At 60.1% G+C, this 47,248-nt stretch carries 38 protein-coding genes and 1 pseudogene; 16 read left to right on the forward strand and 23 right to left on the reverse strand.

The features are described 5' to 3' along the window. Positions 1 to 857, reverse strand: a pseudogene (locus AC1D0I_RS24965) (1,3-1,4-beta-glycanase); the annotation flags it as partial. 233 nt (positions 858 to 1,090) lie between these two features. Then, positions 1,091 to 3,667, reverse strand: coding sequence for a glycosyltransferase (locus AC1D0I_RS24970; RefSeq protein WP_477398459.1), 2,577 nt, complete (start codon positions 3,665 to 3,667; stop codon positions 1,091 to 1,093). Positions 3,668 to 3,753: 86 nt separating this feature from the next. On the opposite strand from AC1D0I_RS24970, the gene gmd reads away from it, so the two are divergent. Further along, complete coding sequence (gene gmd / locus AC1D0I_RS24975; protein WP_477398461.1) at positions 3,754 to 4,794, forward strand: GDP-mannose 4,6-dehydratase; 1,041 nt, start codon at positions 3,754 to 3,756, stop codon at positions 4,792 to 4,794. Positions 4,795 to 4,810: 16 nt separating this feature from the next. Here gmd and AC1D0I_RS24980 read toward each other — a convergent pair whose 3' ends face one another. Then, complete coding sequence (locus AC1D0I_RS24980; protein ID WP_477398463.1) at positions 4,811 to 5,602, reverse strand: sulfotransferase family protein; 792 nt, start codon at positions 5,600 to 5,602, stop codon at positions 4,811 to 4,813. A 224-nt stretch (positions 5,603 to 5,826) separates the two neighbouring features. On the opposite strand from AC1D0I_RS24980, the gene AC1D0I_RS24985 reads away from it, so the two are divergent. Genes AC1D0I_RS24985 through AC1D0I_RS24995 form a run of 3 tightly spaced genes read left to right on the forward strand, consistent with a single transcriptional unit; the run spans position 5,827 to position 10,226 of the window. Beyond that, positions 5,827 to 8,496, forward strand: coding sequence for a hypothetical protein (locus tag AC1D0I_RS24985; RefSeq protein WP_477398465.1), 2,670 nt, complete (start codon positions 5,827 to 5,829; stop codon positions 8,494 to 8,496). Next, positions 8,493 to 9,404 carry a UbiA family prenyltransferase gene (locus AC1D0I_RS24990; RefSeq protein ID WP_477398467.1) on the forward strand — a complete coding sequence of 304 codons (912 nt, stop codon included), beginning with the start codon at positions 8,493 to 8,495 and terminating at the stop codon, positions 9,402 to 9,404. Before AC1D0I_RS24985 ends, AC1D0I_RS24990 begins: the two co-directional genes overlap by 4 nt. Before the next feature lie 51 nt (positions 9,405 to 9,455). Beyond that, positions 9,456 to 10,226 carry a glycosyltransferase family 2 protein gene (locus AC1D0I_RS24995; protein ID WP_477225805.1) on the forward strand — a complete coding sequence of 257 codons (771 nt, stop codon included), beginning with the start codon at positions 9,456 to 9,458 and terminating at the stop codon, positions 10,224 to 10,226. Between the two features lie 48 nt (positions 10,227 to 10,274). Here the strand turns inward: AC1D0I_RS24995 and AC1D0I_RS25000 are convergent, their stop codons facing one another. Next, positions 10,275 to 12,278 carry a sulfotransferase family protein gene (locus AC1D0I_RS25000; protein ID WP_477398469.1) on the reverse strand — a complete coding sequence of 668 codons (2,004 nt, stop codon included), beginning with the start codon at positions 12,276 to 12,278 and terminating at the stop codon, positions 10,275 to 10,277. Positions 12,279 to 12,515: 237 nt separating this feature from the next. On the opposite strand from AC1D0I_RS25000, the gene AC1D0I_RS25005 reads away from it, so the two are divergent. The 3 genes from AC1D0I_RS25005 (at position 12,516) to AC1D0I_RS25015 (ending at position 16,089) form a co-directional block, all read left to right on the forward strand. Then, positions 12,516 to 13,214: a class I SAM-dependent methyltransferase gene (locus tag AC1D0I_RS25005; RefSeq protein ID WP_477398470.1), complete on the forward strand. Its 699-nt coding sequence runs from the start codon at positions 12,516 to 12,518 to the stop codon at positions 13,212 to 13,214. A 238-nt stretch (positions 13,215 to 13,452) separates the two neighbouring features. After that, entirely contained in the window at positions 13,453 to 13,926 is a 474-nt protein-coding gene (locus AC1D0I_RS25010; protein WP_477301031.1) for a hypothetical protein, read from the forward strand. 84 nt (positions 13,927 to 14,010) lie between these two features. Beyond that, complete coding sequence (locus AC1D0I_RS25015; protein ID WP_477398472.1) at positions 14,011 to 16,089, forward strand: sigma-54-dependent Fis family transcriptional regulator; 2,079 nt, start codon at positions 14,011 to 14,013, stop codon at positions 16,087 to 16,089. Between the two features lie 109 nt (positions 16,090 to 16,198). Here the strand turns inward: AC1D0I_RS25015 and AC1D0I_RS25020 are convergent, their stop codons facing one another. From AC1D0I_RS25020 to AC1D0I_RS25055, 8 genes are all read right to left on the reverse strand, one after another. Beyond that, positions 16,199 to 17,242, reverse strand: coding sequence for an NAD(P)-dependent alcohol dehydrogenase (locus AC1D0I_RS25020; protein WP_095080707.1), 1,044 nt, complete (start codon positions 17,240 to 17,242; stop codon positions 16,199 to 16,201). Between the two features lie 45 nt (positions 17,243 to 17,287). Beyond that, entirely contained in the window at positions 17,288 to 18,919 is a 1,632-nt protein-coding gene (groEL, locus tag AC1D0I_RS25025) for a chaperonin GroEL (protein ID WP_477398474.1), read from the reverse strand. 77 nt (positions 18,920 to 18,996) lie between these two features. After that, positions 18,997 to 19,794 carry an iron-sulfur cluster assembly protein gene (locus AC1D0I_RS25030; protein WP_477398476.1) on the reverse strand — a complete coding sequence of 266 codons (798 nt, stop codon included), beginning with the start codon at positions 19,792 to 19,794 and terminating at the stop codon, positions 18,997 to 18,999. Between the two features lie 5 nt (positions 19,795 to 19,799). Further along, a complete protein-coding gene (locus AC1D0I_RS25035; RefSeq protein ID WP_477398478.1) occupies positions 19,800 to 20,822 on the reverse strand; it encodes an amidohydrolase family protein in 1,023 nt (340 codons plus the stop codon). Between the two features lie 74 nt (positions 20,823 to 20,896). Further along, positions 20,897 to 21,268: an MmoB/DmpM family protein gene (locus tag AC1D0I_RS25040; protein WP_095080699.1), complete on the reverse strand. Its 372-nt coding sequence runs from the start codon at positions 21,266 to 21,268 to the stop codon at positions 20,897 to 20,899. Positions 21,269 to 21,284: 16 nt separating this feature from the next. After that, positions 21,285 to 22,343 (reverse strand): aromatic/alkene monooxygenase hydroxylase subunit beta, encoded by a 1,059-nt coding sequence (locus AC1D0I_RS25045; RefSeq protein ID WP_095080697.1) that lies wholly within the window; start codon positions 22,341 to 22,343, stop codon positions 21,285 to 21,287. Between the two features lie 47 nt (positions 22,344 to 22,390). Continuing rightward, positions 22,391 to 23,452 carry an NADH:ubiquinone reductase (Na(+)-transporting) subunit F gene (locus tag AC1D0I_RS25050; RefSeq protein WP_095080695.1) on the reverse strand — a complete coding sequence of 354 codons (1,062 nt, stop codon included), beginning with the start codon at positions 23,450 to 23,452 and terminating at the stop codon, positions 22,391 to 22,393. Between the two features lie 56 nt (positions 23,453 to 23,508). Next, a complete protein-coding gene (locus AC1D0I_RS25055) occupies positions 23,509 to 25,182 on the reverse strand; it encodes an aromatic/alkene/methane monooxygenase hydroxylase/oxygenase subunit alpha (protein WP_202351141.1) in 1,674 nt (557 codons plus the stop codon). Positions 25,183 to 25,737: 555 nt separating this feature from the next. On the opposite strand from AC1D0I_RS25055, the gene AC1D0I_RS25060 reads away from it, so the two are divergent. The 4 genes from AC1D0I_RS25060 to AC1D0I_RS25075 are packed head-to-tail and all read left to right on the forward strand — an operon-like array spanning position 25,738 to position 27,878. Continuing rightward, positions 25,738 to 26,211: a hypothetical protein gene (locus AC1D0I_RS25060; protein ID WP_095081070.1), complete on the forward strand. Its 474-nt coding sequence runs from the start codon at positions 25,738 to 25,740 to the stop codon at positions 26,209 to 26,211. Beyond that, a complete protein-coding gene (locus AC1D0I_RS25065; RefSeq protein ID WP_477398480.1) occupies positions 26,208 to 26,531 on the forward strand; it encodes a hypothetical protein in 324 nt (107 codons plus the stop codon). The genes AC1D0I_RS25060 and AC1D0I_RS25065 overlap by 4 nt, the downstream gene beginning before the upstream one ends. A gap of 13 nt (positions 26,532 to 26,544) precedes the next feature. After that, positions 26,545 to 27,672: a WD40 repeat domain-containing protein gene (locus tag AC1D0I_RS25070; RefSeq protein ID WP_477398482.1), complete on the forward strand. Its 1,128-nt coding sequence runs from the start codon at positions 26,545 to 26,547 to the stop codon at positions 27,670 to 27,672. Positions 27,673 to 27,704: 32 nt separating this feature from the next. After that, positions 27,705 to 27,878, forward strand: coding sequence for a hypothetical protein (locus AC1D0I_RS25075; protein ID WP_167458684.1), 174 nt, complete (start codon positions 27,705 to 27,707; stop codon positions 27,876 to 27,878). 102 nt (positions 27,879 to 27,980) lie between these two features. Here AC1D0I_RS25075 and AC1D0I_RS25080 read toward each other — a convergent pair whose 3' ends face one another. Further along, positions 27,981 to 29,408 carry a hypothetical protein gene (locus AC1D0I_RS25080; protein ID WP_477398484.1) on the reverse strand — a complete coding sequence of 476 codons (1,428 nt, stop codon included), beginning with the start codon at positions 29,406 to 29,408 and terminating at the stop codon, positions 27,981 to 27,983. 547 nt (positions 29,409 to 29,955) lie between these two features. Between AC1D0I_RS25080 and AC1D0I_RS25085 the strand changes: the two genes are divergently transcribed. From AC1D0I_RS25085 to AC1D0I_RS25095, 3 genes are all read left to right on the forward strand, one after another. Continuing rightward, the gene (locus tag AC1D0I_RS25085; protein ID WP_095080680.1) at positions 29,956 to 30,180 is read left to right on the forward strand and encodes a hypothetical protein; all 225 of its coding nucleotides are present in this window, start codon (positions 29,956 to 29,958) and stop codon (positions 30,178 to 30,180) included. A 453-nt stretch (positions 30,181 to 30,633) separates the two neighbouring features. Next, complete coding sequence (locus AC1D0I_RS25090) at positions 30,634 to 31,392, forward strand: LuxR C-terminal-related transcriptional regulator (protein WP_477398486.1); 759 nt, start codon at positions 30,634 to 30,636, stop codon at positions 31,390 to 31,392. Between the two features lie 381 nt (positions 31,393 to 31,773). Then, a complete protein-coding gene (locus AC1D0I_RS25095) occupies positions 31,774 to 33,195 on the forward strand; it encodes a glutamate-1-semialdehyde 2,1-aminomutase (RefSeq protein WP_477398488.1) in 1,422 nt (473 codons plus the stop codon). Between the two features lie 219 nt (positions 33,196 to 33,414). Here the strand turns inward: AC1D0I_RS25095 and AC1D0I_RS25100 are convergent, their stop codons facing one another. The 4 genes from AC1D0I_RS25100 to AC1D0I_RS25115 all read right to left on the reverse strand — a co-directional run bounded on the left by AC1D0I_RS25100 (position 33,415) and on the right by AC1D0I_RS25115 (position 36,657). Further along, positions 33,415 to 33,753, reverse strand: coding sequence for a hypothetical protein (locus AC1D0I_RS25100; protein WP_477301049.1), 339 nt, complete (start codon positions 33,751 to 33,753; stop codon positions 33,415 to 33,417). A gap of 146 nt (positions 33,754 to 33,899) precedes the next feature. Next, entirely contained in the window at positions 33,900 to 34,553 is a 654-nt protein-coding gene (locus tag AC1D0I_RS25105; protein ID WP_095080666.1) for a PIG-L deacetylase family protein, read from the reverse strand. After that, the gene (locus AC1D0I_RS25110) at positions 34,550 to 35,365 is read right to left on the reverse strand and encodes a sugar phosphate nucleotidyltransferase (RefSeq protein WP_095080663.1); all 816 of its coding nucleotides are present in this window, start codon (positions 35,363 to 35,365) and stop codon (positions 34,550 to 34,552) included. Before AC1D0I_RS25110 ends, AC1D0I_RS25105 begins: the two co-directional genes overlap by 4 nt. Continuing rightward, positions 35,362 to 36,657, reverse strand: a complete 1,296-nt coding sequence (locus tag AC1D0I_RS25115; RefSeq protein WP_477225791.1) for a methyltransferase domain-containing protein — start codon at positions 36,655 to 36,657, stop codon at positions 35,362 to 35,364. Before AC1D0I_RS25115 ends, AC1D0I_RS25110 begins: the two co-directional genes overlap by 4 nt. A gap of 353 nt (positions 36,658 to 37,010) precedes the next feature. Here AC1D0I_RS25115 and rfbC point away from each other — a divergent pair, with 353 nt between their 5' ends. Next, positions 37,011 to 37,562 (forward strand): dTDP-4-dehydrorhamnose 3,5-epimerase, encoded by a 552-nt coding sequence (rfbC, locus tag AC1D0I_RS25120; protein WP_184871707.1) that lies wholly within the window; start codon positions 37,011 to 37,013, stop codon positions 37,560 to 37,562. On the opposite strand, the gene AC1D0I_RS25125 is transcribed toward rfbC, so the two are convergent. From AC1D0I_RS25125 to AC1D0I_RS25145, 5 genes are all read right to left on the reverse strand, one after another. After that, positions 37,557 to 38,876, reverse strand: coding sequence for a DUF4910 domain-containing protein (locus AC1D0I_RS25125; RefSeq protein WP_477398490.1), 1,320 nt, complete (start codon positions 38,874 to 38,876; stop codon positions 37,557 to 37,559). The genes rfbC and AC1D0I_RS25125 overlap by 6 nt on opposite strands. Positions 38,877 to 38,881: 5 nt before the next feature. Continuing rightward, the gene (locus AC1D0I_RS25130; RefSeq protein ID WP_477301060.1) at positions 38,882 to 39,943 is read right to left on the reverse strand and encodes an NAD-dependent epimerase/dehydratase family protein; all 1,062 of its coding nucleotides are present in this window, start codon (positions 39,941 to 39,943) and stop codon (positions 38,882 to 38,884) included. A gap of 282 nt (positions 39,944 to 40,225) precedes the next feature. Further along, a complete protein-coding gene (locus AC1D0I_RS25135) occupies positions 40,226 to 41,536 on the reverse strand; it encodes a glycoside hydrolase family 140 protein (RefSeq protein WP_477398492.1) in 1,311 nt (436 codons plus the stop codon). Between the two features lie 41 nt (positions 41,537 to 41,577). Beyond that, complete coding sequence (locus AC1D0I_RS25140) at positions 41,578 to 43,011, reverse strand: DUF4214 domain-containing protein (RefSeq protein WP_477398494.1); 1,434 nt, start codon at positions 43,009 to 43,011, stop codon at positions 41,578 to 41,580. A 159-nt stretch (positions 43,012 to 43,170) separates the two neighbouring features. Next, positions 43,171 to 44,238, reverse strand: a complete 1,068-nt coding sequence (locus tag AC1D0I_RS25145) for an acyltransferase family protein (protein WP_477398496.1) — start codon at positions 44,236 to 44,238, stop codon at positions 43,171 to 43,173. Positions 44,239 to 44,567: 329 nt separating this feature from the next. On the opposite strand from AC1D0I_RS25145, the gene AC1D0I_RS25150 reads away from it, so the two are divergent. Continuing rightward, positions 44,568 to 46,025 (forward strand): oligosaccharide flippase family protein, encoded by a 1,458-nt coding sequence (locus AC1D0I_RS25150; RefSeq protein WP_477398497.1) that lies wholly within the window; start codon positions 44,568 to 44,570, stop codon positions 46,023 to 46,025. Between the two features lie 60 nt (positions 46,026 to 46,085). Here AC1D0I_RS25150 and AC1D0I_RS25155 read toward each other — a convergent pair whose 3' ends face one another. Further along, positions 46,086 to 47,021: a glycosyltransferase family 8 protein gene (locus AC1D0I_RS25155; RefSeq protein WP_095080638.1), complete on the reverse strand. Its 936-nt coding sequence runs from the start codon at positions 47,019 to 47,021 to the stop codon at positions 46,086 to 46,088. Positions 47,022 to 47,248 lie beyond the last annotated feature (227 nt).

Genomic DNA, 47,248 nt, shown 5'->3' on the forward strand with positions numbered 1-47,248 from the left:
GCGGTAATCGTGAGAACACCGTTCTGGATATTGAACGGCTTGACGGAACTCGTCGGGGCATAGTTGGCATCGATATACCATTGAAGCTCGCCGTTGCCGGTGAGCGAGCTGCCGTTGGCGCCTCCCCACCAGAAGTTCGTGTTCCAGGTGCCACTCGAGCCATTCCGCAGGTTCAGTGTGTTGAACTCGTCCGCGAAGGTGAGTTGCAGATGCGACCTGTCCAAGGCGAGATCGAACTGGCTCGCGGCGAACTGGTCGATCGTCTTGTTGGCGAAGACGAGAAACTCGTTGCCGGATAGATCAAGTCGGACATTCGCTCCCGACTGGACCATATTGGCGTGCACCTGGTCGAAGGAGGTGAAGCCGTAGCTCCCGACGCGCACCGTATCGTCGGCGCTGAAGTCCAGGATCAGGTCACTGCCGTTGCCGGGGGCGACGATGAAAATGTCCGCCCCGGAGCCGCCCTTGAGAACGTCGTCACCCTTCAAACCGTCGAGCGTCTGTTGGCCGGAGCCGCCGGTGATGATGTTGTTCAGCTCGTTTCCGAAGGCATAGTGCTTGTCGCCGGTGACCGTCAGGTTCTCGAAATGCGCCGGGAGCCTGTAGTTCATCCAGGTCGAGATGGTGTCGACACCCTCGTTGGCCAGCTCGACCGCCTTGTTCTTCGTGGAATACAGATAGTAGATATCATCGCCCTTGCCGCCATACATCGTGACGCTGACGTTGCCGTCGCCATAGAGCGAGTCGTTGTAGATGCTGCCGTAAAGCGCCGGGCCGGAATTCGTGGCCGAGTACCATTTTGTCGAGGATCCGCTGTAGGGGAGTGGAACGCCATAGGCGTTCAGGACGGTGGTCATTGTGGTCTTGCTCCTCGACTCGATGCCAGCCCCAGCATCTATGGAGGGCACGAGAAGCCAATGTCTTTTTTGGTCTTCGACTTAGGAGGGTTACCGAAAGCTTAACGCCAACTCACTGCTGTTCCGCAAACGCCCGATCACCATCTCAAACCCATAAAAATCCTGCCCGCCGGATCGAGTTGCCGCCGTACGTGGCTCACACCACGCGTCTCGGCACGGCGCCCTCGCCTGCTCTAGGTATTCAGGATGGAATTCCTGTATCCTTGGACGTCTTGAAGGCGATTTGCGATCACCTTGCCGACCGCCTCCGGGCTGTGCACTTGAGCCATGTAGGTCCGGGCGCGCTCGCCGACCGCGGTGACGGCCTCAATATTGTCCGCAAGTTGCGCCATCACCCGAGCGGCCTCATCTATGTCTGGATCGGCCCATTTTTGCCCCTCGATGAAATAGGGATATTGATCGGGCTCCACGCCGATCAATCGGTATGGAATGGGAAAACCAGTCTGCGCGCTGACAAAGTCCTTGCTTCCGGAAAAGTCCGTTGCAATGACCGCCTTGCCCATCGCCATGGCTTCGGCAATTCCCAATCCAAAACCCTCCGAGCGATGCAACGAAATGAAGACATCGCATGATTTCGTCAGGCAATAGGTTTCGGCTCGAGTCAGAATTTCGTCAATCAAGACAACCCGCTTGTCTGTTTGCGCCAGGCCCCGAATTGAATTCAGAATTGCTCGTTTGTGCGGGCTATTGCCCATTGTCTTGATGATCAAGGAAACCCGCCGATCGCGGTCCTGTCCGAACGCGCGAAGATAGGCTTGCAAGACGGCGTCCGGGTTCTTTCGGTCCGGGTAGGACGAAAAATCGAACGCAAACAGGAATGCCGTGGAATCTTTTGGAATCTGGAAGCGTTCCCGGTTCGCCTCGATGTTGGGCGGAACGGAAATAGCCACTGGAACGTGCACGACGGGACGGTCCGTACCGGCTATGAAAGCGTCGCGGACAAAGGCCGTCGGGGCCCAAATCTCGTCCACATGCTGCAAGCTGGTCAGCCATTGCGGATGGATCAGAGGCAGTTCCCAGAAAGGCCGGACGATATTGTATCTGTTGTGCAGAACACCGACGCCGACGCCCTGAATGGTTGACCCCAGCATGTCGGCGTTTACGCAGAAAACGTTCACCATTTTGGACGGCCGAGCAGCGATGCGGTGCGTCAGGGCTCTGTCCCTGTGCGACGAAAGAACCTGCTCGTCAAAATTCGTGACATCGTAATTGATGCCCGCGCTCTCAATCGATCGGGCGAGCGAACGCATGGCTTCACCGACGCCCGTCTCTGAAAAAGGGTAACCGATGAGGGATAGACCAGGCGCTAGCGTAGCCTGGGTTGTCGTATCGAAATTCGTGGGCCAGGCACGCCTGAACATCAGATCGAGAAATTGTTTTCGCCTGGCCGGCGGCACCATTCTGTAGAGCCAGCGAATGTGAGGTTGGGCTCTTACGAGAGTTCGATAAGCACGACGCGCGACACGCGTTGCAATCATCGAGGCTTGTTTGGCGGAAACGTCCGCCACCGCGTTTGGGCCGGTCTTCGCAGATCCAAGTTGGCTCATTCTTTCAGCGACCGTTTTCGTGAACCTGGGAGGGATTCCGGCCGACGTCGCGCCGCCGGACATATACCAGTCGGCATAGTTGATCTGGGATCGCCCCTCCTGGAGGGGGAAGTAAGATTGTAGATCGCGCCTCGTCGTCCACAGTGCGTGCGCAAGCTGCGTGACCACGCCACCGGGGTTGGGCCTGATGTCAGCTGGACGGTCGAGATTGTCGGGCATCAAGGTGAAGGGATCGCCCTCGAAAGGTTCGAGTTTCTCGCGATAGACAATTCGCGCCAGGCTCGGAATGTCGGTGCCGTCGGAAAACGTCCCGAAGCCATAAGGCACTGCAGAAAACCTGCTTGCCCCATAGGCCTCCAACTGGTCGTGATAATCGGCCAACAGGTTTTCCAACTCCTTGGTCGACGTTGGCTTCCACCGCTGCTGGTGCTTTGACAGGACACTCTGGTCGCCGGGAGTGATCCCGCTGAAATGAAAGAAGGCGAGTGGCGAGCCGTTGACCTCGTATCRTTCACTCGTCTTTTTGATCGTGCGGGTATCGAGGTTCCAGTACGCCACGTTGTAAGCTGGATCGCGCAAGATGTGCGTGCCCGAGCAATAGGCCGGCCACAGGTCCATGAACTTCTGGTCGACGAAAATCCCGTCGCTCAGGCGATTGGCGACACACTCGTTTCGCAGGCGCGTCTCCCACCATTCCAGCAAGGCTGACGTCTCGTCCGTCCTGGCCAGGGCCAGAAATCCCAGATTGTAAATCCCCGCTTGCATGAAGGTCAGGTCGTTTGGGCCTTCGGGATGGAGGTTGGGAGCCAGCGCATGCGGCGTCAGGACGGACGTCGCGCCCTCATCGAACGCCTGCAAGATCTCGTCGAAACGGCGATAGGCAAGGATGTCCGGATCCAGGTAAATGACGCGGTCAAAACCCTCGGCGAAAAGCCGCCGGAATACAGTCGGCTTGATCGCCGTGTTGAGCTCCATGACGTCGTAACGAAAACTGAAGGCGCGACGATCGGGCAGATCGAGATCGTCGAAGAAAACATGAGCGTCGAACTCGGGAAAGGCGTCCTTTTCCAAGTCTTGCCGGCGTGTGTCAGCGATGGCAAGTATGCAGGAGAAGTCTGGATGGTGGCGAGCAAACGAAGACGCAAGCGCCCGGGAATAGTGGAGATAATTCCAGGACGAAATCGTAAAAAACGCATTCCTCATGCTTAGCCCGAATCTTCCTTTGCCTTCGCGTCAAAACGTTGCCATAGCGCACGTCAAGGGCAATCCACAATCGCAAGGGACAGGCTGTGGCAAATAAGACTGCGCTGATAACGGGCATCACCGGGCAGGATGGCGCCTACCTGTCAAAGCTGCTCCTTGACAAGGGATACCGTGTGGTCGGCTCCATGCGCCGTACGTCCGGCATCGGCACATGGCGCCTGCAAGATCTGCAGGTTCTGGACGATATCGAATTCGCGTCGATGGAACTGACCGAAGATTCAAACGTGCGTGCGGTGCTGGAGAAGATCAAGCCCGACGAAATTTACAATCTCGCGGCTCAAAGCTTCGTGGGCGATTCCTTTACACAGCCCATCTACACGACCCAGGTCACCGGGATCGGTGCATTGAGATTGCTTGAAGGCGTCAGGACCGTTGTCCCCACGGCGAAATTCTATCAGGCTTCAACGTCCGAAATGTTCGGAAAAGTGCAAGAGGTTCCGCAGTCCGAAAAAACCGCTTTCTATCCGCGCAGTCCCTACGGCATCGCCAAACTGTTCGCACATTGGACTGTCGTGAACTACCGGGAAGCATACGGGCTGCATTGCTGCAGCGGCATCCTCTTCAATCACGAGTCGCCCTTAAGGGGCGTGGAGTTTCTCCCTCGGAAAGTGACGCTTGGCATGGCCAAATACGCATTGAGGGGCGAAGGGCCGCTGCGGGTCGGAAATCTGGAGGCGAAAAGAGATTGGGGCCACGCCAGGGACTACGTCGACGCGATGTGGAGGATGCTGCAAACGACGACCGTGATGGATTTCGTGGTGGCGACCGGAAGAACGCACACCGTTCGTGATTTTGTCGAAATGGCCGCGAGCGCCTGCGGCATCTCCCTGGACTGGCAAGGAACGGGGCACAACGAGATTGCCATCGACCGAGCCACCGGGAACGTCGTTGTATCCGTCGATCCGGCTTTCTACAGACCATCGGAAGTCGACCTTCTTGTCGGCGACCCTTCTCTTGCGAAAGAAGTGCTGGACTGGAGTCCCACGGTTGGACTGGAGGATCTGGTCGCCGAGATGGTGGAGGTCGATATGCATCGGGTCTCCTCGAACCACGTTTCCGGGTTTTAGGAGACAGGGGGACGCTCTAGTACCCCCATAGCCCAACCAGATCGCGACCGGTCAGGTCGCTGGCCATGGAAACTTCGGTCGCGAACAGCTTTTTCAGATCGCCTGCAACGTCGTCGGCGATTTCCGTTTCGAAGCCTTCCGCGCGATTGTCCCAGTACTTCTGGCTCACCCTGACGCCGAGGAATTGCTGCAATTGCTGCTCCCATGCTCCCTTCTCGCGGACCGGGTGCGGGCGGATCAGGTCCTCATAGATCAAGACCAGTATTTGGTTGCGCGGAAAGGATTGATAATAACGGCGCAGATGCCTGCCGTAGAAAGAATGTTCGATGTTCATGGATGCAGAATACCAGGAATTATCCTGCGCCCTATGACTGGCGAACCCAATCAAGCCATTCCTGATATACGAATTTATGTCCAGGCTTAGTTCCGGCCCCAGCGATGCGTCGATCTTTCCCTTCATGTGCCGGTACTGCGAGATCACACGGCTGACCGGCTCTCTCAGAGTCGCTATGATTTTTGCTTCCGGATTGTAAGACCTTATGCGCTCCGCCACCTGCGCGCTTGAGAGATAGACGGGCGAAATGTCGGCGAGATAGCGGTGGTYGACCGCCGCTTCAGCGAAGTGCGTATCGTATCGGGCCTCGGTGACGTCATCGTCGATACCGAAGCCGTTGATTTCCTTCTCCTCGGGGACAAAGACGTCTCGCGTGGCGCCGAGCATCCTCGCAAGGCTGCTGGTGGCAGTCCGTGGCGCGCCGATACCAATCAGATTTGCCCGCCCCGACGTGGGCGTCTTCAACGCTGGCAATGTTGCCTCCCGGCAACGCCGGCGACCAGGCTTGGCTTCAACATTCCTAATGTTCCTGTTGACGCGCCATGGCGATCATTGTCGAGCACCGCGCGCGCCACTATGAGCTTCGATGGAAAGTCTGATGGGGAAAATTATTGGTGACCGCGGCAATTACGGCCCACGTCCATAGCCAGGCAATTTCAACGCCGGCTTTCCGGCGCATTCGCGCTCGCGATGTCGCAATGGCGCTGCTGCTTGGGCTCCTCTCCCTGTTGGTCTACAACGCAAATATGCGGTCGATCACAGCGGCGGACAGCTATGCGGCGCGCTACCTGCCCTTTTCAATCTGGCAGAATCACAGCCTGACCTTGAATCCAATTCTAACCACGGTGGCTCAAGGACGAAAGCCTCCGGCAACGCCAGAGAAGGATGGCACTGCTCATTGGATCCTGAAGGTTGGGGGAGACCGATATGTATCAAAATTTCCCATTGTCGTTCCTGTCATCCTCTCCCCGTTCTATCTGCCGGCAGCCATTTATCTGAACCGCCATGGTGGCGATCCGCTGCTGTTCGACCAAGTCGCCCGGATCATGGAAAAGCTTTGCGCTTCTTCGCTGGCGGCGGCGTCCGTCGGTTTGCTCTATTTGCTCCTGCGGCGGCGAACCGATGAAGGGTTGGCCGCCATTCTGAGCCTGCTTTACGCATTTGGCACGACGACATGGGTGATCAGCAGCCAGGCCCTCTGGATGCATGGGCTCGCCCAGCTGTTGGTCGTGGCCACGATGCTTTTGCTCACGGGACCGGGCACGGCATTGCGGGTCGTTCTCGCAGGGCTGCTTTGTGGGCTTATCGCGGCCAACCGCCAGCCCGATGCCATATTGGCGGCAGGTCTGGGTATTTATGGCCTGTGGTGGGCTGGCCGGATGAGACCGTTTTTCGTCTTGTCGGGCATGGTCCCGGTCGCTTTGACCCTGGCCTATAATCTCATGATCGTCGGCAACATCGCGGGGGCTTATGCGCTGCATGTTCGGCCCGGTGATTTCAACCACGACATAGTGGGCGGCATCGCAGGCCTTCTTATCAGTCCGACCAGAGGGCTCTTCGTCTTCTCGCCGTTTCTGCTGTTCGTTCCCATTTTTTGTCGTCGCGTCGTGCTCGAGCGCTCAGGACGAGGGCTGACGATAGCCATTGGCTGCGCCATGATCGTGCAAGTGTCGTTCTACGCCATGATCGATTGGCGGCAGGGCATCTCTTGGGGCCCCCGGTGGCTCACCGACATGCTGCCCATGCTGATGTGGATGCTGCCACCTGTCGTGAAGGCCCTGTCCCGGAACGGGCGTGTGGCATTCGGACTTGCATCGCTCGTGGCGATCTCGATCCAGACGATCGGCGCCTTCTGGTATACCGGCATCGCCGACACGCCCATCGTCACCGCTCACGGACCGGGCAGAATGCAACCTGCCTGGGACGCCCACAACGCAGCGTTTGTCGCCGAACTCCGTCACCCGCATGTCCAGGCCGACCTGATCGTCGATCTGCATGGCAACATCGATGCGGTGAATGTCTTGCCTGCCGGTCAAGGCACCGGCGGCGCAGCAGGCAGGCAGCTTGAGGTCCTCGGATGGGCGCTCACCAACAACCACTCCCCCAGCGACGTCGCCGTGCTTATCGATGGCCAATGGGGCGCCGCAACGCAGGAATTCTTTGCCAGGACCGATGTCGAGAAGGCGATGGGCCAGGCGAGCCCGGCTGGCTGGCGCGTTACCATTCCAATCGACCAGGTAGGCCCGGGTGAGCATCTGTTGGCGGTGCTGGTGCGCGCCACGGAGGGCGGCGAGCCGCGTCTCATGAAGCAGACCTCCTTCGTCCTGGCGCCGGACAATGAGGCGCTTGAGCATGTGACGGATCTTCCAAGTGCGGCGCGGCGCGCCCGGCAAATGCTCGCAAGTCATCAGCACGCCGGCGGCTATTGGCTGACCTCCTATACGAGCGCGACGCGATTTGAGCAGCCGCGCCAGGAAATGAACACCTATCTCAACGCCGTCATGCTTGATGTCGCCGGCCCCGTGGCCGAAACCGCAGGCGCAAGCGACATGCTTGCAAGGACGCGCCAGTTCCTGGCCGCTCAGATCGAGCCGAGCGGCCTCGTTCGATATCACGGTCGACCAGATGCGCCGACGATCGGCACTCTTGGCTGCGCCATCACGCCCGATTCCGATGACACCGCCCTGGCTTGGCGGGTCGCGCCGAGCGAAAAGAGCGCACTGCTGCAACCCGCGCTTGCCACGATAACCCAGTTCAGACGGCCTGACGGGCTCTACAAGACCTGGCTTGCGCCACGGGACAAATACCAATGCCTCGATCCCGGACGCGACGCCAATCCGGCGGATGTCGGAATCCAGATGCACATATTCCTGTTTCTCGAACAGGTGGACAAACCGGCCGCGCGATCGCTGTGCGAAGCGCTCTCGAAAAAAGCGGGCGACGACGACATCTGGGTCTACTACGCCGGTGCGCCGCTCATGATAAATCTGCGGTTGGCGGACCTGGAGAAGGCCGGCTGCTTGCCGCAGTTCCCACAGGCGCAACTGCGGACCGACATTCCCGGACAAGAAATCTGGCTGCGCGCCGCCGACCAGCTTCGGCAAATGGACAGCCATGCCGGCTCATATGCTGCCTATCAACGCACGGCCGAACTGCTGACCGATATTGCTGCGGATGACTTTTCCTTGATGAGCGATACGCCTCCGCTCCTGTATCACAATGACCTTACAGCGACCGTGAAACGATTCTATTGGTCGCAAGATTTCGGATATGCGCTGTGGTTGCGGCTCTATTTCGAGAACGAACGTATGCTATCAAAGCTTCCTTGTGGTTCCGGCGGCCCGGAACAAAAATGTGGTGAGAAGTGACGCAAATCGCGAGCGACACAGTCGGTCAAACTCGCCCCCGGGCGACACAGCTGTCCCGTTGGCTTTCTTGCATCCGTTTCGATGAAGTCGCGGCGCTTCAGGCCACTCCGATCATCGGTGCGGTCCTTTCGATCGGAGCGCTGTCAGCGAGCCACGCGCTGACCGTAGCCATTTTGATAGCCGGCAACCTGTGCCTGATGGCTCATGTGTTTGTCCTCAACGACTGGTCGGGAATCGACGGAGATCTCAAAGACCCGGACCGAGCCAGCCGAACATTCGCGGCAAAAGGTCTGACACGCAGGGAAGTCGGCTATCTTGCCGGCTCATTGCTGGCGATCAGTCTGCTCCTGTTTGGGCTGATAAATACGAGGGCACTCGTTGTTGCAATAACGGTAGCTGGGCTAAGCGCCTTGTATTCCAGCCCGACCCTGCATCTGAAGGGTGCGCCGCTCTTCAGCTCGGCCCTGCATTTTATCGGCGGTTGCATGCATTTCCTGCTCGGCTATGCGGCTTTTGGCGCGATCAACGCACAGGGCCTCGTCGTGAGTTGTTTCGTTGGGCTGGTATTCACCGCCGGTCATTTCACGCATGAGGCGCGCGACTATGACGTCGACTTGCTCAACGGCATACGGACGAACGCCGTGGCGTTTGGCAAGACCAGGAGTTTTGTCGCAGGCCTCGTGCTTTTTATCTCGGCATATGCGCTCATGGTCGCGCTGGCCGTGCTCGGATTGGTTCCGTTCGCCCTCGTCTTTGCCGCCGCATTCATTCCGGTACATCTGTGGGCTTCGCGCCGCGCCATGCTGGCCGGCCTGACGTCCGAGAGCCTCTATCGACTGCAACGGTGTTACCGCGCGCTCTTCGCCACCATTGGCATCGTTATGATCGCGATGGTCGCTTTGTCCTAGCCGGCAGTGTCGGGTTCCACACAACAGGCGACTTTCCGGCCTCGAGGTTCCATGCTTTCCGTAATCGTACCGGTCTTCAACGAAGCAGTCACATTGCCGCACGTGTTGGCGATGGTGAGCACAGCACTTCCCGCCGTGACGAAGGAAATCATCATCGTGGATGACGGCTCCTCCGACGGCACCCGTGAGTGGCTCAAGGCCAATTTTCCGACCGGTTCTCGCTGCGCCACGTCCCTGACCGTCGACATCGACGGAGGTCTGGTCTTCACCGAGGAACCGGAGATTGCCCGGGTCACCGTGCGCGTGTTCCATCACAACAGAAACAGCGGAAAAGGTGCCGCGCTGCAGACCGGGCTGGCGGCCGTTGAGGGCGACGTCATCGTCATCCAGGACGCGGACCTTGAATACGATCCTGCGGATTGGACCGTTATGTATGACCTTATCGTCAGGCGAAAAGTTGCAGATGTCGTCTACGGCTCACGCTTCTATGGCCGGCCTCATCGCTCGCTCTATTTCCACCATTATCTGGCCAATCGCTTCATCTCCCTGGTGTTCAATCTTCTCTACAACCAGACGCTGACGGACATCGAGTGCTGCTACAAGATGTTCACGCGAGACGTCATGAGCCGGCTTCGTCTGACCTGCAACGACTTTGGTTGTGAAATTCAGCTCAGCGCCCAGATCGCGCTTGCCGGCCGCTGGCGGATCTACGAGATCGGCATCAGCTATTTCGGCCGCACCTACGAGGAAGGCAAGAAAATCGGATGGCGCGATGGGGTCAGGGCAATCTGGTATCTCGCCCGCTTCCGGCTCTTTTCCTGAACCACCGACGGCGGCGCACCAAAACATGCGCCGCAAACAGTGAGCTTTTTACCGTCCGCTTTCGACAGCGGAGTTGATTTTTTCCAGCTCTGCCGCAAGCGTCCTGGCATATTCCTGGGTCTCAGCCCGCGACTGTTCGAGGCTTCTCGCATATTCGGTCGCGGCTTTGTTCGCCTCCCGCAACTCGGCCACTGTGTCTTCCAAGGAGCTCGTGTAACGCGCCGCCTCCTCGGTCTGGGCCCGCGACTGTTCTAGGCTTCTGGCGTATTCGGTCGTGGCGTCATTCGCCTCCCGCAGCTGAGCCACCGTCTCTTCAAGGGATCTCGCGTAACGCGCCGCCTCCTCGGCATTTTTCGACCGCTCTTCCAGGGCGACCTGCAAGCTGTGCACATATCGGCCAACCTCGCCCTTCAGGGCATCGCCGCTGGCGGCCTCCTCGGCCTGGGCCCGGGACTGTTCAAGGCTTCTGGCGTATTCGGCCGCGGCCTGGTTCGCCTTCCGCAACTGGGCCAATGTGTCTTCCAGGGAGTTCGCGTAACGCGCTGCCTCCCTGGCATCTTTCGATCGCTCTTCCAGGGCGACCTGCAAGCTTTGTACATATCGACCGACCTCGCCCTTCACGGCATTGCTGTTGGCGGCGATGATCGCCTGGGCGGTGCTTCGCTCGAGTTCGATTTTTTCCAGATGCTCGATGCCAATCGTCACCAGGCTTGATGGAAATTCGCCTTCCTGCCGCCTGATCCAGTCGGCGCTTCCCACGGCCACAACGGCCAGCGACACGCCGTCGAAAGTCAGTCCCGTCTGCTTTGCCACGGCGCTGGCATGGCCAAGGCCATCCCGGTCCTGAAAAAGAATGACGTCGAAGTGCTTGGCGCGGAGGTGTCTCAACAACTGGATCGTTGAAGCCAGAAAGGGCGGCTGGTCCAGCGGGCCGTCTGCGTCGAGATGTTCGATGTCGAAGGAATGGTTTTCGGCAAAGGCCGCGAAGGCATTCTCGTCCGCCTCGGTAAATGCGCCGATGTCGACGATGGAAACGTCGATGCCGGCGGCTATGGCGGCGCCAACCGCGGCTCTCGCCGCGCCGTCACCCTGGACAGGCTTCCAAAACAGGTCGCCGACAAGGCATATTTTTCGCTTGCCCGCGCCCCGACGCATGACGCGTAGGCGGCCTGACGATCGCGGCGGCGCAGGCGGATGCTGAATGCCGGCATAGACATCGTCGAATGACTGCTTCACCGCGCCGAAAACGGCCGGATCAGGCACGCGGCCTTCGGCAGCGCCACGCAGTTCGGAAAAGATCGGCGCGATCCATGCAGACCACACGCCCTGACGGCAATCCAGATCCTCGGGTTCTTGATGGTGCCGCAGTTCCCGCGACAGAAAGCCATTGATCTCGGCAGCGGCATCCGGGATGGATCTTGGCCACGCGATCTTGAGTTCATCGCCGAGGCGGCGGGCCACCGACCTCCAGTCGTCCAGCAACGTCGAATAGTCGCAGAACGCCCTGTCGACGTCGCGCGTGTGTTCCTCGGCGGCCAGATTGTACCGCAACCACAGCAGGCCTCCCCGCTCCAGAGGCCAGGATTGCCAGTCACCTGCGAGGCTCTGTCGCTTCGCCAGCGAAAGCGCGACTTCCATGGGATTGCGCGAGATGACGACCGCGACGCACCGTATTTCCAGTTTGGCCAGCGCGGCGCGCCACAAGGGAAAAAGGAGCGAGATCCGCGGATCCTTCAGCACGAAGAGCGGATCGTCGCCATATTCATCGACGATCAGATCTTTCAACCTGTCGATGAAGGCTTGTGCCGCGGGCCGTTGCAGCCATTCGCTCGACGGTCCCTGGACATCGTTTACGGGCGATTCCGCCAGATCCAGGATCTGGTCGTTGAGGCGCACGGCGGCTTCCGGCTCCCAATGGCCGATCTCGTTGCCCAGACCCGCTGGGTTGAGGTTGCGCGGCAGGGAGGCACCGAGAAGGCTGAGCATGCGCGCCAGCGCGGACGTGCCGCTGCGGTGCATCCCGACGACAACTATGGCGGTTCTGCTGGTCATAAGAGTTCCAAGGATACTCGTCCGGCACCTAAAGGCGATCGAACCCTACGGAGGGACGGCGCCATGCGCTCCCGATTGCTGTCGGGGACATCAGTTGAACTGTTGGCAACGATGGACCCCGCATGCATAGTCGCCGCCTGGCGCACATAACCGGCATATGATGTTCGGGGCAAATTTTGTCTCCTGATAGAAGCAGGACTTGGATTGGAGATTAGAGAGATGCACTCCCGAGCACCAGTGACCTCCGGTGACCGAGACAGAGCCCGGTCGATCGTTTCAAACGTACCGCATTGGCACCACAAATTTGAAGTGTACCCCGGCGTGGTCACGCCGGGCTCTTACGATCCCCAGTTCCTGCTCGAAAAACTGCGATTGCCTAAAGATATGACCGGCCTGCAGGTGTTGGACATAGGCCCGTCGGACGGCTTTTTTTCGATGAACATGGCTCGCCGCGGAGCACAGGTAACGGTGGTCGATTATCGGGCCAAGAATGGCCATGGATTCGAAGCCATGGAGCAACTTACCGGTTTGGAATTCGACTACAGGCAGATGAACCTGTATGACATCCCCGGCTCCGATATTGGGGAGTTCGATATCGTCCTGTTTCTAGGCGTTCTTTATCATCTGCCCGACATGATGCGCGCGCTGAACATCGTTGCGCAGCTGTGCCGGAGCCGCCTGCTTGTTGAAACGCAGTTCGAACCTGAGTTGATGCCCGGCGTCGCGGTTGCGCAGTACTACGAAGCTGGGACACTTGCCGGCGACATCACCAATTTCTGGGTCCCCAACAGGGAATGCCTTTTTGCCATGTTGCGCGACGTCGGCTTTCAAATCGATCGTGACGAGAGCTGGGGCAAACGCCTTCTGGTGGACGCGTCATCAACCACCATGGCAAGGACGAAGATGGGCCTTGCCTACGGGCTCGTACCCACCTGAGGGATCGGCAGCCAACATCGATCAGTGCGGCCGCATTGACCTCCCACAGGCGACCCTGAAGTCATTTATCGTTTGTCGTCCGCTTCCAAATGTGTAGCAGCCACCTGCTACCAGCGACCAGAACTCTGGTGCTAAATGTTATCGATGGCGAACCTCACCGAGGCGGTGTAGGCTCACCTCAAAAGAAGAAGAAGTGAGCCGTACCCTCGGCCAAGCCCGAGCGAATCTGGGAGGATTCATGGTTGAGATCATCTCCAAGCGGGATGGCCCGCGGCGCGAGGACGTCCAGGTCAAAAGGCTGATCGAGCAGAACCGCTCGACCATCGTTCGCCTTGCCGACCAGATTAGCGGCGGCGGCTATTCAGCTTCCAGGCAGCCACGCCAGCAACCCAAGGCGGAAGGCCTGATCATCCATGTCGGCGGCAGCGCGGCAACCGCCTCCGAAGCGAGCCCGTCCATCCGTGTCACCATGAACGGCCGCGTGATCTCCAAGGATCAGAACACCGGCCGCCAGCTTCATCATATCGGCGACATCCGCAACCGGGACGGAGACCAGATCTTCGTCCTGGCAACGAAGCAGAACGGCTTTTTCTCGCCCGTCGACGAAACCATCGCCCAGGTCCTTGCCGAGCTCGATGGATCCCGGCTCACCGCTACCTACACCGAAGACCAGCTTGCCGCCGACATCGGTGCCAAACTCGGCATCGACTGACGACCGGCGTTCGGGCGTCCCCTGCACGTCCAATCCGCGACAGCATACAGAAATGGCATACCTCAAAGGTACTGTGATGGCTGAATGAGACACGCGAACGGCCCCGATCAGATGAAGACCGATGCACTTCCGGCGCGCGCTTCAATGGCCACCGGACAATTGATCCTGGACAACATCGACTATGACGAGCGCGCCACCATGCGCGCCTGGGAGAGTTTTCTTTCCGACGAGCCTACTTGCGCCCGCGATCCGGTCCACGTCCGCTCGCTGATCCACGATTCCTGGTACCGCAGCGCCACCGGCGGCATCAATGCGCAGGGCATCGAAGCGCCGCTGAACAGCGATCGGAACGAGATCGAGTATCTGACCCGCGCCAATGCCGAACTGCTCTCGGCGGCGAGGCGGTCATTCGCGTCGCTTGGCCAGTTGCTGGACGGAACGGGAGCGATGCTGGTGCTTGCCGACAGCGATGGCGTGCTGATCGACGCCATCGGCGACAAGAAGACACTGCATGACGGCATGGACATCCATCTGGCCGTCGGCGGCAAATGGAACGAGGATGCCGTTGGAACCAACGGCATTGGGACCGCGCTGTGGACCGGCGAACCGATTTTCGTTCACGCGGCCGAACATTTCTGTGCCGGCATCAAATCCTGGACCTGCGCCGGCGCGCCGATCCGCGATCCCCTGGACGGCAAGATCATCGGCGTTGTCGACCTGTCGGGCTATTCGCCGATCTTCCGGCCGCATAACACGGCGCTCGTCGCCGCCACCGCCAGGCAAATCGAAAAGGCTCTCGCCGAACAGCAGCAGGAGCAGCGCACACGCCTGCTCGAGGCGTTTATTTCCTCGGCACCCAGCTACCGCCGGAAAGACGGGTTGGTCATCGTCGATCATCGTGGCCGCGCGATCTTCTGCAACAACGTGCCCAACGGTGACGCGACGGAGATGATGGACGGCCCAATGGAGCCGGGCCGCGGACGTTGGCTCATGAACCTGCCGGCCTCCGGCTCGGAGACCGATCTTGCCAACGCGCTGCCGGCGCACCTGCGATCCTGCCATGTCACGCCGCTGAAGCTGGATGGCGACCTTCGTGGCGCGGCTCTGGTGTTTCCCTCCGTACCGGCCGTCTCCAGCATGACGGTGATGCGTCGGGAGGGGGACAAACACCTGCGGGCAGCCGCGGCGATGATCATCGGCGAAAGCGAAAAATTGCTGGCCGCCGTCGATGTCGCTTCCCGGGTGGCCGGATCGAACGGTGTCACGTCGCTGCTGATAGAAGGCGAAACCGGTGTCGGCAAAGAGCTGTTTGCGCGGCTTGTCCATGCCGGCAGCCGGCGCACCGAAAACGACCCGTTCATCGCCATGAACTGTGGCGCAATCACCAAGGAGCTGTTCGGCAGCGAATTGTTCGGTCACGTGGGCGGAGCCTTTACCGGAGCTTCGCGGGACGGCAAGCCGGGCATCTTCGAACTCGCCAATGGCGGTGTGCTCAGCCTTGACGAAATCGGCGAGTTGCCGCTCGAAATCCAGCCCTTCCTGTTGCGTGTCCTTGAGGAGCGCGTGGTTCACCGCATCGGCGACTCGAGGGGCCGGCCGGTGGACGTGCGACTGGTCGCCTCGACCAATCGCGATCTCAAGCAGGAAGTCGCGGCCGGACGCTTCCGCAGCGATCTCTATTACCGCATCGGCGCGGTCTCGATTCATGTGCCCGCCCTGCGTGAGCGCGGCGACGACGTGCTCTTGCTGGTCGAGCATTTCAATCGCCAGATCGCAAAACTGGCGGGCACTGATCCCCTGGAGTTTTCAAATGAAGCACTCGACGCGCTGCTGGCCTATCGCTGGCCGGGAAATGTGCGCGAATTGAAGAACATGGTCGAGCGCCTGCACATACTGGCGCGCGACGGCACGATCGGACTCCAGGACCTTCCCGAAGAAATCAGTGCGGGCAACCGCAACGCAATGGTCATGCACAGCGACCATCCCACGACCATGCTCGAAGCACCCGTGTGTACATTCGAGGATGGAGAACGCCAGGCGATCAAGAATGCGCTTGTCGCGGAGGGCGGCAATCTCAGCAAGGTCGCGCTGAGGCTCGGCATTTCACGGCCGACGCTTTATCGCAAACTCGGCCAATACGGCATCCGGCGCGGTTTCCTCTAAAGCGCGTCGCGGGTCACTTTTGGGCGACATGCACTAGATCCAATCATCGGCAAAAAACCCGCGGCATTCGCGCCGCGGGTCGGGGAAAGTTCGGCGACCGAAATCGCCTTCAGGGAACGATGACACCACGGCCGGTGAATCGGCGGTTCTTGAAATCGTCGAGCGCTGTGTTGATGCTGGCGAGATTGTATTCGGTGTAGTGCATTTTCACCTTGCCGTCGGCGTTGAGCTCCATCAGTTCGACAAGCTCGGTGAAATTGCCGACCAGGCTGCCGCCGATGTTGATCTCCTCGATGACGAGATGCGCGGTCGGTACGTTGATGTTGCCGCCATAGCCGACGACGAACAGTTGCCCGCCCTTGCGCACCATCTTCCAGCAGATGTTCTCGACACCGAGTTCACCGACGAAATCGATCACCACATGCGCGCCGCCGCCGGTGATCTGGCTGACTTCCTCGACAATGTTTGGGCCGCCATCGAGGACGAAGTCGGCGCCAAGGTCCTTGGCCAGCACCCGCGCTGCAGGTTCGCGATCGACGGCGATGATGCGGCAACCCGAAATCGCGTGCAGCGATTGCAGAGCGATATGGCCAAGCCCGCCTATGCCGAGGAGCACGCAGTAACTCCCCGGCCGCAGCAGTTTTGCGGCGCGCTTGGCGGCGCGGTAGGCGGTGATGCCGGCATCGGCCAGCGGCGCCACCTCAATCGGCGTGATGTTGGCATTCAGCTTGATCAGCGAGCGTTCGCTGGTGATGAAATATTCGGCGAAGCCACCATTCATGCCAAGGCCGGGGAACTGGCCGTTGTCGCAGTACATGTCCTCGCCATGGCGGCAGTTGAGGCAGATGCCGCATGAGCGGAAGGGGTGGCAGATCACCGCGTCGCCGCGCTTGACCGATCGGACGCCGCTGCCGACCTCCTCGACCCAGCCGGCATTTTCGTGACCCATGATATAGGGCAACAGCGTGCCTTCAGGGTCCATCGTTGGCTTCCACACCCCTTCGATGATATGCAAATCGGTGCGGCAAAGGCCCGCGGCGCCGACCCGCACGATCACCTCGTCGGGCGCGGTGATCGTCGGCGCCTTGACCTCCTCGATCTTGAGCCGAACATTCATCTTCGGGTCGTATTCGTAGAGTCTGGCAGCTTTCATCGTCGTGTCCTTTCAACGTCGAAATCGTTGCGTTGCAATGTTGCTTCAGGCGCGGCCGAGTTTTTCCGAGCCGCCGCCACGCGCCGGTCCGGCCGTCGGATCCTCATCCTCGGCGAGATCGCCAATCAGCGTTTCGGTGGTCAGGATCAGCGTCGCCACGGAAGCAGCGTTGGCGAGCGCGGTGTAGGTGACGCGGACCGGATCGATGATGCCTGCCTCGAACATGTTCTGATACGCGCCGGTCGAGGCGTTGTAGCCATAGCCGCCATTGATGCGGGTGACCTCGACCACCACCGCTTCGGGATCGGCGCCGGCATTGGCGGCGATGCGCCACAGCGGCCGCGACAGGACCGAGCGCACTAGGCGCACGCCCTCGGCGACATCGCCATCGACGCCGATCGCGACCTTGTCGAGCAACGGCGCGATCTGCGCGAGCGCCGAACCACCGCCGGCGACGACGCCCTCCTCGGACGCGGCGCGCACCGCATTCAAGGAATCCTCGATCAGCTGGATGGTCCGCTTCTGCTCGACCGGCGTGACACCGCCGGCGTAAAGGATCGCGGTGCCGCCGGAGAGCTTGGCCAGGCGTTCGCGCAGCTTGTCCTGGTCGATGTTGGGCTGGGAGGCTTCATACTGACGCTGCACCTGGGCGCGGCGCGAAGCAATTGCGCCGGGGTCGCCGCCGCCGCGAATGATCGAGGTGTAGGACGAACTGGTCTTCACCCGGTCGGCCGTCCCGAGATCCTCGGCGGTGACGTCCTCGAGCCGGCCGCCGAGATCGCGGGCGATCACCCTGCCGCCGGTGATGATGGCCAGATCCTCCATCATCGCCTTGCGCCAATGGCCATATTCCGGCGGATGGACGACGAGGTACCGTCCCGGTCCCTGCTTGCCGAGCAGCGTCACCACCACTTCCGGCGACATTTCCTCGGACACGACCAGCAGCGGCCGGCCATCCGCGTCGGCAATGCGGCGCACCGCATCGAGCTGCCCGGGCTCCTTGATCTTGAGGTCGGTCATCAGGATGTAGGGCCGTTCGAGCACCGCCTCCATCTTCTCCTGGTCGGTCACCATGTGATGCGAGAGGTAGCCGCGTTCGAAGGACATGCCCTCGACGACATCGAGCGTGGTCTCGGTGGTGACGCTGAAATCGGTGGTAATGACGCCTTCGGCGCCCACCCGCTGATGGGCTTCCGCCACCAGCGCGCCAAGCTTGGTGTTGGTCGCCGCGATATTGGCGACCGAGGCCAGGATGCCGTTGCCCTTGGCCGGTTTGGCGGAAGCCTTGAGCGCCGCCACCACCGCCGCCACGGCAAGGTCGATACCCCTGCACAGATCGACGGATTTCACCCCGCGCTCATTCGCCTCGACGCCGCCCTGGATCAGTGCATTGGCCAGAACGATGGCCGTCGTGGTGCCGTCGCCGGCGATCTCGTTGGTCTGCATCGACACCTCGCGGACGACCTGCGCGCCCATGTTTTCGAAACGGTCGTGCAGTTCGATCTCGGAGGCGATGCTGACACCGTCGCGGGTCACCATCGGCGTGCCGATCGGCCGGTCGATCATGGCGTTCATGCCTTTGGGGCCGAGCGTCGGCTCCACGGCGGCGGCGAGCCGGAAGACGCCACGGGCGAGAGCACGGCGGGCCTCGGAATTGTGAAGCATTATCTTGGGCATGATTCCTCCTTCCGCCTTACGGGCGGGTTGTTGGTTGGGGGCCTCGTGCGAGGGAGGCCGTTGCTGTCAGCTCTGCTTCAGGCGGTCGGTGCGGTCCTGGCCGGCACGCGATCCAGAATGAAATCGACCAGCGTCGGTTCGCCGTCGACCACATCCAGTTCCTTGTATCTCGTCTGCTTGAGCCCCCGGCACAGCGCGCCGTTGAACTCCATGTTGATGCGCACACCGCGCAGCTCGGCGAGATGAGCACCGAGTGCGCCAGGCGGTATGGGCTGCCCTTCCCAGGTCACGAAGACGGGATCGTCCGTCCGGCGATCGGGGAACCGCTCGAGCAGAGCCGCCCTGTATCTCGGCTTCTGCTTGGCCGCCTCGCCGGGCTCGAACCGCGCGACGTCGTATCCCGGCAGGTCCATGCCGAGGATTTCCCGATCGGTCAGACCGTGCTGCCGCAGGCCGCGCAAAACCGCCTCCTGGCGCCGCTTGAACGCCTTCATCCTGAAGGTCTCGCGCAAGCCGCCAAGATCCTGATCCTCGGCAAGCACGGCAAAGATGTCGCCGAATGTCTTGCCGGCTTCCATGCCGCGATTGACCTCCTCCGCGAACATGTGGTCGTGCAGCTTGACGCGATAGGAAGGCCCCCAGGAGAGCTGGTCGAGCGCCTTGCGAACGCCGTCCAGCATCAGGAACGCGAAGTTGGGCGAACACCAGTAGGTCGGCAGGCGGAAGTCGACCTCGGCACTGCCGTCGCCCATCACCTCTGCCCGCTCGACGAAGCCCATCTCGGTGATGGCTTCGTCGAGTTCCGGGTCGTTGACCTCATCAAGGCGCCGCCAGAGTTCCTTCTCGCGGCTGGCGGAAACGCTGGCGGTTGCCATGGCTCCTACTCCGCAGCGATGCTGAAGGGCGTGCTGGCCAGCGCCTTCTTCTTGGCTTCGATATCGATGTTGTAAAGACGCGCGGCGTTGAGGCCGAGGATCTTCTCCTTGATCTCGTCGGTCAGCTGCACGCCCCGTTCGGCGGCGATGTCCTGCGGGATCTGATAGGCCCAGAATTTGTCGACCAGCCAGCGCGGCGTCCAGATCGCGTAGTCGGAACCGAACAGGATTTTCTCCGGCCCGAGCCAGAACAAGAGCTCGGCAATGACTTCGCCGAAATAGCGCGGGCGCGCATGGATGAACGGCAACGCAACCGCCAAGCCGCCATAGACGTTGGTTTCCTGCGTCGCGATCCAGCAGAAATCGTCGAGGCGCGGCAGGCCGCAATGCTCGACAATCCAGTTGAGGTTCTGGAAATCCGTCGCCGCGTGGTCGACGTCATGGACGTCGAAGGCGTCCTTCGAGAGCGGGATGATCGTCGGGCCCTTGTGGACGTGGATGTTCCTGATGCCGAGCTTGTCGCAGAGTTCGAAGCATTTGTAGGCATCGGGATCGGTGAGCTTCCAGCCCTTGGAAGCGCCGTTCCATTCGGCCGTGTACATCTTCACGCCCTTGACGTTGTAGGTCTCCTTGAGGAAGTGGATGTATTCAAGCGCCTTCTCGCCGTCGCGCGGATCGAAGGCGCCGTTGACGATGAAACGCTCGGGATAGCGCTTGGCCACCTCGGCGTTGCGCTCGATCGTGTTGAAGCCGTTCTTGTAGAAGTCCTTGAGATAGGTCGACTGGACGATCGCCACATCGTCGGGACCGTCGATGAACAGGTCGCGATAGAGATCGTCGGCGCTGTACTTCTCGAACTTGCTCTTCTCCCACAGCTGGTCCTTCGGGCTCAAGCCCGTGTGATAGGCATAGAAGCACTCGATGAACTGCTTGCCGTGGATATTCTTCTGGTTCTCCGGGCTGCCGTCCCAGAAATGAGTGTGGCCGTCGACCACGAAAATGTCCTTGCCTTCCGGTGTCCTGTACATTGTTGCCTCCGCAGCAATCGCGTTGATCGGTTCGGCGCGCCGCACTCGCGCGGCGCGCCGGATTTTCGTGGCGGCTATTCGATGTATTCGAACATCTCGTCCATGTTGCCGAACAGGATCACGGTGTTGTCGTCGACGCGAACCATGCGGCCGTAGTGGGTGGAGGTGTTGACCTCGAAGGTCTCGGCCGAAATCTCGCGGCCGAGATATTCGCCGATCGCGTCCATCTTGAAGATCAGCTTGCCGTCGCCGTCGATGCGGATCAGCGCCGGCTGGTAGGTGATGGTCACCCCCGGCTTCTGGCCCATGAATTCGGCGATGGCGCGAGCCTCGACCGAGTCGTTCATGGTGACGCCGCACTGATGCGAAATCGTCTGCTCGAAGGTGATGTCCTTCATCGACTTGAAGATGTTGGAATGGGTTGCGTCGCGTGCTGCTAGTGACATGACAAGTTCTCCTGTTTCAGCGCTTGAGGCCGAGTTCGCCGAGGATCTGGCCAATCCGCTCCTCGGATTTGGCGCGGACATCCGCGAACGCAACCGGCTTGGAATGCGGCATCGACCAGATCGGCTGCAGGCCGGTGGCTGCCTTGTCGGCGAGCGCGCCGTGTTTCTTGACCCAGCCCTGGAAGAGTTTCTTGTTCGCCGCGCCATGCTTCTCGTCGTTGGCGAGCATGTGGATGAGGTCGATCGTGTTGGCGAGGTTGCGCTCGTAGTCGGCCTCGGCGGCCGAAATCACCGCCGGGGTGATGAAGTCGTGGTTGGCGGCGGCGATCTGCATCAGGAAGCCGGAGCGGAACACTTCGCCCACCAGCGGCTCGAAGACGATGTTGATGGCGAAATACTGTTCGAGATAGTCGGTCGCGCCCATGATGGTCTCGACCGCTTCGCGCGTGCCCTGCCAGTTCTTGTCCTCGAGCCAGGCCTTCTTGCCGAGTTCGTCGTCCCAGCCGGGAAGGTCCATGCCGATCTCGGCAAGGTAGAGCGTGATGTCCTGGGCAAGCCTGAGCTTGTAGGACGAGTTGGTCAGCGTCGCGTTGTTGATCATCTGGGTGTAGCCGTAGCGCTGCGCCTGCATCAGCGAGGTGCCGAGCCCGAATTCGGCGTGTTTCCAGGCGCCGAGCTGCGTCTGCAGGATCTTGACCCAGGCCTTGTCGAAGGTCTTCGGGGCGCCCGATTTGCGGGCATTGTTGATGACGCTCTGCACCATCGTCTCGATCTTCGACTGGCGCTGGTAGTGCGTGCGCTCCCATTCCTGGTCGGGGGCGCGGAAGGCATGCCAGTTGGAACTCTGCGCGGCGGTGTTCTGCTTGACATAGGCGCCCTTGCCGTCGGCGAAGGAGATGATCCAGTCCTGGATCAGGTAGCGCTCCGGATCAGGCTGAACGTCGACCGTCATGTCCTCGTAGTGGGTGGCGCGCTGGCCTTTCGGGTCGAAATACCGGTATTTCCGGCTATCTGAATCGGCGAAGATCGCCGCGCCGGCGGCTCCGGATCCGACTGAACTCGAGGTTGCAGGCATAGTCTCTCTCCCTTGTTGCAGTTGTGGTTGGCTTGGCACGGCCGCCCTCAATGGGCCGGCGTTGCGCCTGCCGATGTGGTGAACTTGTCGAAGAAGATCCGCTCCGTTTCGAACCCGTTCATGAACAGGACCGGCTGCAGCGCATCGATCATTGGCGGCGGGCCGCAGGCATGGACATCGCCCTGCCCGTCGACCGCCAGTTGCTTGAGCTTGGCGTCGACGCTTTGGTGCACGAAGCCGCGTTCGCCCTGCCATTCGGCGTCGTCGTTCGCGTGCGACAGCACGGGAATGAAGGTGACGTCGGAATGATTGCCGACCAGCTCGGCGATCCTGTCGAGATAGAACAGGTCGTTGCGGGTGCGGGCGCCGTAGAAGAAATAGACCGGACGCTTCTCGCCGCTCTTCAGGTGGTCGTTGAGGATCGACCAGATCGGCGACATGCCCGATCCGGCGCCGACCAGGATCAAGGGTCCTTGCCGTTCGTCGCGGCGGAAACAGGTTCCGTAGGGTCCGACGACGGTGACTTCGGCTCCGGCCCTGATGCCTCCGGAATCGAGTTCTCCCGAAAACTTTCCCTCAGGGTATTTTTTGATGATGAAGGAGAGTTTTTGGGTTTGGTCCGGCGTATTTGCCATGGAGAACGAGCGCGTAATCGTCTCCCCTTTTTGCGTGGTAACCGTGATGTCGACATATTGCCCCGCCCAAAACTTCATCGGGGAGCCGAGTTCGATTTCGATGCCGCGAATGTCGTGGGTCAGCTGCTCGATGCGAGCAATCCGGCCCTTGTACGTTTTCACGGCGATCGCTTTCGCCAGAATCTCCTCGTCGTAGTTGAGAAGCTCGACTTCCAGGTCGGAGTAGGCGATGCAACGGCACAACAGGACGTGCCCGCTCTCCTTCTCCATGTCGTTCAGTGCGAAGGTCGAGTATTTCAGCATGTCGACCTCGCCTTCGAGCAACACGCTTTTGCAGGCCGAGCATTGCCCTTCCTTGCAGCCGTGCGGCAGGGCGATGCCCTGGCGGAATGCGGCGTTGAGCACCGTCTCGCCATTCTCGACCTCGAATTCGACGTCGACTGGGCTGAGCCTGACCGTGTGGGTTTCCGACATACGGACCTCCAGTGAAAGGTAGGGGCGGGACGAACCCGCCCCCCCCTTTGGCCTGATCAGTTGCAGGGATTGATCGTGAAGCCGGCCCGGTATTCCGCCAGGTGCTTCTCACGGTCCGCGGGCGACATGGCACGCAGCGCGTTGAGCGGCGACCCGAGYGTGTTGCCGCGCACATCGTCGAGCGTCCACATCTCCTTGTCGTCGAAGCGCAGATGCGGCTGCGGAACCAGCGTCTTGCCGTCGGAGCGGACGAAGTTCAGGTCCTTGATGGCATCGGCCAGATCCCAGCCGTCATAGAGCGTCTCCCACTCGCGCTTGCCGCTGAAGCGGCCCATCGCGGGTGTCGGACGGCCCTGATACTCGTCGGCGAAGGCGACCGTGGCGGTCCAGCGATCGAGCTCGTGTGCGAAGGTGTAGAGTTCGCCGTTGATCTCGCCGACCACCATGTCCTCGCGGATCAGGCAGGGAACGAGGCAGGACCAGCAGCGGTGCGGATAGACGTAGCCGACGTCGCTGTTGAACAGCAGCACCTTCTCGCCCTTGTGGCTGAGCTTGGCGTACCATTTCCAGAAGTCGCCGAACTCGGCGTACCAGCCGGGATATTTGTGCTCGAACCACTCGAAGTCCTTGTCGGTCTGGGCTTCGATGCGCCAGAAATTGACCGGCCAGCCGACCGCGAAGAACTGCCCGACCTTGTGGACGTAGTTCTTCTTGGTGATGCGTTCCCAGGCGGCCTGGACGTCGTCGTGATGGACCTTGATGCCGTATTTCTCGAGCGGCAGCATGTAGGTGCGGTAGTAGTCCTCATAGATCCAGCGGTGCCACATTTCCGCGTAAGACTCCTTGTTCTTGTCGCGGTTGGTGGTGCCGTATTCGATGAAGGTGCCGATGGCGGCATCGACGATCGCGTGGTTCTGCCAGAAGGCGTAGCGCAGGTCGCGCTCGAGCAGCAGGTGGTTTTCCGGTTCCTTGAGCGCCGCCATCAGCAGCGAATGGCCGTTGCCGATATGCCGGCTCTCGTCCGATTGCACCGACAGGAAGACGGTCGGCAGCGCATAGTCACCGTTGCGGGCGGCTTCCGAAGGCATGGCAACGAACAGCGTGTTGGTGAAGGCGGTTTCGGCCACCACGGTCAGGTACATGCAGGCGGCGGTCATCGTGTCGCCGGTGATGAAGCCTTCGGCGAACTGGCGGCCGATGGTGGTGGCATAGCACTTTCCGAAGGCTTCCTCGGTGATGTCGAAGCCGGCCGGATCGATGTAGTTCTCCATGTACCATTTCTTCAGGTTCATCTGGATGGTCGAGTGACGGAACTCGTCGATCATCTGCATGGTGAAGCCGGTTCTGAGTTCCTCGCCGGGTGCGATACGGGCGACCATCGCCATCGAGCGGGCGGCGGAGATTTCCGGGAACGGAATGATGGCCAGGAAGAGCTTCATCCACTCGACCCAGCGCGGTTCGACGTTGCGGAACATGTCGCCGCGCAATGCCGCATCGAGCGCGCCATAGACGCGGTTGTCCTTCTCTTCCTGCATCGGGAAGTAGGACCGCAGGACCTGCTTCATCGGATCGCGCGGCGTCTTGTTGATCTTGTAGTCGGTCGGAAATGTCATCGCTTCCTGCACGTAGGAAGGATTCCAGCCGAGATCGGCAATCTTCTTGGTCGCCTCGCCGACGGAAATTCCGCGTTGCGAGGTAATCTTGTTGAGCGTCAGAGACGTCATGGTCATAAGCCTCCACCAGGTTTGGGCCGCGGGTCCCTTGACCCCGGCATGAAGCGGCACAAAGCACCGCCAGTGAGAGTGCGAACGGCACGACAAAGGGTTGCGCATTCAGGCGCGACTCATGGTCCGGCCATTCAAGTGGATCGCGGCAAAGGTTTTCGAGGCGTTTTGGCAGAGACCCGCGACGCCAACCGCATTTGCGATGGGCGTATCGAAACGCTGCTTCCTCCGTTCCTTCGTTCTTTTGGCACCACGACGAGCGCGATGGGCTTCTTGTGAAAATAATCAAAGCAAGCGTCGTGCCAGTTTGAAAACGAGGTCGGCGGCCAGCGCCTAAAACAAGATCGCCATCTTTTCGGCGTATGAGCGGACAGCAAACTGTAACGTTATTTTACAGATGTAACTTACGACTGTAATATTAATCATATATTCGCAACTGCAATATATCTAGTTAGCAGCTGCAACAAATACCAAAAAGCTCAGGTCACTATTTAATTCTTCGTCTTTCTCTACTATTTGATGCCAACGGCCCATGTGCGGGCCTGGCGCTGGAGAGAGACCATGCCGAACGATAAGGATAGGAGCGGGCCGCCTCGACCGATGTCCAGCCATGCCGACGGCGTCACCGGCGATCTTGTCAAGCTGATGCCCCGCGATCTGGTCTTTGTCATGCGCTTCATGGGCGAGAGCCAGCACCGCCTGCAGAGCCATTTCCAAGACTTCATCCGGGCCGAGCTTGCCGCCGGCGGCGTCACCACGGAGACGCATCCGATGATCCATCTGTTCATCGAAAACCATGCGATCCTGCTGCGCGACTTCGTGTTTTCCGGCGTTTCGCTGACACGCCAGTTCCGCGTCGACGAGATCGAGCGGCTGACCGGCGACACGACATCGATGATCCGCGTCGATATCTGGGACCAGCTCAAGAGTCACATCGAGACGGCCGAAAAACAGTTCCATTCGCAGGCCGGCACGTTGCCGAAATTGCTGTCGGCTTTCGAAAAGCCACCCGGGCCTTTGGGGAGCGAGAAATGACCGGCGGACCCGATACTGCCAGGCGTGACGCGCTGCTTGCCCGCCGGCTTGATCTCGTCGCCAGCGTCTCCGCCCTCACCGCCGAAGCGATGCGGCTCAACCAGAAACGCGCCGGCATCGAAATGGACGTACTGCGCCTGGAACTGGAAATCGGCAGAAGCGGCGCCAACGCGCAACTGGTGCAGGATTTGCATGAGGCAGAGCGAAGTGCTGCGGCGATCATGCAGGCATGCACGGCTTGCGAGGACCGCATCGTCGCGGCCGAAGGCGACATCGAGGACGTTGATCGCCGGCTTGCCGCAACAGCGAACGAGAACTGACGGGAGAGATGGCATGAACCAGCAGACGATGCAGAACCTGACCTTGTTCGACCTTCTGGCCCGCAGCTGGCAGCGGCCGTCGGCGATCGCCGATCTGCGTTTCAGCGCCGACGGTTCGGCTGTCGCCTTCACCTCCGTCGACGGAACCGTCGCCATTGCCGCGGTCGCGGATCACGAGCCGCCGGAGTCGCGGATCAGGGTGAGCAACGATCTCGGCCAGACGACGATCCGCCCCCGGGAAAAGCCATCAGTGCCATTGATCGCCACGGCGGCATTCAGCGATGGCGACGTCCCGCTCGCCGCCCATGCGGATTCCGGCTTTCTGGTCGGCGCGGCCAGCGGCGAAGCGTTGCCTTTGACCGCTGGCGGAGAGGTCGCGGAACCCCTCGTCAAGATCGACGGGCCGATCGTGGCCATGGATTACAGCGCCCGGGGGACGCTGACGGCCGTCAGCAATGGAAAGGATGTCTTCCTGTCGAGCGGCCAAGGCGATGCGGTGAAGCTGAAACATGCCACGACATCGTCCATCGACGCCCTTGCGTTCTCGCCTGGTGGGAGACACGTCGCCTGCGGCCTTGATGAGGGGCTGTCGATCTGGTCGGTCGAAGGCGACGCTGCCTTGATACGAGACATTTCTCTTTCATCGCGCCCGGTATCGATCCGCTGGAGCGGCGACGGGCGTTGGTTGGCCTGCGGGCTGGAGACCGGCGGCTTTGCGCTGATCAGCCTGGCCGATGGCCGAGCCGATATCGTCGCCGGATTTCCATCGCCCGTTCGGACGGTGTGCTGGAGCGCGCCGGCAAATGCGCTGTTTGCCTCGGGCGCGTTCCGGATCGCCGGCTGGTCGATGACCGCCCCACCATTTGGCGGCGAAACCTCGGGCGCATTGGAGACGGGTCGCGCCGGGCTGGTTCTGGTCGAAGCGGTGGCGGCGCACCCCGAGAAGAAGCTGATTGCCGCGGGTTACGCCAACGGCCGTATCATCGTCGCCCAGATCGGGTCACGCGACGAGCTTCTCGTCAGGCCCCTGGGCAGCGCTGTCACCGCTCTCGCCTGGTCCGGCGACGGGCGGCATCTGGCGATGGGCACCGTCGACGGCACCGCGGCGATCGTCACCTTTCCCGCGCAGATGTTCAAATAGCGGACGCAGTCCACATGAAACAGGAGAATGACATGCAGACCGAACTCACCGCCGAGGACGAGAGCAAGGACGAATTCTTCGAACGGCTGGCCAAACTGTCGGAGGAGATGGTCGCCAGGCATGGCAAGGATTTCAGCATGGGCGCGCTTGTGCTGGCCGCCCGCTGGATCGCCGAAAACCGGGTCGGCAAGCTGAAGACCAACTAGGCTGGCGGGACTGTCCGTTCCTCAGGTGACGAGGCGATCCCGTCGAGCGGAGTCGCCGCCGTTGCTACTCCATGGTTACACCGTGCCAGACGGCGAGACCATTCATGCTGCCTCTGCCGCTGTCTGATGCCAGGCGGTTCGCTCAAACGCAGTCAACGTACGTCGAGCATGGACCTTCGTGGCGCAAACCACGGCAAGTGCGATGAAGAAGAGGATGCCTGGATCGGCGCTGCCACCCGACAGTGAGCTGGCAATTATACCGGCGAGGGAAGCATTCCTGACACTCGTCACGACCGCTTCGGTTTCCGGGTCCACCCATTCCCGCATCCGTCCCAATCCGCTGACCAGGACGCCGAGCAGGATCGCCATCATCAGCGATCCGAACAGGCCAAGTTGGGAAAGAACTGCGATCGGCCAGCTCGATGCCCTGGAACTGCCGAAACCGACACCAAGGCCGCTGGTGTCCAGGAAGGACTGCAGGCTCTTGACGTTCCAATAGGTGCGCTCATGGCCTGAGGCAGAATCCGCTTTGTTGATGATGGTGCTGTTGATCAGCCTGACGAAAGGCTCCAAGGCTCCGGAATGGTAGAGGCTGATGCCCATGATGGCGACCACGCCAATCGCCATCAGAGCGGTTACCATTATGTCCTCGCGCTCAACCCGCCCCCTGAGGACTGAAACCAACATCGAGAAGGCGACCGGAAGGCACAGGAGAGTAAGACCGACGTAGGCGGTCGATGAAGTCGACAGAATGGTCAGGAAGAGCAGGATGCCCGCCAGCGACTGGGCAAGGCGTGACTTGGTCTTTCGCCAGTAGGTGTAGCAGAATGCCAGGCAGGCGAGGGAAACGCTGGCGAACGAAGAGGCCTCCGCAAAAGGTCCCGTGATCCGCACGAATCCTTGCTCGACCGCTTCCGTTATGAGTGCGTAATTGGCGGTTCTGATCGGGGCCAGCAAGTCTCCCAATCCTGCATTCTTGCCGATAAAATCGACCAGCCCCATGCCCGTGTGCAGACCGCACCACAAGAAGAAGCCGCGGCGGACTTGGTCGATCCTTTGGGAGTGGAGCAGCAGCACACAAAGCGCGATGGCGGTGAGCCCGCCAAGAATGAAGTAGCCCGTCTGTGAGGTGTTGGCCGAAACCGGGGCCAAGGACGCTTCTACGACAGCGCCTCGGGTTTTCGACTGCACGAAGACGGCGGTCTGTCCCGCGAAGAATCTTGGAAACAGCCATGCCCCGATGATTGCGTAAGCCATGAGGCTCGTGAGAACCCAGACCGGGCGGATGCTCCCGAATACACTTCCAAGATCGAACCAGATGCGACGCCTGACTGTCACGGCCATGACGAGCAGGGCCGCAAACATGGTGTAGATCAGTGGGGACGACCCTCCTAGAAAGGTAAGCGTCACGATGGCGGTCGCACCGAACGCCTGGGACGCGATCAGCCCGATGATCAGCATTCCCTTGGAATAGCGGGCAACGGCCAAAATCGCCGCGCACACCAGCAGCCCGACCAAAGAGACCTGCATTGTTGTTCGAGCCTCCCGCTTGGTTTGGCCCTGGACTGTCCGGACGCAGGAAGCTGTCCGACCGCCCATCTTTCGGCAGATGGATATCCCGGGCAAGAGAGCCAAAGGACGTAGCCTGAGACCCGTATCTGCGGGACGTGCGGGAACTCCCTGCGGTAGGTACCAAAGCGTCATCGTCCGTCCGGCGTACGCTTAAAGGTTGAATAGCTGAATGTCCCGGTCACGGCTGCTGCGTTGTAAAATGCACGGCGGCAGATCAGAGGATATGAAAAGACTGCCTTTTCGTTTCGAGCGAGGGGTGACCAGCAGGTCGGTGGGCTTCTTTGTTTCGCGATGGCAGTCCGGCCTACGCCTCCTGCAAACGGCTAACCCTCGGTCCGCGAACGCCTACTAAAGAACGCCTCGACCAAAGAAAATAGTAATCTTACAGTACGGTTGCAGGCTTGTTTTTGCTTTCAGTTGCAAAATCCTGTGTTAATGATGAAATTGTGGGAGCGCTGGGCAAAGGGCGGGTTGTTTGAGTTCCAGCACCAGGAGGAGAAGCGGTATGACCACTCAGGTTGTACAGAGCGTATTCGGTCCCAAGCAGGTCACGAAACTCAAGGAAGTTTACGAGCGGGCGCGGGTAGTGGAGGCAAATTATCCCGAGTCCCACATTGCCAGCAAAGCCGCCAAAAGGCTTATAGAGGCCTTCGAAACCGTGATCCACGTTGACGGGACGGTTCTGGATGTGAAGTGGCTCAGCGAGGCCAATCCCCAGGGAAACGCCTGAGACCAGGCCCCGTCTTGGGGTCTGTAAAGCTATATAGTGAAGGACTTCATTTCTCCCACGTCAGCCTGCCCGCAGGCAGATCCTGCTTGCCGTTCCAAATCAACCTCTTGGGACCTGGCTCGACGGCGGGTTCGCCGCGTGGAGCTGCGCCATGGGAATGGCCGGGCCGTCCCATCCAAGGTCTCGCAGCGCTCGGGACCCACTGTGTACGTTTCATACACAGACTTAAAAATTTTACCGAAAATTAACCTAAGTTAGAGACTGCTTATGGATAGCCCATAGACTGCCCAAGCTGCTGTACATGTCGGCAGCCAAGAACTGCTCAAGGCTCCAGGTTGGGGTAACGGCCTGAAGCTTTAAAATGGGTTGGGTATCAAACTTTCAATTCAAGAGATGAGGGGCTTTGTTGGGCGCCGCTAAGCGGCTTTCGTTGGGGAAAGGGTGGGTATAAGTATGGGTTCAACAGTAGGACTGCACAACTACACTTCGACAAATCAATCGGGAGTTCCGTCTAGCGGAATAGAAAATGTCCACGAGCAGGCAGGCAAGCAATACCTTCTCATGCTGGACGGACGGGCACTAGACCGCGAGTGTCTTGCATCGGCCCTCGAGGATCACGAACTCGGCATGGCGGTCGTCGCCATGGGTTCGATCGAAGAATGGCGCATGAAGAAGGGGGCAGCCCCTCCACTTGCAGCTATACTCTTCAACCTTGGCGGCCGGAAGGTCACCGATCATGGCATCGCCGACGAGATCAGACATATTTCGTCCGAATTCAAGTCGGTCCCCGTGGTCATCCTGGCAGACAYCGAAGACCTTGGACAGATACTGACGGCTCTCGAATGCGGCGCACGCGGCTACATTCCGACCTCGGTCGGGATCGACGTCTGTGTCGAGGCGATCAACCTTGCGGCAGCGGGAGGCATCTTCGTCCCGGCGAGCAGTGTCCTTTCCATGCGGCACCTTATAGGTACAGGTAGCCGCGACACGCAGCCTTTGACGGGCATGTTCACGCTCAGGCAGGCAGAGGTCGCCCAGGCGCTTCGGCGCGGCAAGGCGAACAAGATCATCGCCTACGAGCTGAACCTGCGCGAAAGCACCGTGAAGGTCCACATCCGAAACATCATGAAGAAGTTGAAGGCCAGCAACCGCACGGAAGTGGCCTACAAGGTCAATGATCTCTTCGCAGAGGGAGCTCTGGCCGAAGAGTGATTGCAAACTAATAAGACGACCCGCCTTGGGTGAACCCTGGCGGGTCGTATTTGTACCGCACTACAGATTCATTCGATGACGGCCGATGGATTTCCGTTGCCTTGAATGGCGTCGGGAGCCGTGTGATTGGCCGCGCTCCAACGTGGATCGTTGCCCCTAACTCCCGACAGTGTGCTGCAGGTGGACATTTGCGGAGTGCTCCGAAACGCCTGGATCCCTAGCGATGATCTCGTTCTGAGGCACCCTGAAAAGCTGTTCCATTTGCTCGGTACAGTCGGTGCCCGCCTGTGTATCCACCATAAGTGCTAACCGCTGACCTTATGGAGAACGCGAAATCCTGAGCCCAGCATGTAGACTTGCTGCCGGAATGGAGTGGTCGGCATGTCTGAGCAAAGCCTTCGTTTTCGCAAATCCGTGCGCCTGCAGGAACGCGGTCGTGAACTGATCCCGGGCGGTAGCCACACCTACGCAAAAGGCGAAGACCAGTATCCCGTCCTCGCGCCGGGCTTCATCGAGCGTGGTTTGGGATGCCATGTCTGGGACGTCGACGGGAACGAGTACATCGAATACGGCATGGGCAACCGTTCCGTCGGGCTGGGACACGCCTACCCGACCGTGGTCAGAGCCGTGGAGGCAGCCCTCCAAGGTGGATCCAATTTCACGCGGCCGGCCAGGATCGAGGTCGACTGCGCCGAGACGTTCCTGGAGCTCATCGGCGCGCAGATGGTGAAGTTCTGCAAGGACGGATCGGATGCGACTTCGGGAGCCGTTCGCCTTGCCCGCGCCTACACGGGTCGCGATCTCGTTGCCTGCTGCGCCGACCATCCCTTCTTTTCGACAGACGATTGGTTCATCGGGACCACACCGATGAATGCCGGAATTCCGGAGGCGGTCCGAAAGCTCACCGTCACTTTCCGGTACAACGATATCGCCAGCGTAAAGGATTTGTTCGACAGGCACCCCGGCAAGGTGGCCGCCCTGATCCTCGAGCCTTCCCGCGGCGACGATCCGGTGGACGGATTCCTGCATGAAGTCCAGCGTCTCTGCAGGGAAAAGGGCGCACTGCTCATTCTCGACGAGATGATCACCGGGTTCAGATGGCATGCGTCCGGGGCGCAGAAGCTCTATGGCATAGAGCCGGACTTGTCGACATTCGGCAAGGCGCTTGGCAATGGGTTTTCGGTCTCGGCCCTGGCGGGCAAACGCGAATACATGCGGCTCGGCGGCCTCGAGCATACGGACCGCCCAAGGGTGTTTCTGCTGTCGACCACGCATGGCGCCGAGACCCATGCGCTTGCGGCGGCGATCGCGACCATGCGGACTTACCAGAACGAGTCCGTGATCGAACACCTGCACCGTCAGGGGACGAAACTGAGGGCCGGGATCGCAGAGGCTGCCAGACGGCATGGGGTGGATGGCTGCTTCAAGGTTGTCGGCCGTCCCTGCTGCCTGGCCTATGCCACGCTCGACCCAAACGGCAAGCCGTCACAGGCATACCGCTCGCTGTTCCTGCAGGAGACGATCAGGCGTGGCGTGCTCATGCCGTCTCTCGTCGTCAGCTACACCCACGACGACGCGGTCGTCATGAAGACGATAGAGGCCGTCGACGGCGCCCTGGCGGTCTATGCGCAGGCCCTGGAATCGGGAACGAGCCGTTTCTTGGTAGGCCGCCCTACGCAGGTTGTCTTCCGCCGTTACAACAATGGTGACAGCCGAGCTGAAATGACGGCTCCAGAGAACCCGCCAGCCGCGAATAACGCGACCATGGGGCAATCTGAAGCCCGGCTCGCGGTAACATCCTGACGCCACGAAGGCGTTGCTTTCTCGTTCTCTTGGAGCAAGGACGGACCCTTATGCGGCAATCCCGCATTGTTTCCGCATGAGAGGATGGGACAGGATCTCACTTCCATTGCGGAAGCAGCAAGGTGCGGGCTGTCAAGGCCCTTCAGGCGAGGTCGGCACAGGACGGGCCGAAGCCATCGCTGGCTTGCACAGGCGCCTTGCCGCCGCGGAATCCGCCGATCAATCTACAGCAGGAACTGGCTCGGGGAAGGTGTATATCCCTACCCATTTAACGGCTTCCTCGATCGTATCGAAGTTCTTGTGCAGCCCGCTCAGCAGGCCGAAGCCTGTCTCGAGGAACCACTTGCCTTTCGTGCAGTAGGCTTCCTCGTCGATCTGGGTAAGGACGGCGACCAGTTGGTCGGATTTCCACACCAGAACCCCGGATTCTCCGCCCTCGACCGTTCCGATGCGAGCTTCGCTGAAAGAGAATCCCGGCGCAATGATTGCATTGCCCATTTTGATAAAAATCCCTTCAATTTCAAAATGGAAGGCAGAAAAAGACAGAAGGTAAGCCATAGGACCGATGGCCAGCTTCTGTTGTATTTTTAACCCAGTGGTAGCGATTTAAGTAACAGATCGTCCGGTCAGTTCAACCCCCTTTTCACCCGTTTCATTCGGTCATCCACCATTCTCTTCTCGGCGAAAATATGTGTGAAAAGCCGCTAAAAAATCTTGACCTTTCGAAGCGTGAACGCCTCGGCGAAATGCTCGGGTGCCCGACATTCCATCCCGCGCAACCTGGCAAGGCCGGCGAATGTTTCGCGGTCGAACCAGTCCTTGGAGCGCTGCGTCCCGAAGTGCTCGTGAAGGAGTTCGATCTTGCGTTCGAGCACGTCGGCCGTAAGCGGCACGTAGGCATTGGGTTGGCAAAGATCACCGTCCCATTTCGGAATCTCGTATTCGAGCACCAGGTGGTCGCGGAAGACGTTCCAGGTCAGTTGGTTGACCTCCCGGTGGTCCTGATGGGCGTCGAACCTGGCGTGGGTCAACACCACGTCGGGATGAACCCGCGATCTTAGATCCACCAGCCACTGCTTGATGGATCGACTATGGGTCGGAAAGTAGCTGTCTTCGAAATCGGCGACGTGGACCGTGGACGAGTGCGATCCCTGGAGAAAGGCCTCGGCCGAAGCCCTGGCTTCGGCAGACCGCTGGCCGCCGGCGCTCAGCACGCACCAATCGACATCCAGTTCGACCCCCGACGCGATCAGCCCGAGGATCGTACCTCCCGCACCGATCTCTATGTCGTCGGAATGGGCACCAAGGCAGAGGATCGAGAGTTTCTCCCCGCGACGTGCGAGGCCAAGTCCCCTCATGATGCAGCCATCACCATGCTGCGCCTGATTTTCTCTGCGGTGACCCTCCTATTCCAGGGCATGTCCCCCTTTTCGACCATGTCTTCGAGCGATTGCCAATCACGCAGTGTGTCCATCGAACGCCAGAACCCGTCGTGCTTGTACGCCATCAGCATGTTGTCATCGATCAATCGCTTGAAAGGTTCGATAACGAGTTCCTCGCCGTCACGCATGTAGTCGAAGATTTCGGGACGGAATACGAAGTAGCCGCCATTGATCCAGATCTCGGACGTCTCCGTCGTGCGGAACTCGCGTACGCGACCGTCTTCAGCGATGTCGGCCAAATGGTATGTCAGCGGCGCGCGCACGGCGAGGAAGCAGGCGATCTTGCCGCTGGCCTCGAACTTCGCGATCACATCGTCGAGGTCTACATTGGTCAGGCCATCGGAGTAGTTGGCCAGAAACATCTTCTCGTTCTTGACGTGATCCTTCGCAGCCCAGAGGCGTTCTCCGATGTTGCGCCAGATGCCCGTATCGAGCAGGGTGATGCTCCAGTCCTTGACCGTGTCGCCCAGCAGCTTCACGTCCTGGCCACCGTGCGTAACCACGCAATCGGAAAAGGTCTGTGGCCGGGTGTTCAGGAAAAAATCCTTGATGACGTTGGCCTTGTAGCCCAGGCACAGCACGAATTCGTCATGCCCGTAATCGCTGTACCACTGCATGACGTGGCGCAGGATCGGCTGGTGGCCGAGCGGAATCATCGGCTTTGGTATGCTTTCGGAATAGTCGCGGATCCGGGTCCCGCGGCCGCCGCAGAAAAGGACGACTTTCATCTCCGTAACTCCGATAGATCGATCACTGTCACAAAAGGAATTGGCACGACGAATTTCGCGCCCCAGGCGGCGACGTGGTGCATCTGCTGAATGATCTCGTCCTTCAGGTTCCAGGGAAGGATCAGGATGTAGTCTGGCTTGGCCTCGTCGATCGCGTCGATGGGCTTGATCGGGATGTGCATGCCCGGCGTGAAGCGGCCGTGCTTGTAAGGATTGCGGTCCACCGTGAAGTCGAGGAAATCGGTGCCTATGGCGCAGTAGTTGAGCAGCGTGTTGCCCTTGCCAGGCGCGCCGTAACCGCAAATCGTCTTGCCCTCGTTTTTGACCGAAACCAGGAACGCCAGGAGATCGCGCTTCGCGCGCTGCGCCTTGTAGCCGAAAGAGGCGTAGGTCGTCATTTCCGTAAGCCCGTGCCTTTTTTCGCGCTCGAGGAGTTCGGCGACACTGTCATCCGTGGCCCGGCTGCTGCCCTCGTTGGCGAGATAAACACGCAACGAGCCGCCATGGGTGGGCAGTTCCTCGACGTCGATCAACCGCAGCCCGTGGCGGGCCGCCATCAGGTCGATCGTCAGCAGTGAGAAATATGAAAAATGCTCGTGGTAGATGGTGTCGAACTGGTTCTCCATCATCAGCCGCTCGATGTGCGGGAACTCGAGAGTGACCACGCCCTCCGGTTTGAGCAGGATCTTTATTCCCGCGACGAAGTCGTTGAGGTCGGGCACCTGCGCCAGGACGTTGTTGCCGATGATCAGATCGGCGCGGAGTCCTTCGGCCACCATCTGAAGTGCCAGCCGCACCCCGAAGAAGTCGACCCGGGTGGGCACGCCCTTCTCGACCGCAGCGCGCGCAACGTTGGCCGCCGGCTCGATGCCAAGCACGGGAACGCCGAGCGGCAGGAAGTGCTGCAGCAGGTAGCCGTCATTGCTTGCGAGTTCTACCGCGAAGCTGTCGGCGCCAAGCCCAAGTCGCTTCGTGATCGCTTCGCAATAAGCTTTCGAGTGGGCCACCCAACTTGTCGAGAAGGACGAGAAGTAGGCATATTCGTTGAAAATGGTCTCGGGGCTCACATACTCCTTGAGCTGCACCAGGTAGCAGCGCTCACAGACCAGGACATTGAGCGGATAGTAGAGTTCCATCTGGTCAAGCTGGTCGGCCTGCAGGAAGCTCTCGCAAGGTGGCGACATGCCCAGGTCGACCAGGCTGTGGCGCAGGCGCGATCCGCACAGCCTGCAGCTGACATTGCGGCGTGCCGTGTTCTGGTCGCGAGCAATTTCGACAGCCTGAATATTCATTCCGTACCCCTCTGTCGCCCTGGTTTGAAAAAACGGAGACGCGGTGGCCTGACGATGAACCTGTGCCCGCCGCGCTCCGCAGGGAGTGCATCTTTTCAACGCAGGTTAGGACGGGGCGCCCCCCGAGTTCGATTTGCCAATCCGTTGGGTGCCTTAATCCTTATAGGGAAACGGCGGGGGCAATGACGGCGCAAGGACCTCCGAACGGGGTAATGCGGTCGGCCCGGCATACCGCGATCGGAGAAGCCACCTAAGGCTTAGGTAGCTCTTCCAGCCCAGGCAGTCGGTGCCGACAATCCGACCGCGGTGCTAGCCCGGCTAACTGGGCCCGGCTACTGGGGATTTGGGCAGACATGCGGTTTACCGAAACGGAGCTGAAGGGTGTCTGGCTGATCGAGCCGACACCGGTGGTTGACGATCGCGGTTCCTTCACCCGTACATTCTGTGAAAAGGAGATGGCCGATTGCGGGCTGGCGACGCGCTTTGTCCAGCACAGCCGCGCGCATTCGGTCAAAAAGGGAACACTCCGGGGCCTGCATTTCCAGGACGACCCGTACGCCGAGGTGAAACTCGTCTCCTGTGTCCGCGGCGCGATTTTCGATGTTGTGGTGGACCTGCGCCCGAACTCGCCGACACGCTACAACTGGCTGGGCTTCGAGCTGACGCCCCAGAACATGAGGCAGGTCTACATACCAGCCGGGTTCGCCCACGGGCTGCAGACCCTTACGGACGATGCCGAGGTCTCGTATCTCATATCGCAATTCTATACGCCCCATGCGTCGACGGGCGTGCGCTACAACGACCCTGTCTTTTCGATAGCCTGGCCTTTGATGCCGACGGCGATGTCGGAAAGGGATAAGGCGTGGCCGTTGCTCAAGCAAAGAACGGCCGCTGGAGCCTTATGAAGCCGCTGCCAGCAGACCGTGATCCGACAGCATTCTGGCGGCGGCGGCCAGTTCCCTGAACGGCAGACCCGAGCGCTCCGCCATCGCGAGAAGCGAATGCTGGCCGTCGGCGAGATTGAGCACCCAAAGCAGGGACATCGAGGTTGCTCCCGAAGACGTCTGCCCGCCCAGGGCGGCGTAGAGGCCGCGCCTGCCGAGTTGTGGTTCGGCCTTGGGGCAGAGGTTCAACGGCGTCCAATCCCCTTCGACGATGTCGATCACGTCCGTCAGGATACGGAAGGAATCCTCCAGGCACTCCGGCTTGATGAAGTCGAGATTGTCCGCCGACGTGTGGTATTCGGGGAAGGTGCCGTGGACACTGCGCTGGAACATGCCGACCGGAAGATTGAAGCCCGGCGAACAATATTGCCTCTCGTCATAGCCGTAGGGGGAGAAATCCATCAACTTTGCTCCGGCTTCACGCCCCAGCACGTGAGCCATGGCGCGATCAATGACGGCATCGCCACGACGGCTGCGTTTGTATGCAGGACGTCCCGCGTCCCCCACGCATGACAGCACCAGACCGTGGTCGATGAGATGTGTCCGGCCCTCGTTGCGAGACAGCCACGTGATCGACCCGATCGTGCCCGGAGCGAACAGGAAGCGGTAGCTGTATCGTGTTTTTCTTGCCTTCATGTTTTTCGCAAGGGTTGCCAGCAGGGCCAGGCCCGAACAGTTGTCGTTGGCCAATGAGGGATGGCAGATGTGTGCCGAAAGAAGGAATTCCCGCTTGGTCTGCCCGCGATGCAGGTATTCGCCGTAAGTGAGGCTGCCGTCCTTGAGCTCGGCATCGATCTCCACCCGGTAGAGACCGTCGGGCATTTTGGTGACACGGTCGTAGGCGACGCAGAAGCCCCATGTCGGGGCGTAGTAGCTGGTGCGGTAGGGGATCACTCCCGGCTGGTCGGGCAGCGTGTGAATATGCGACATCAACTCGTCGAGCGGCAGGATCCCTTTGAAGGGTACGCTGTAATTGACGACGTGCAGGTTGGAGTCGGCAAAATCCACGACCGTTTGCCCGTCCGGGCCAATGATGCTGGCCGAGCGGACGTTCCATTCCTTTGGAACAGTCCAGTCGAACACCTGCGTGCCGGTGGGCACCTCATGCCGGTCCAGGCCGACGTGCCCCGACAGGATATCCAGCGTCTGCCGCACACCGTCCCCGGTGATGCTCCTGCAAATCGGAAAGAGACGTTCGGCTAAGTCATAGATTTCCTGGCCGAGGTCGATGGAAGACGGCGGCGGGCCGAGTCCCTCCGGGGTTATGTGTTCCATTCCAGTTAACCCGCCGCGGCCTCCAGCATTCGCGAAGGTTCGGTGACCCGCATCCGGTCATCCAGAAGCCGGTTGGCCAGAAGATACCGGATGTGGCCGATACGTTGGAAGCGCGGTCCTTCGAATTCCTCGAGAGTGACATTGGACTTGCCGTAGGCCTTGTAAAGCTGCTCGGCGCCCTTGCGCGCATCCCACTGCGGCTTGAAGGCAGGAAGGGAGCGCGCGATCTTGCCGAAGTCGACGCGGTAGGACCGCTTATCGGGTCCAGCATCCGACGCGAATTCAAGCCGGCAGCCCGGCACGACTTTGGCGACAATCTCGGCTATGTCGCGGATCCTGTAATTGTGGTCCGTCTGTCCCACATTGAAGGCCTCGTTATGGACGACCTCGCGCGGCGCTTCCAGTCCGGCGATGAACGCCCTGGAAATGTCCTCGATGTGGACGATCGGCCGCCACGGTGTCCCGTCCGACTTCAGGAGGATCACACCTTTGGTGACGGCCCAGGCGACCAGATTGTTCAGCACGATGTCGAAGCGGAGCCGGGGTGACAAGCCGTAGGCGGTGGCCGGCCGGAAATAGGTCGGAGAGAAGCTGCTGTCGGCCAATTCCGAGATATCCCGCTCCGAAAGCACCTTGGACCAGCCGTAGGGCGTGACCGGGTTTAGCTCGCCCGTTTCATCGACCATCCCCTCGCCCGCCTGGCCGTAATTGCTGCACGACGAGGCGAAGAGGAAGCGCGACACGCCGGCCTCCTTGGCCGCCTTCGCGAAACGAACGCTGCCCTTGTGGTTGATCTCATAGGTGATATCCGGATCGAGGTCGGACAGCGGGTCGTTGGAAAGAGCCGCCAGGTGGATGACGGCATCGAAACCCTCGAGGTCGCGCGCTTGCACGTCCCTGACGTCCTTTTGGATGGAGGGAACGGAAGCCTGCTCTCCGCCCGAAGCAAAGGTGCAGCGCCGGTAGAGATCGCTGTCGTAACCCGTCACCGAATGCCCCGCGCGGAGCAGCATAGGCACCATCACCGAGCCGATATAGCCTTGATGGCCCGTTACCATGACTTTCATCGCACACCTTTCCCCAACGGATATGATCGCGCAGAGGCTACTTGGGCTGAAAACAGTGAGGGAGAACGCCAATAGGCGATCAGGATGGCCCGTTGGACGAAGCCTCGCCGCCCGCTACCTCTTTCGGGTGGTGCGCGGCTAATCCTTTCGGCGATCGGCGTGAGCCGGATCCACACCCCAGTTGGCGAACGCCGCTGCCTCGCCTTGCTGTCTTGGGCGCACACCTGGCCTTCGCTGACTGCGCGCAGCTTGTGCATGGCGTTGGCCTTGCTCCATAGGACCCTAAGGCGTGAGTTCCAGAATCCAGTCCGGGTAGCCGCGGCTGTTGAGCTCTGGCGGCTTGAAAGTTGTGCGCTCCGCCTTGAAAGGGGAACCTTCGACATCCGTCAATTCCCCGCTGGTGGGATCGCGCCAGCGGGCGTGGACGATAGTCTCCGAAAGCTGCGCGAGGTCGACGGTGACGGCCTCGTTGCTGGGCATGTAGACGACGGCGTAGGAGCCGTCCTTGGCCATCGCGGCGACCGCCCTCCCCATGTCCTTGCCCATGCCATCGACAAGAAATCTGTTCTTGCTGTCTGGTTCCAGCAGCCACCATTTTATCGACGAGATGAAGGCTATAAGCACCTCCATGCTCTTTGCGCCGGGACTGTCGAGGGCCTCCTTCCACTCCATGGTCTGCTGATGGAGGCCGGGCCCGTCGAAATGCCAGATCGGGTTGTTGCCATAGAGATGCCCGAATGCGCCCGAGAGGATCGCCTGGTAAGCCTGGACGCGGATCCGGTACTCGTCGGCATCGTATTCGAATTCGTAGGCAGTCTCGATCAGGAAGAAAGGCATACCCCTGGCGAGATCGTACTCCCTGATCGCTGTCGTATAGACCGGGCCATAGGTAAAGACGTTGTTCACCTYCAGCCAGGTTTCCGGGCCCCAGAAATCGAGCGGCGCCGTATCGGAATGGCCGTGGAAAGTGCTGAGAGCATCGGGGTCCTCGTCCATGATGCCTTTGGCGAGAGCCCTGACCAGATCTTTGTCCGCAGGATTGTAATCGCCGCCGTTGACCCACATGATGTTGTCGAAGCGTCGGTAGCGACGTCCAACAAAATGGCCATAGGCCGCAAGCTCCCCTGCCCCTGCAGCCGCCATTTCCTGATACCAACCGTCACCGCCACCGCCATATCCGAGATATGCCGGAGCGAGCAGCACCAGGAAACCAAGATCGCAAGCCCTCTGCAGGATGCGATCGGCATGGGCGAAATATGCCTCGTTGGGAACAACGAAATCTTGGTTGTCGGCGAATGGTCTGTCGCCATACGCGTCTGCAGGCGCGTTGCGGGAAAATCGGTGCTCGATGAGGTTGACCAGAACGGTGTTGAACCCGCGAGCCTTGCGGTCCTCAAGGTACAGGTAAGCGTCCTCGTCCGTCAGGTCGCCGATCAGCGACCAGGGCGAGTCTCCGTGCATGAAGAACGGATGACCTTCCCTGTCGACCGGGTAGTTTTTTCCGGATTCGATCCGCAGAGGGAACTTTGTCCCGCCAGAACGCTCACAGGCCAAGCTTCCGGTCGCCATAGCCGCCAAAAGGGCGCCGGCCATCAGAACAGATTGGAGGCGCACTGCCTTGACGCTCCTCTTGCTCACCCGGGGGGCGGCGCTGCGGACACGTCGCGGGTGGCAGCGTGTTGGGATCTGAATTCCGATGAATCGATGATGCCGAAGGCCAGGTCCTCTCGCGTCATGGTCCCCGCGCGCAGCTGCCGGGAATAGGTTTCTATCCCGTAATCGTCAGCGGGACGGTTGAGAAACAGCATGTAAAGGAAACCGATGTAGGCGCGGTCCGTAAGGCCGATCGTAGCATAGCTAGTCTGGAACTCGTCCGAGCGCATGAGTTCCACGGCCATTCCACCGATCGTCCTGTCCCCGCTTTCAAGAGCAGCCGACCACTGATCCAGGCTTTGGGTGTCGCCCTCACGCCCAAGCACGAGGCAGTAGGCGAGGCTAGCCTGCCTCACATATACGGACTTGTTCGCTGCCGTCGCCTCTGGGTCGCACTCCCGATGCGGCTTGGGCAGCGGCTGCGGGCCGCGGGTGAAGTCACGCACCGTCTTGTAGGCGGGCTTCGGTTCGCCGACCCTCCATTTGCCCTCGGATGCAGCGGTGAGCCTCACCAGCCCCATATTGGCTTCGAAGCCGGGGGCCCAGTAGGTCTCATCGAACAGTTCGTAGATTTGCGCGGCCTCGACCTTGTACTTCTCGTTGAGCTCGCGAAGCCGCGTCATTGTCTGCTTGATACCATCGGCCTGCTGCCGCTCGCCGCGCTGACTTCCATTGGCACTGTTGAATTCGGTGACCCAGATCGGCTTGCCGTATGCCGAGATTTCGCGGAAAGCCCATTCCGGGTCCTCGCCATACATGTGCCAGACCGAGATGTCCCAGGCGATCCCGTCCTGCTTCATCCGCGCGAACGCGCCGGTGTGACCCCATCCGGCGGTGCCAATCGCCTTCCTGATGCCCGGATCGACCTCTGTCATGCCGTCGGACAGACCTTTGAGGACGGCGCTCACCTTAACCCAGCGCGGGCCGTAGTAATCGAGCGCTCCGGTTCCTCCTGCAGGTCCCCATTCACATGGATATTGCGAGCCGTCGTCGCGTTTCTCGCAGGGCTTGATGATGGCGTAGTTCTCCATCTCGTTGCCAAGTTCCCAAACGCGGATATCGCTCTTGAACCTGGTGCCAAGGGCGATCGCCAGTTTCCGGGTCTTCCCGTAGAGCTCTTCGGGGCTATCCTTGTCCAGGTCGATGCCCGCGGGGGTGATCAAAGGCAGGATCTCGATCCCTCTGGTCTTTCCGGCGTCGACAAGGGCGGCAAGCGTATCTGCGTTGTCTTCGCTGGTTATGTTGACCCTGTATGATTTCAGGCCGAGATTCTTGACGAAGTCGAGCTGCAACTCAACCGGGATGCCCGGATAGGCGGTTATCGGATGGCCGTTGACGCCCCAGAGGACATCTGCGGAAGCAGGCGCAACGGTCACCAGCAGGCAGGCCGCAGCGGTTGCGAAACGAAAGGACATGGCAACAGCCTCCGCTGCCCGATTTCAAATTCAGCCCGGATTGTCGGGCATGTGATCGGGGGTAGCAATTTGCTCATACGGGTGAACAGGGTACTTGCACTACCCCTTTCGGAGACTGCTCCTTAGGCCCGCGTCGTCAATGGACGGCCGCCGGTTGGATTACCTTGGCAGACTGCCAGCCTCCAGCGGCGGCGGCCTCCGCTGAAGGATTGTGACCTTCCGTAGCAGCTCCAGAATTGGCTTTTCCACGAAGAGATGCGTCAGAACACCGACAATAAGGCACAAGCATATGATCATGGGAGCGAAGGAAACCTGTGATACTCCCCCAACGAATGTCGCCTTGATTAGCCAACCATACCCCAGCATCACAAAGATGTGGGTCAGGTAGATGGCATAAGATGCATCCCCAAGCAGGATCACTCCCCGGCCGGCCTTCGATCGCGGTCGCTTGGTCTTGAGGAAGGCCCCCACTATCAAAGTTGCTGGAAGGCCCCATGCGATGACTCGCAATATGGCTGTATCGCCGGGATGACTAACGAAGACTGGAGAAACAATTATCAAGAAAAACCCGAGCGCGCCGAGTGCCGGCGGATATTCCCATTTACTTCTTGAGATAAACAATAGCGCTATGGCAATACCAAAGCAAAACTCAAGCACGATAGGGCTAGAGATAAATTCAGAAAAACTTGAATCCTGAATCCAACGCCCCAACACAATTCCGCAGATCATAAGCAAAACTGTCAAGATGGATGTCTGAACGAGCTTGCCGAAAATGAGACATATCGCGAAGGCGACATAAAAATACATCTCATATGAAAGCGTCCATGCGACAAATATCAATTTGTCCCCTGGAAGCAAAAATATAGAATTAAAAATTGAAAACTCGCCTATGTTTTTGTGCTTCAAAAACCCAACCAGCGATATTGCCAGTATCCCAGCGCTGCAGATCCAATACAGCGGAAATATTCTTCTTGCCCGTTTGATCATGAAACGCCCAGGTGTATCCGCAGCTCGACCAGGTGGAAAGCTCACATACACCATGATGAAACCGCTGATTACGAAGAAAAGATCTACGCCTGCCGCACCGAAAGTCGCCATCCAAACCGGGCTGAACCGCCCAGCTTCCGATCCATCGGACATGTCGAGGGTGTGGCGAATGACGACGCCCGAGGCTGCGATCGCACGCAGTATCTGCAGTCCATACAGTTCGCGATCCTGCTGGTCCATCCCATCCGGTCCTGTGAGAAAGAGGGGCAAAGAGGGGTCACTGACCCTACGTCTAACCGGCCTTAATACAAGGCATCCCTCCGACGTGGCCCTCCTACGTCCGACGAATGATCCCTGCTTGCTCGTTGGGCAAATATTCCGCCAACCGACCGCTCCGACGACTTCAGCCGCCGGCGGGCCGGCTCAGGCGCGGACGGAGCACCTGGGTTTGCGCTACCGCTTTAGGCGGCTGTATTCCTCGCCTATTGGACGCCATGACTTTCAACTGGGTTTGTCCGACTATCCCTCGGACGCAGGCGGCGGGTCGCCTCGGTCGGGAAGGTACACGCATGCTTTCGGTGAAACGCGCACTCCTGATGAGCGTGGGCGAACGCTACGTGCTGCTCGTGACGAATTTTGCCACAGCAGCTTTGATTTCCCGGATACTGACGCCCAAGGAGATCGGGGTGTCGGTGATCGCCATGGCCATCATGGCGATGGCCCTGTCCCTGAGGGAGTTCTCCAGTGCGAGCTTCCTCATCCAGCGCGAGGAACTCAGCCGTGAAGATATCCGCGGCGCCTCCACGGTGATGTTCATCCTCACCGGGGTCATCGCCGTCGTGCTCGTCGTCGTTTCCCCTCTTCTGGCCTCGTTCTACAGCGAGCCGAACCTCATCCCCTACTTCAGGGTTGTCGCGGCCTGTCTCTTTCTCGACACCTCTCTAACGCTGATAACCGCTCTGCTGCGGAGGGAAATGTCCTTCGGCAAGGTTGCGGCCATCGACATAGTGGCAGCGGTCACGAATTCCGCAGCCACGATCATTCTGGCACTGGCGGGCTTCAGCTACATGAGTTTCGTCTGGGCGTGGTTGATCGGCAGYGGTCTTGCCGCAGGCCTCGCCTTCGCCCTATGGCCCCATTTCTGGATGTTCAAGCCGTCCCTCGCCAACTGGCGAGGAATGGTTTTGTTCGGCGGATACAACGGCGCCATAGCCATTCTTTTCCGCATCTTTGACGCGCTGCCCCTACTCCTGCTCGGCCGCTTCATATCGCCGAATGCTGCAGCCTTGTTCAGCAGGACGCTCTGGATCGGCCAGATCCCCGACAAGCTGGTTATCGGAGGCGCCATGGCGGTCGTGCTGCCCGCCTTCTCGGCCGAGGTCAGGCAAGGCAGGGATTTGAAACGTCCCTATCTATCCGCCCTTTCCCTCATCACCGCGCTCCACTGGCCGGCGCTCCTCGTGCTGTCGGTTTTGGCGTACCCGACCGTGAACATCGTGCTCGGCCACCAGTGGACCGAGGTCGCGCCGCTCGTGCAAATCGTGGCAATCGCGTTGCTGTTCTCCTTCAGTTTCGAACTCAACTACCCCGTAATGGTTGCGATGGGGGCGATCCGCGACTTGTACATCCGCGCGCTGATCGCCTTCCCAATTTCGGGCATTCTCCTCTCCGCAGCCATTGTCTTCGGCGGATTGCAGGCAGCCGCCTGGTGCATGCTAGTGACTGTTCCCTTCCAGGCATATATTGCCCTGAGCTTCGTCCGGCGCAGCCTGGGACTTGGACGCATGGAGATCGCCGCAGCGCTAGGCAAAAGTGCTGTCGTTGCCTTCGCGAGCGCTGTGCCTCCCCTCGCAGCCGTGGGGATTTCCAGTTCCGGCTTCGAGCTCTCCAATATGGAAGCCATTGCTGCGGGACTGTTGGCGTTCGGGGGATGGTCGGCTGGATTGATCATCACCCGGCATCCCCTGCTCGATGAGATCATCAAGATTTTCCCGGGACTCCGGCGGGCACGGGTGTCGGTAGGTTGATACCGAAACTTATCCGAGATCCCGCGCCACCAACTCGCGGCAAGTCGACGCGAGGACGGCTCAGACGGAGGGCCCCGGAAGCTGTCCAATGAGCCTCGAAATTCTGATCCGATAGGCTCTCCTGCGCAATCTGTTGACCTTGTAGGTTAACCCCAGATACGCAGGAGGAATATTCAGACCGAGTTCCCCGCAGTTGCAAGATATGCGGCCGAGTACAGACCGCTCCTGGCTGTCGATGCGATGTGCCACCGCCGGCAGGAACTTCTCCGGCCCCGTATAGTGGCGGATCAACGCCCGATCCCAATAGCTGGTCTGGAATGCCGACTTCTGCACGTTGAATTCCACGGGAAGCGTCTCCCATGCACCTTGGGCCGCTATGTTGAAGGCGCATTGGTCGATATGGGTGCATGAGCCGTCCCAATAGGGACAGAAGTACGCGTGCGACTTTAGAGCGGACGAGAACCGTTCGGGAATTCCCGACCCAATCCATCGAGACACATCGATGGCCATAAAGCCGGAATTGAAGTAACGCCGTTCGAGGCCATGCTTGTCGCAGTTCTCAAAGAATGCGCGGTTGTCGAGACCTGTGCAGATGGAAAGGTCAGGCACGGCCGCGAGAGGTCGCGTCGTCGGGGCGGCAGCTGCCAGATCAAGAGGCCGCACGGCCAGCGTATCATTGTCGAGGTAACAGACGACATCGTGATCGCCCGAGACGGCGGCGATCGCTGCGGTTTTTTCATAGGCAGTCGATGTTATGTGGCCATGACCGGGTAAACCCCGGTCGACCGTCGGAAGGCTGTGGGTCGCCAGCCGATGACCCTTCGCCTGGAGGATCCTGAGCACCGTCGGCGGGGGGGCCGAGCTGAACCCCGATTGGACGATGTGGATGTCTATCCCCCGTGCATGATTTAATCCCAACGCCACCGCGCTGGCATAAGTCAGGTCATCACGCTTGCCGTCGGTCAGGTAAACGACCCCGATGCGCTTTTCGGTCATGCGTTATCCTCTAGCGGACGGCATCCGATCCGAGGCTGAACCAGCGTGATGGCAGCCACATGGCCGGTCACATCGTTTCTCAATGCCGGCTCCAGGCCTCCGCCAGGCGCGTGCGGATGTGGCCTAGCGGATTGGGCATATGGGCCAGGTAGTCGACAGGCGGAATGTAGGCCAAGCTTGGCGAGAGCTGAGCCGCAAATTTAAGCAGATCAAGACCAGCTGCTCGC

The organism is Mesorhizobium sp. P2_D1, from assembly GCF_056404455.1.

Excerpts from the sequence above, each read along its gene's own strand:
- AC1D0I_RS25060 (WP_095081070.1), top strand. The coding sequence starts at position 25,738 with ATGCCGAACGATAAGGATAGGAGCGGGCCGCCTCGACCGATGTCCAGC.
- AC1D0I_RS25110 (WP_095080663.1), bottom strand. The coding sequence starts at position 35,365 with ATGAAAGTCGTCCTTTTCTGCGGCGGCCGCGGGACCCGGATCCGCGAC.
- AC1D0I_RS25000 (WP_477398469.1), bottom strand. The coding sequence starts at position 12,278 with ATGACCAGCAGAACCGCCATAGTTGTCGTCGGGATGCACCGCAGCGGC.
- AC1D0I_RS25035 (WP_477398478.1), bottom strand. The coding sequence starts at position 20,822 with ATGTACAGGACACCGGAAGGCAAGGACATTTTCGTGGTCGACGGCCAC.
- rfbC (WP_184871707.1), top strand. The coding sequence starts at position 37,011 with ATGCGGTTTACCGAAACGGAGCTGAAGGGTGTCTGGCTGATCGAGCCG.
- AC1D0I_RS25015 (WP_477398472.1), top strand. The coding sequence starts at position 14,011 with ATGAGACACGCGAACGGCCCCGATCAGATGAAGACCGATGCACTTCCG.
- AC1D0I_RS25040 (WP_095080699.1), bottom strand. The coding sequence starts at position 21,268 with ATGTCACTAGCAGCACGCGACGCAACCCATTCCAACATCTTCAAGTCG.
- AC1D0I_RS25125 (WP_477398490.1), bottom strand. The coding sequence starts at position 38,876 with ATGGAACACATAACCCCGGAGGGACTCGGCCCGCCGCCGTCTTCCATC.
- AC1D0I_RS25140 (WP_477398494.1), bottom strand. The coding sequence starts at position 43,011 with ATGTCCTTTCGTTTCGCAACCGCTGCGGCCTGCCTGCTGGTGACCGTT.
- AC1D0I_RS25115 (WP_477225791.1), bottom strand. The coding sequence starts at position 36,657 with ATGAATATTCAGGCTGTCGAAATTGCTCGCGACCAGAACACGGCACGC.
- AC1D0I_RS25065 (WP_477398480.1), top strand. The coding sequence starts at position 26,208 with ATGACCGGCGGACCCGATACTGCCAGGCGTGACGCGCTGCTTGCCCGC.
- AC1D0I_RS24995 (WP_477225805.1), top strand. The coding sequence starts at position 9,456 with ATGCTTTCCGTAATCGTACCGGTCTTCAACGAAGCAGTCACATTGCCG.
- AC1D0I_RS24985 (WP_477398465.1), top strand. The coding sequence starts at position 5,827 with ATGGCGCTGCTGCTTGGGCTCCTCTCCCTGTTGGTCTACAACGCAAAT.
- AC1D0I_RS25105 (WP_095080666.1), bottom strand. The coding sequence starts at position 34,553 with ATGAGGGGACTTGGCCTCGCACGTCGCGGGGAGAAACTCTCGATCCTC.
- groEL (WP_477398474.1), bottom strand. The coding sequence starts at position 18,919 with ATGCCCAAGATAATGCTTCACAATTCCGAGGCCCGCCGTGCTCTCGCC.
- AC1D0I_RS25045 (WP_095080697.1), bottom strand. The coding sequence starts at position 22,343 with ATGCCTGCAACCTCGAGTTCAGTCGGATCCGGAGCCGCCGGCGCGGCG.
- AC1D0I_RS25080 (WP_477398484.1), bottom strand. The coding sequence starts at position 29,408 with ATGCAGGTCTCTTTGGTCGGGCTGCTGGTGTGCGCGGCGATTTTGGCC.
- AC1D0I_RS25155 (WP_095080638.1), bottom strand. The coding sequence starts at position 47,021 with ATGACCGAAAAGCGCATCGGGGTCGTTTACCTGACCGACGGCAAGCGT.
- AC1D0I_RS25050 (WP_095080695.1), bottom strand. The coding sequence starts at position 23,452 with ATGTCGGAAACCCACACGGTCAGGCTCAGCCCAGTCGACGTCGAATTC.
- AC1D0I_RS25100 (WP_477301049.1), bottom strand. The coding sequence starts at position 33,753 with ATGGCTTACCTTCTGTCTTTTTCTGCCTTCCATTTTGAAATTGAAGGG.
- AC1D0I_RS25075 (WP_167458684.1), top strand. The coding sequence starts at position 27,705 with ATGCAGACCGAACTCACCGCCGAGGACGAGAGCAAGGACGAATTCTTC.
- AC1D0I_RS25085 (WP_095080680.1), top strand. The coding sequence starts at position 29,956 with ATGACCACTCAGGTTGTACAGAGCGTATTCGGTCCCAAGCAGGTCACG.
- AC1D0I_RS25030 (WP_477398476.1), bottom strand. The coding sequence starts at position 19,794 with ATGGCAACCGCCAGCGTTTCCGCCAGCCGCGAGAAGGAACTCTGGCGG.
- AC1D0I_RS25095 (WP_477398488.1), top strand. The coding sequence starts at position 31,774 with ATGTCTGAGCAAAGCCTTCGTTTTCGCAAATCCGTGCGCCTGCAGGAA.
- AC1D0I_RS25010 (WP_477301031.1), top strand. The coding sequence starts at position 13,453 with ATGGTTGAGATCATCTCCAAGCGGGATGGCCCGCGGCGCGAGGACGTC.
- AC1D0I_RS25020 (WP_095080707.1), bottom strand. The coding sequence starts at position 17,242 with ATGAAAGCTGCCAGACTCTACGAATACGACCCGAAGATGAATGTTCGG.
- AC1D0I_RS25145 (WP_477398496.1), bottom strand. The coding sequence starts at position 44,238 with ATGGACCAGCAGGATCGCGAACTGTATGGACTGCAGATACTGCGTGCG.
- AC1D0I_RS25070 (WP_477398482.1), top strand. The coding sequence starts at position 26,545 with ATGAACCAGCAGACGATGCAGAACCTGACCTTGTTCGACCTTCTGGCC.
- AC1D0I_RS25130 (WP_477301060.1), bottom strand. The coding sequence starts at position 39,943 with ATGAAAGTCATGGTAACGGGCCATCAAGGCTATATCGGCTCGGTGATG.